A 56,452-nucleotide genomic window follows, 5' to 3' on the forward strand; every position below is an offset into this window, starting at 1 on the left:
CACAACGACATGAGAATTGAGGATCTCGTGCCGCTCTTCAGCAGATCGGGCATCCTTCCGGTGTGCCTGCAATATGACGAACACGAGACAGAGCTCCGGTCCTTGGAGCAAATGACGGGAAGGAGGGTCTTCCGCCCCGAGGGGATCGATCAACGAAATGAACTCGACCGGGTCGCCGCGATGGCCTCCGCACTCGACTTGGTGGTTTCAACCAATACATCCGTACTGCTGATCGCCGGAGCTGTCGGAACGCCGGTCATTGGATTGCATGCGGCCCGCGGAGCGTTATTCCTTGGCGCCCGCTCCAACCCCTGGCTTCCGAGCGAACGGAGTCTCGTCAAGGGCGGCAACCGGTCTTGGCGGACGGTAATGGAAGAAGCGATCGCTACGATGGAGCAGATGCTGACCGCGAAACGCTAGCGGGTTTGCCGCCGGTTAGCTTGCCTCTGCGAGCCTGAACTGATCCTGCAAGCCTTCCATGATCTGCCGGTTCACATTGATCATGGCCTCCAATCCGGCCTTCCCCTCGATCGCCAGCTCGGTTTCCTTCGCGACCCAATGCGCAAGCTGAATCAGGCTGCTTTTCAGGCCCACGGGCAATCTGTTGCCCGGTTCGGAGAGGTCGCACAGAAAAGCATCCCATACCTTTCCATTCCAGAGAACGGCATTGAGCCGGTCCTGGAGATTGGCGTCTGGTTCCTTTGCCTTGAGAAGCGCGCTCGTGACCTGTCCGAGCAGTCGGTATTCCACCTGCTGATGGCTTTCGGTCTGCGTCTGGACGCTCTTGTATGCGGCATATCCCTGGCGCATCTCACGCTCCTCCAACTTTCACGCTGCCGGCTCTTACTGGAAGAGCCCCAGAAGAACCTGCGGCGCGTTGTTGGCAACGCCAAGGACCTGCACACCGAGCTGCTGGCGAACCTGAAGCGCAGTGAGCTGAGCGGATTCCCGAGCGAGGTCGGCATCGACGATATTGCCAAGGCCTTCTTCGGTCGCATCGCTGACCGCGGTCAGGAACTCGGTCTGGAAATTAAGCGCCCGGGTATCGGCACCAAGCTGGCCGAGTGCGATGTTGATCGTCGATTCCAGGTTGGAATACTGTGCCGTCAGAACGCTCTGCGCATTGGTCGCGCTGGTCAGCGTCGCGCCGCCGAGCGAATTGATTTCGGTCAGCAGGTTGCGGGCACGCAGCGTGATCGTGTCGTTGTTGAGGTTCGACAGCGTGTTCACCGACGTCGACGTGTTGAGAACATTGATCCCGTTGAAAACAGCGTTTGTGACGAAGTTCCGCGCCTGGGACATGAGCTCGTTGAAATCGTCGGTCAGAATGTTGCGCTGCTGCGTGGTGATGCCCTCGTTGGAGAGTTCCGTCAGCTTTTGCCGTACATCCTGCAACAGATTGGAGATCGATGTCGTGCCGGCGAGTGCGACCTGCGCGATGCCCTTCGTGTTGTTCAGCCCTTGCTGGATCGCGCTGAGAGCCCGCAGGTCACCACGGATACCCTGCGCGATCGCGAAGTTCGACGCGTCGTCCTCGGCACCGGAGACTTTCAAACCGGTGGAGACCCGGTCCTGAGTCTGCGCCAGAAGGTTGTTGGTCCGCTCAAGGTTGCGTAGCGCGACCAGAGCCTCCGGGTTCGTCAGAATCGAGTTGCTAACCATTTCCAGTGTTCCTTCTCTCTTTGCGCCGCCCGTCTACCCCGGATCCGGACCAGTTCTTGGCCTCGGCGATTTTTGCCGGGTGAATCGGACGGCGAACCACTGTCTCGGCCCATTCGACGCAAGAGCCGGGCCAGTTCCAGAAAAAGAACCAACACTCGGATTTTAAATGATTTTTAAGTCCCCGATCATTTGAAACCGGACCTATTCAGCCGGATCTCAGTCGGAAACCCGGCAGGAAATACCAAGTTTGACCGGACGTTCTTTCCGGCTAATTCGGGGAAATCAGAATCTCACGAAGCTTCTGCGCCGACCGATCTAGACAGAACCGCATGTCGAACGGTTCCGCTCGGGGGGACATCGGATGGCAGGATCCCAGAACGGCATCGTATCCGTCACTCAGATAGAGTAAGCCGCGTCCAAGGCGCAGCGTCGGAGTTCCCACCGCCGCCGCGAGGGGGCAAACCGCGGTGTCGACCGAAACCACAGCGTCCAGTACCGAGAGCATCGCCGCAAGCCGGTCCAGTTCGTTTTTCTGGTCGATACCCGTCGGATCATGGATATCGCAGCCGAGCCGGTTACGGACTTGCTCCAGTTCGCCGTCGCGGAGGCTGTAAACCAGATTCACATAGTAGCCGCGCTGCGGCCCGAGCCCCTCGACCATCGTGATGGCGTCACAGTAAAGCCGATCGCGCGCAATGGAAGATGCCCCTCCGCGCCAGCACAGTCCGATTAGGGGAAGCGACGTTCGCGCCCGGAAATATCTTCGCCAGGTCTCGACGTCATCCGCGTCCGGCACGAGATAAGATAGAGGGCCGAGCAAACGCGCGTCTTGGACAAACCTGGCAAGGAGCGAGCCGGCAAGAATCGCGTTATCGAAACCGAGTTCCGCGACTGCAGTTCCATAGTCGAAATAGGCCTCTCTCCCCTCCCGGCCTTTCAGCTGTCTGTCTATGAAGCGGAAATCGGGAAAACTGCGTTGAAACAAGCGACGGTTCCGCGGATCACATTCGACCGTAATCTCGCGCGCGCGACCTTGAAGACATCCGAGCCGGCTGAAGAAGATATACTCGTCGCCGACCCCCTGCTCGGCGGCGACAAGAAGACGGTCCGGCACCGATTTCCAGTCCCAGGTCGGGGGCAATCCAACGCGCGCGCTGTCGATGCGCGAGCCTGCACGGGCTTCGTAATAACGCCATCCGGTCTCGGGATCCCCGAAAATGAACGCGCATGCGGCAGCAACGAAATACAGCTCTGCAATGTCGGGGTAGAGCAGCAGCGCATGCCGACTGGTTTTCGCCGCTTCCGCAAATCGCTCGAGCCGAAAAAGCGGCAGAGCGAGGCAATGATGCGCCGCATGCCCGTCCGGAACCAACAGAAGCGACCGTTTCGCCGCGGTCACTGCGGATGCGTCCAGTTTTTTCGCTTCGCATGCCGCAGCCAGCGCAGCCCACAGGCCGCCGTCTCGCGGCGCGAGACAGACCGCTCTGCGCGCCCAGGACACCAGGTCAACGGATGAATGCTCTCCGGCAGGTTCTCCGCTCAGATGCGGATAAAGCACGGCTCTCTCCGGCGCGAGCAGAAGCGCTTTGCGCAGTGCGGCCTGCGAGCGCTGTCCTTGGGCCGCTTGTTTCAGGCATATCGCCAGGTGAAGGTAAGGCTCAACATTATCTGGCGCTCGCACTGATGCTGCCTCAAGGGGGGCGATCGCCTCTTCGAACCTGCCAGCCGCGAGCAGCGCCGCGCCAAGCCTCGCGAGCGTGACTGGATAGTTCGGAAGACGCTCTACCGCAGTCCTAGCGGCCAAGACGGCGTCAGCAATGTCACCGCGCATCTCAGCCAATCGTGAACGGTTCAGCCAGGCTTCGGGGTTTTGCGGATCGGCGTCGGTAGCCTTCCGAAAGGCGTCGAGCGCATCGCTCGGTCTTCCCTGTGCAAGCCTGACCGCCCCGAGATGGTTCCAGGCGGGTGCCTGTCCGGGATCCAATCCCACAGCACGCTCCAGATTGGCGGCCGCTGCCTCCAGCCGGTTCGTTTGATAGAGTAATGTGCCGTAGAGATCCCGGGTTGCGGCATGGTCTGGATAGCGCGAGAGGATCTCGCGGTAGCCGCTTTCCGCACGATCGAACTGGTTTTTCCGATGGGCCTCCAGAGACGCCTGAAGCAGCTCTCGAAAAAAGCCTGCTTCCTCGCTTTCCGGTTCCCGATTGTACGGATTGTCCGTCACACCGCGCGGCTCACACCGGCGCTCAGGCCTTGTCGAGGATCGATCCGACAGCGCCACTCGGTTGCGGAGCGGAGGCCGACGGCCCGGCCTGATCCGGCTTCAGCCCTTTCATGATGTCGCGATTGACCGCGACCAGGGAATCGATGTCTCCGTCGCCTTCAAGTGCGAGAGCCGTCTCTTTCGTCACCCAGATCCCGAGGCTGACGATGGCCGCCCGCAGTTCCCGCGGCAGCTGATTGCCTGCGGTCCCGCAATCCTCAACGAAGACGTCCCAGACCTGTTTGTTCCAGTTAAGGGCGGAAGCGACCTGCGACATCTTCTTGGGATCGCCCTTGGCGCCCTTCTGGTTCTCGACCGCCTTGATCAGCTCGGAGGTGACCTGCGCCAGTAGCCGATACTCAGTGTCGCGCGATGTCGCGGTCTGATTGATGGTCTTCTTGTAGGCATCGATGCCGGACATCAATTAACTCCCAACCGCCTCAGGCGCGCCGATCTTGAGGATTTCCGCTTCGTAAGTCATCAGCGCCTTACAGGTTTTCAAGGCCCGGTAAAAGCGCTTTTCGTTCACATCCTGGACAATATTCAAAAGCGTCATGCGGACTTCTTTGAAAGTCGTCGCCTCCAGAAAGCTTTCAACCAACTCCAGGAAAACGCCGCGGTATTGATCAGATTCATCTTGATCGAGATACATTAACAAAATGGTAAAGTAGATCCGCTTTGCAGGAGTGTTCGCATCTTCCTCCTGCATGATGTCCTTACCCAAGAGGATCGTGGCCTCGTTCTGAAGCACCAGAGACGCACCCTTCTTGCCGGCAACCATCACGGCCCCGTTGACGACGAATTTCTCTCCCGGTTTCACATTGATTTTTAACGGCATTCGATGAAATCCGCACAATCAGCCTCAATGCACATTCATAACATCAAATGGGGGAATTCGAAAATGCGGTTCATCACAAACCGCGTCATCTTATTGGGATTTCCTCGAAATCACCCACCGACCGCGTGTCCGGCGCCCAGTCGGCCAACCAACAAGATAAAATAAAAAAATCGGGGGAATTTCTTCCCCCGATTTCCTTGAAGATATGATCCGATTTTAACGGAACAGACCCAGGAGGGACTGCGGACGCTGGTTCGCGATACCGAGAGTCTGGGTCGACAGCTGCTGCTGCACCTGCAGGGAGGTGAGGCGAGCAGACTCGCGAGCCAGATCGGCGTCGACGATGTTGCCGAGACCTTCTTCGGTGGCATCCCGGATCTGCTCCAGGAACTGCGTCTGCAGGTTGAGCGCACGAACTTCCGCACCGAGAGAGCCGAGCGCGGTGTTCACGACGGACTCAAGGTTGGAGAATTCGTTGGCAAGAATGCTTTGCGCGTTGGTTGCGGTCGCAAGCGACGCCGTCGCGATGTTGCCGACCTGAGTGGTAACCGCGCTCTGCGCCGTAAGGGACAGAGTGCCGCCAGCCAGGTTCGACAGCGTGTTGACCGAACCGGCCCCCGAGCTGATCAGGTTCACACCGTTGAACGACGCGTTGGCGATGAAGTTCGCCGCCTGCGAGACCAACTCGTTAAAGTCGGCCTCAAGGATGTCACGCTGCGCGGTCGTGATGCCTTCGTTGGCCAGCTCGGTGAGCTTGCCGCGGATGTCGGACAGAAGGTTGGAAACCCCGGTCACACCGGCGATCGCGACGTTACCGATACCCTTGGCGTTATTCAGGCCCTGCGCAACTGCGTCGATACCGCTCAACTCGGCCCGGATGCCCTGCGCGATGGCAAAGCTGGAGGCGTTGTCGAGAGCACCGGAAACCTTCAGGCCAGTGGACACACGGTTCTGCGTCGTATCCAAACCCCGGTTGATGGAGTTCAGGGTACGAAGCGCCGTGAATGCAGAGGGATTGGTAAGGATAGAGTTTTGAATAGCCATTTTGGCCTCCTCTTTCTAAGGACCGCGGAAATTTTTCCCGCAAGTTCAGGGGCAAGCCCCCAGAGCAAAACCCGCTTCTTTTGAGCGGATAGGCCATATTAACACAGAAAATAGTTGCGAAAAGTTTAATGTGAGTAAGGGATTGCCGCAAAAAATACGAACCTGTGGTTGCCCAAATTTAATCCGCTGAAATCATTGGAATTTCGCAATGAATCCGCTTCAGGCCGGATTGTGGCAAAACTCGCCCATTTCAGCCTGCCTGATCGAATTCCTCGCGCTCCGAACGCAAAAAGGGCGGCCGAAGCCGCCCTTTCGCAAGAATGTTTTTATCGTCACCGTTAGCCGAACAGACCAAGCAGAGTCTGCGGGCGCTGGTTGGCGATGCTGAGCGTCTGGGTCGACAGCTGCTGCTGCACCTGCAGAGAGGTGAGGCGAGCAGACTCGCGCGCCAGGTCGGCATCGACGATGTTGCCAAGACCTTCGTCGGTCGCATCCCGGATCTCTTCCAGGAACGTCGTCTGCAGGTTCAGGGCGCGAACCTCCGCACCAAGCGCGCCGAGAGCAGTGTTCACGACGGACTCGAGGTTAGAGAATTCGTTGGCGATCACGCTCTGAGCGTTAGTCGCCGACGTGAGAGCCGCCGTAGCAATGGTATTTACCTGCGTGGTGACCGCACTCTGCGCCGTCAGCGTCAGCAGGCCGCCGGCCAGGTTCGACAGCGTGTTGACTGAGCCAGCCCCCGAGTTGATCAGGTTCACACCGTTGAACGACGCGTTGGCGATGAAGTTCGCCGCCTGCGAGACCAGTTCGTTGAAGTCTGCCTCAAGGATGTCACGCTGCGCGGTGGTGATGCCTTCGTTGGCCAGTTCGGTCAGCTTGCCGCGGATGTCGGACAGAAGGTTGGAAATACCGGTCACACCGGCGATCGCGACCTTGCCGATACCCTTGGCGTTGTTCAGACCCTGGGTAACCGCGTCGATGGCCTTCAGTTCGGCTCGGATACCCTGCGCAATGGCGAAGTTGGACGCGTCGTCAAGAGCGCCGGCGACCTTCAGGCCCGTGGAGACACGGTTCTGCGTGGTGTCGAGGCTACGGTTGATGCCGTTCAGGGTGCGAAGGGCAACGAAGGACGACGGGTTGGTCAGAACGGAGTTTTGGATAGCCATGGTATAAAGTCCTCTTTCTAAGGGCTCATGATGATTCAGCGTTTTGCTGAAAGTGAGGTTTTCCTCACAACACCCATCATCCATAACTGCATAAACGTTGTCAATAAAAAAATTAAAATTGTAGATAAATTGTATATATCAATAATTTCAATCTATTAGCGTTAATATCACCCAATCCCCAGCCATATCTCCTTCCTGCCAGCCCCCATCCCGCGTGCCTCCCCCTCAATAACCGTGCCAGAACGGTTCGCCGCACCGATTGTCCGCACCGGGTAAAGGGCCGGGCAAAGATTTCCTCCCCGCATGGCAGATCTTGCCCCCCGCCCCTCATCGCGCTCGCGAAACCGACGATTTTCCGCCGCTCACCAGGCAATTTCCGCCGAGCTGGGCTTGGCCCGGTCTTTGCTTCCTCGAAACCGACACAACGCGTGAGGACAAACCATGTCTCCCGTATCGAATGCTCAGGACTATGCGATCGGCGTAACCGGAAAGCGCAGCAGCGCGCTGCCGTTTGACCCGATTGCGTCCCGGAAAGCGGACCGTCCCAAGTTCAGGCTCGAAGACTACGAGCGCAAGGATACGTCGGAGGTCCGGCATGCGGACTCGGCGCATCGCGAGCGAGACTCGCGCACCGAAGCGACGGACTCCCGCAAGGACCAGCCGCGCGAAACCGATCGCCCGGAGGCAAGGCAAGCGGACGACAACAAAAAGTCTGAAGCGAATTCGGGCAAGACCGCTGCGTCCGGCGCCTCCCGGAACACGGACGACGCCGTCCAAAGCACTCCGGAACAAAGGACGGCCGCTGCCGAAGCGCGAACTAATACAGAAACGCCCGCGACCGTCGAAGCGGGTGCGGCCGTCGATAAGGACAAGCCGGCGCAAGCCGAGCCGAAAGCGGCAGACAAAGGCACGCAGCAAGCCGGCGAAACCGCAGACGCCGCCGCACAGACCTCCCCCGCCGGCGGCTCGGCAGAGCTTACGGACGTTAAGAAGAGTCCGTCGACCAATGTTAGCTCAGATGCTTCGGACGAAACGGCTGCAAAAGAGCAATCCACAATCTCTCAGACAACTGAGACCGCAAACGTTCAAACCAAGGCTCAAATTTCGGCCGCGGCTCAAAGCCAGAATGCGACCGTGCCGGCGACGGCCGTGCAAGATGCCGCGGCGAAGAATGGGGCTGCTGATAAAACCGCGGACAAGGCGGTCGCTGAGCCGTCACGCGCAATTGCCGACCCGAAGCTCGCGGCTCTTCAGAAGCTGACGCAGCCGAAAGCGGCGCCGACACCGACGCCGGCGGCTGCCAACGGGGCAGAGGACAAGACGGCCTTCACGCTTCCGGTGCCCTGGCCGCCGCAAAAATCCGGCCTCCAGACGGCAACTACGGCCGTGAACGGTACTGCCAAACCGGCAGCGGACCTCCCGTCCGAGGCTTCCGCTCGCGCGGCCCAAGCGGTCGCCGCGGCCGCAACAAACGGCAAAACAACCGGACCGCAGACGAACGCTTCAGACATCAAGACTGCAGCGCCCCAGGCGGCGAGCCAGGGCAAGCAAGCCGCCGCGGCCAATGCGGCCGCTCAGAACGTGCCGAGGATCGAGATCGAGAATCCGGCCGCGGCAAAGCCGCAAGTCTCGTCGGATGCATCGATGCTGATCGCCAACAACCGGGCGGCTGCCGACAGCGGGCGATCGAAGCAGAGCTTCATCCCGTCGCAGAGCGAGACCATAGCGGCCGTAACGGCCCTTAACAGCCGGGTCCCGCGGTCCAACGCTCTTGGCGCCGCCCCGCAGAGCAATGCCGTGACCGCGGCAGTGGAGAAAGCCTCTGCTCAGAGCTCCGGCAATATCGGTCAGGCAGCAGCGGCGATCAACGTTGCAGCCAACACCGCCCAGTCCGCCACGCCGAACACCGGCGCCGCTCCGGCCCCCGTGCCGGGCCAGGTGCCTGTCGGTTCCGCGGAGACCATGATGGGCGGCCGCTCGCAGGGCGGCACGGGCCAGAGCAGCCTCAGCGAGCCCGGATCGAACGCGGGAGGTACGGCGCGTACCTCTGACGCCCCATCCACGAGCACCGGCAGCAGTTTCGGCGACAGCCTCAGGACGGCAGGAGCCGAGCGCAGTGCGCCCGCTCCCGAAACCCGGCAGTCTTTGCCCAGCCCCGCGGCCGAACAGGTCAAGGTGAAACTGGTCAAAGCTGCCGAGGGCGGCCTCGACAAGATCAAGATCCAGCTCAATCCGTCCGAACTCGGAAAAGTCGAGATTCGCCTAGAATTCGGCTCTGACGGCGGCGTTCGGGGGATCGTGACAGTCGAAAAGCCGGAAACTTTGCATCTTCTGCAGCGCGATGCCCGTCAATTGGAACAGGCTTTGCAAGACGCAGGATTCAAGACCGATGGTGAGGGCCTCGAGTTCCAGATGCGGGACGGCAACACCAACGAGAGACAACAGAATGCCGGAGCCGGAAACGGTTCTGTTTCGAAAGCAGGCGGCGACCTGACGGCTGAAGAAAAGCAGCTCGATACGGCCACTGCAGGGACTGAACAAAACGGTGTCAGCGAAGACGGTTCGCTGAACATGGTGGCCTAGGAGGCGACGGACATGGTGAGCGCAGTATCAAGCTCCAGCGATGCGAGCATCTTCGTTAGCGAACAGACGACCGAAGAGCGCCTCGAAGAGCAACGTAACCAGTTCCTGACCCTGTTTCTGACCCAACTGCAGAACCAGGACCCGACAAGCCCGATGGATTCGAACGAAATGACCAACCAACTGGTCCAGTTCACCTCCGTCGAACAGCAGATCGAGACCAACAAGTCTCTCGGCAAGCTTGTCAGCGCGCAGGTCGCGAACTCGAACACGGCGGCGGTCGGCTACATCGACCAGAAGGTCATCTTCAACGGCAACACCACAACGCTGACCGACCAGGGCGCGACCTGGGGCTACAAGGTTGACCCCAACGCAGATTCCGTCGCGATCAACGTGTTCAACGAAAGCGGTCTGCTGGTCTACACGACCGACGGAGACACAACTCCCGACACGCGCCACGAATTCGTGTGGGACGGCAAGAACAATGCCGGCGAACAGATGCCCAACGGAACCTATTCCGTACGGATCGGTGCCCTCGACAAGAACAACGACACGGTTGAGACCCAGATCGAGTCCGTCGGCCTCGTGACCGGCGTGGTCACCGGCGAGGAAGGTCCGAGCCTTCTGGTCGGCAACGTGGTCGTCGAGATGGACAAAGTTACGCGAGTTTCCGCCACCTAAGGCGGAAGGACCGGGCGGCCAGAGAGATGCCCCCGGCCACGGTGCCAGACCGGCACCATCGGTAGAAACGGTCGAGGCCTACGCCCCGGCCATGGATTGGAGGACTAGACATGAGTGTTACCGGCGGACTTTTCGCGGGCGTGGCGTCGATCGGCGCTCAGGCCACCGCGTTCGGTATTATCTCCGACAACATCGCCAACTCGCAGACGGTCGGCTACAAGGAAACCCAGGCGCGCTTCCAGACGCTGGTTACCCGCAGCCCCACCGCGACGGCCTTCACCCCGGGCGGCGTGCAGACCAAGCCGATCACCGACCCGAGCCGCCAGGGCCTGCTGCAGGCGACCAGCAGCACCACCGACATGGCGGTCGACGGCAACGGCTTCTTCGTCGTGAACGAAGCGCCGGAACCGGGATCCGATGACGAATACTTCCTGACCCGTGCAGGCGCCTTCAACACTGACGAAAACGGCCGTCTGGTCAACACCGCGGGTTACTACCTGCAGGGCTGGCGCACCGACGCCACCGGCGCCATCAACAACCAGGACACGCGCGACCTGCTGAGCAGCCTTGAGACGGTCGACCTGTCCCAGTTCGGCCAGATCGCGAACGCCACGGACGATGTAACGATCAACGCCAACCTTCCGGCGGGCTCGGCAACGGGCACGACCGTGATCACGAACATCACGATCTATGACTCGCTCGGCTTCGACTATCTGCTCGAGACGACCTGGACCAAGGCGGCCGCAGCCAACACCTGGACCTACGATTACACGCTGATCCGCAACCCGGGCACGGTCAACGCGACCTCCATGTCGCTCGGCGGCGCCGCACGGACCATGACCTTCAATACCGATGGCAGCCTGCGAAGCGTCAACGGCACCACCGCCGGCACGACCAACCAGTCGGCCACGGAAACGCTGACAATCACACGCGCCGAGTTCAGCCGCTCCGTTGCAACCGCCACGATCACCATCGACTGGGGTACCTATGGTCAGCCGACCGGCATGTCCCAGTTCAACGGCAATTTCGAAACCTCGCTGCTGAACCAGGACGGCTCCGGCCCCTCGGCCCTGATCGGTGTCTCGATCTCGGAAGATGGATTGGTCGCTGCGAATTTCGCCAACGGACAATCGAGAAACATCTACCGATTGCCCATAGGCACGGTACCTTCGTCGACAGAGCTTGAAACGGTGAACGGCAACGCCTACCGCGTGACCTCGACCTCCGGCGACATCGTGCTCAGCATCCCGACCAACGGCGGTACCGGCCGGATCCAGTCGGGCGCGCTGGAGAACTCGACCACGGACATCGCGACCGAGTTCACCGACCTCATCATTACGCAGCGGGCCTATTCGGCCTCGACCCGGATCATTACGACCGGCGACGAGCTGCTGGACGAAATCATCCGCATCAAGCGGTAAAGACCGCCTCCAGAGGTTTCTACCGCTGACTTTCTCGCCCCGGCTTTTCAGCCGGGGCTTTTTTTTCGAAGGCTCCGAAAGAAAGATCGCATTTTAAGGATTCTTTAGGACGCAGTGCATATCTTTGATCAACCGGCATTTTGATCATGCGTTGAGAAGATGACCGCAGAAAAGAACCGTAAAGAAAATAAGACATTGAAATCAACCGTAGCCCTCGAAAACGCAGAAGATCCGTTCGCGGGCCTGCCCCCGGCCAATACCAAACGGTGGGTGGTCAGCCGCAAGGCACAGGTCGTGCGCGCGGTGGAAGATGGCGTCATCTCTCTCGAACAGGCTTGCGACCGGTACAGTCTCAGCCATGAGGAATTCTCACACTGGCGGGAACTCATCAAAGCTCATGGCACGCGCGCGCTCAGGGCCACGCGTATTCAGGATTACCGTCGCGCGTCCCGCCGCTTCAGGTCCGAGCGTTGATACTGTCCCTGATCGCCTCCAGTTCGACGGCAATCTTCCGCAGCACCTTGCTCCATTTTTCCGATTGCCGCTTGGCGAAATAGCGCACGCTCGGAAACCAGGGGCAACGGCCGTTCTTGAAATAGGTTTCGGGAACCGGAAACGGGCGGAATTCGATCGTCTCCACTCCGATGGCGCCCGCCATCGCCGAAACCGAGGTTGCCGGACTGACCACAAGGTCCATACACCGCGTGAGCGAGGCCGCCTTCTCCAGGTCGTTCTTCAGATCGACATCGTCCCAATGGACCAGATCTATGCCGAAGGCACTCTTGGCCTTTTCGAGTTCCTCGGGCCGCGCGTCGTACTGGAGATTGACGAATGTCACGCCGTCGACCTTGAACAGCGTCTGCATGTCCTCGATCGTCGAATAATATTCGGTGCGGTACGCACCGGCGAGACCACTTCGCCAGCAAAGGCCCACATAGGGCCCCGGCCCCGCCTCGCTCAACCGCTTGCGGAACATGTCGACCAGTTCGGGATCCGGAACCAGATAACCGGAATGATCCGGAAAAGAGTCCTTGTTTCCACGGAACAGGCGCCCGAGCGTGCCGAACGGACAGGCGATATCGAAGGGCTCAATCCCCTCCTCCGCGGGCCAGTAGTGCGCGGGGACCACACGGGTCTGCGGGAAAGACCTCTGGAAGAGTGAGACCAGACGGGGGGCGCATTCCACAACCACTTCGCCGCCGCGCGCGATCGCTTCGGGGATCATGCTGGCGAACCGGATCTCGTCGCCGATCCCCTGCTCTGCGTAAAGGATAAGACGCGCTCCCTGGAAAGGATTACCGTTCCAGAGCGGCTGCGGAAACTTCCGCCACGGCACGCCGTTGTTCGTCGCGACCATGCGCCATTCGGTATGAGGCCACGCCTCTTCCCAATTCCCCTGGCGCAGCAGGCTCTGACCGAAATTGTGGTGTGCATGGGGGTTTTCCGGTTCGAGTTCCAGCGCACGCCTGAAGTAATAATTGGCCTGCTTGAACTCACCAAGATCGCCGAGCATGGTCGCCAGATTGGTCATTGCCTCGGGAAACTCGACCCCGACTTCAAGCGCCTTGCGCAACGATACAAGCGCCTCGGTCCTTCTGCCGAGCTTGGATAGGACACTGCCCAGATTGTTGTGAATGATCCCGAAATGGCCGCGCGCCTTCAGTTCCTTTCCACCCCACTTGAGGCAGTTCCGGTACCAGGTCAGAGCTTCTTCGTAATTCTGCTCGGCCTCGTAGATCGTGCCGAGATTACTCGCGATCATCGGATTTCGCGGCTCGACTTCCAGGGCTTTCTTCATCAGCTCGATCGCAACGGGGCGCCGTCCCATCTCTCGAGCAACGATCCCCATGCCATGCAAAGCATGCACGTCTTTCTCGTTCTCGTTCAGGACCTGCATGTATATTCTGCGCGCCTGCTCAATCTGGCCGGCTTCCAGCAAGCGGACGGCTTCGTTGTTGAGAGCGGCGTGGCGCGAACGCGACGTGTCAAATTTCATGCCCTGCACGATTGCCGGCGCCACCACCGGTACCGGGGCCTCCGATTCATTTTTCGCCATAGACAACGCTCCGGAGCATTCGGCGTGAGCGGTTCAACCGCCCTCGCAATGGTCTGACGTCAATTCTTCCTTAACCAATACCACAAGTATTGCCGCTAATTAATTGTTCTCTTTCGATTCACTGTCGGATATAGTCACTAGGCATTTTTTGCCGAGAGGACTCTTTCAATTTTCATAAGATATGTCTAAAATGCAATCTAATTGTGAGAGACGCCCAGCGCAGCACCACGCCAGCAGCTGCGCGCAACAGCGAGGGTCTTAACCCATGAATCCTCTCGTCGACCTGCTTCGAAATCTCGGCCCCATCCGTATCGCCGCTCTGGTCGGCACTGCGGTTGCCGTGCTGGGTTTCTTCATCTTCCTCGCCTCGCGTCTGTCGACCGGAGGGATGGCGCTGCTCTACGGCGACCTCGATCCGGCGGATAGCGGCGCGATCGTCAAGGAGCTTGAGGCCCGCAACATCGAGTACGAGCTCAAGGCCGGCGGCCAGCAGGTCTACGTTCCCGGCGACGAAGTGCTGAAACTCCGGGTGTCCCTCGCCGAACAGGGTGTCCCTGGCGGCGGCACGATGGGCTATGAGATCTTCGACAAATCCGACGGCCTCGGCACCACCAACTTCGTTCAGAACGTCAATCTGGTACGCGCCCTCGAAGGCGAGCTCGCCCGCACCATCGGGGCGATGAACAATGTCCGCGGCGCACGCGTCCATCTCGTGCTGCCGCAGCGCGAACTGTTCAGCCGGGAGCGCCGCAAGCCGAGCGCCTCCGTCGTCCTCCAGGTTCAGGGCGCCGGCCGCCTCGGCCGGGAACAGGTCCTTGCGATCCAGCATCTCGTGGCCGCAGCGGTTCCGGAAATGGACCCGCAGAACATTTCCATCCTCGACAGCCGGGGCCAGCTCCTCGCGCGCGGGACGTCCGAAGAAGACGGCGCGCTTCCGGGCCAGAGCTCCGAGGAAATGCGCCTCGCCTTCGAGAACCGCCTGCGCGGCTCGGTGGAGGAACTGGTCGAGCGTATCGTCGGCCTTGGCCGTGTCCGTGCGGAAGTAAGCGCGGAGATCGATTACGACCGCTTCACGGAACAGTCCGAAATCTACGATCCGGACAGCCAGGTCGCCCGCTCGACCCAGAGCATTTCCGAGAACGAAAGCTCCCAGGAACGGAACAAGCAGGACACGGTTTCGGTCGAGAACAACCTGCCGGAAGCCCAGGCCAATGCCGGTGCGGGTGACCTCTCCGCGCTTTCGGAATCCTCCCGCAGCGAGGAAACCGTCAACTTCGAGATCAGCCGGACCGTCCGCAACCGCGTTAAGGAAGCCGGCGAGGTCCAGAACCTGTCGGTCGCCGTCCTGGTCGACGGCCGCTACGTCGAAAACGAGGAAGGCGACAAGGTCTATCAACCTCGGACGGAGGAGGAACTGGAGCAGATCGCGACCCTCGTCCGCTCCGCGGTCGGCTATAGCGGCGAGCGCGGCGACACCGTCGAAGTCGTCAACATGCAGTTCGTCAAGCTCGAGCCGCTCGATCTCGATGACGGCTCGCTCCTGTTCGGCATCTCAAAGGACGAGTTCCTGCAGCTCGCGGAAGTGCTCGTGCTCGCTGTCGTCGGTCTGCTGGTGATCCTCTTGGTCGTCCGTCCGGTTCTGACCCGCCTCTTCGAATCCATGCCGACCACGCTGGCGGCCAGCGGCGGCGTTGGCGCGATCGGCGGGGCCGACGCGATCGCCCAGCTTACCGGCCCGGGCGCGACCGCAGACATGGCGGAATTGCTGGAGAGCGACGACGAGGAAGAGAGCCTTCTCGACCAGATGATCGACATCAATCAGGTCGAGGGCCGCGTCCGCGCTTCCTCGCTGAAGAAGATCGGTGAAATCGTCGAGAAGCATCCGGAAGAGGCCGTCGCGATCATCCGCAACTGGATGTATCAGGAAGCCGGTAATGCCGGCGGCGGCTGATCGGAGATAGAGGCATGAGCGGAACGGGAATGACGGATTGACGCGCATGGAGAAGCAGAAATCACGCTTCCTGTTCGACGATATTTTCGACGAGGAATATCAGCAGAAGCTCCGCCGCGCTGCCGAAGCCGCGCGCCTCGCGGAGGAAGAGGCGGCGGCCAATGCCCCGCCGACATATACCCAGGAAGAAGTCGACGATGCCAAGGAGGCTTCTTACCAGCTCGGCCGGCAGGAAGGCATGTCGGCGGCGATGTCGGGGATCGAGCAGCAGGTCGCCGTTGCGCTTGAAGGTGTGCTGGCCCAGGTCGGCAAGCTGAAGGACGCGCACCGCAAATGGACGAACGAGATGCAGCGCGACGCGGTCCGGCTCTCCGCCACCATCATGCGCAAGCTCGCTCCGGAACTGACGCGCGGCACCGAGCTGCCGCAGATCGAGCATGTCATCAACCAGGCTTTCCAGTTCCTCACCGAACAGCCGAAGGTCATGATCCGCGTTGCCACAGAGATCGAAGAACCACTGCGGGACAAGGTCCATCTGATGGCCTCCCGCGTCGGCTACGAGGGCGAAGTCGTCCTGGTCGGCGACCCGGAACTGGTGGCGACCGACTGCCGTGTCTCGTGGGCGGCCGGCGCGGTCGAGCGGTCGCTCGACGAAACCTGGCACGAGATCGACGAGATGGTCGAGCGCACGATCTCCGCCCTGCCCGCGCGATCGGGGATCGGCTCGGACATTCCGCCATCGGAAGAACCGGAAGCTTCCGGAGTCGCGCGTGAAGCCGAGACAGAAGACACACCGGCCGAGGCCGATCCGGCCCCCGAAACCGAACCCCTTGCGAGCGAAGCGGATCCAGAGATGGACGACGCCGTCCATCCGGACGAAGCTGACGTGAGGGAAAGCCAGAGCTAGCGCAGCATTGCCGCCAGAGGAGAGCTGAATGTCCGACGAAAGCGATGTCGATTTCGAAGATCTCGACGACATGGATATGGCCGCTGCGATGGAGCAGCAGGCCGCCGAAGAACCCGAGGAAGTGGTCGCTTCCGATGCTCCCGAGCGCATCAGCGCCCGTGAACTCGAGGCGGTCTACGACATCCCCGTTCAGGTTTCCGCCGTGCTGGGCAAATCCAGCATGCAGGTCAGCCAGCTCCTGAAGCTTGGCCGCGGCGCCGTCGTCGAGCTCGACCGCAAGGTCGGCGAGGCGATCGACATTTATGTGAACAACCGGCTCGTCGCCCGCGGCGAGGTCGTCATCGTCGACGAGCGCCTCGGCGTGACGATGACGGAAATCATCAAGTCCGACCGGACCGGCTGACCTTGAAAGCGGACAAGTTCGATGGCTGATCGCGCGACTGTAGAAGATGGCGCCCGTGCGCGTCCGGCACGCGCCCGCTCGTTCGATGTGCCGGAAAGCGGACGGACGATCGATATCGCGCTGATTTTCGGCCTTTGCGTCGCCTTTGGCCTGGTCGGTACGGCCCTGGTGCTCGGCGGCTCCGTGAGCTCTTTCTACAATCTTCCCTCGGTGCTCATCGTACTTATCGGCACCTTCGCCGTGACGCTGGTGTCCTTCAGTCTAACAGAGCTTCTGGGGGCGTTCGGCGCCGTCCTCGCGACGATCCTGCCGAAACGGTACGATCACCGGCTCGCCGGCGAGCGTTGCCTCAATCTGGCGGCGATCGCCCGCGACAATGGCGTTCTCGCGCTGGACCACGTGCTTCCTGTCATCGAGAGCGAGCCGTTCCTGCAGCGTGCGATTGCGATGACCGTCGACGGCGCCACGCCGCACCAGATCGATCAGGTTCTGGCGCAGGAGATCGATGCCGTGCAGGACCTGCGGCACCGTCACGCGGGCGTCTTGCGCCGCGCCGCCGAGGTCGCGCCCTCCATGGGCCTGATCGGCACCCTGATCGGGCTGATCCAGCTGCTCGGAAATCTCAACGATCCGAGCTCGATCGGACCGGCCATGGCGGTCGCCCTGCTGACGACCTTTTACGGCGCCATTCTCGCCTACATGGTGCTTGCGCCGATCGCGGCGAAACTGGAGCGGAACGCGGAAGCGGAACTGCTCGAATGCGAGATCTACCATGCCTGCGCGATGTCGATCGCGCGGCAGGAAAACCCGCGCCTGCTGGAGCGGTTGCTCAATACCAAGCTGCCGCCGTCTCAGCGGCTCGACTATTACGGATAGATGGGTGCGGCGGTTCCCGCCGCGCGAAGGGAGAATTGCCAGATGCGATTGCTGATCGTCGGCACACTGGGCGGACATATTAGCGCAGCCGGTCAGATCGCCCTGAAGAAGGGCGCCAAGGTAAGCCACATCGACAATGTCGACGGGGCCATGCATGCCTTGCGCAGCGGCCAGGGCGCGGACCTCGTGATGATCGACGTCGCGCAGCCGGTCGCCAAGCTGCTCCGTGCCATGAATCAGGAGCGGATCAACACCCCCGTCGTCGCCTGCGGCCTGGAGAACGATTCCGACGCCGCCGTCGCGGCGATCAAGGCAGGCGCAAAGGAATATATTCCCCTGCCCCCGAACGCCGAGCTGATCGCCGCCGTCCTGCAGGCGGTGACCGAAGAACAGAGCTCAGTCATCTTCAAGGATCCGATCATGGGCGCCGTGCTCAAGCTCGCCGACCAGATCGCCCCGTCGGATGCCAGCGTGCTGATCACCGGCGAGTCCGGTACCGGTAAGGAAGTGCTCGCGCGTTATCTGCACGAGAAGAGCAAGCGCTCGGACAAACAGTTCGTTTCCGTGAACTGTGCCGCGATCCCGGACAATCTTCTTGAGTCGGAACTGTTCGGTCACGAAAAGGGCGCTTTCACCGGCGCCGTCGCGCGCCGCATCGGCAAGTTCGAGGAAGCCAACGGCGGCACCCTGCTGCTCGACGAAATCAGCGAGATGGACATCCGCCTTCAGGCCAAGCTGCTGCGAGCGATCCAGGAGCGCGAGATCGACCGGGTCGGCGGCAACCAGCCGGTGAAGGTGGATATCCGCCTGCTCGCGACCTCGAACCGCGATCTGGAGCGGCATGTCCGCGAGGGCAATTTCCGCGAGGATCTCTATTTCCGCCTCAATGTCTTCAATCTGCAGCTTCCGCAGCTGCGGCAGCGCCCGGCCGACATCAAGCTGCTGGCCGAACATTTCGCGAAGAAATATGCCGAGGCGAACGGCATGCCCGCCCGCCCGCTCAGCGAGGATGCGGTCAAGCGCCTGCAGGGCCATCACTGGCGCGGCAACGTGCGCGAACTTGAGAACACCATGCACCGTGCCATCCTGCTCGCCTCGGGCGACGAGATCGGCGCGGAGGCCATCATCCTGACCGGCGAACAGATGGCACCGGCGGCTCCCGAAGTCCCGCCGCTGACCGCCGCGCCGGCGCCGAGGCCGGTAGAGAAACCGGCCCAGGGAGCCTTCCAGCCGGACTCGTTCGACGATGCGCCCGAACCGGCTCCCGCACCTGCGCAGCCGTCCTCTGCGACTGCGTCCGGAAGCGAACAGGGAGGCGATCTGGTCGGCCGCACCGTCGCCGACGTGGAGCGCCAGCTGATCATCGACACCCTGACGCACTGCCTCGGCAACAGGACCCATGCCGCGAACATCCTCGGCATCTCGATCCGGACCCTGCGCAACAAGCTGAAGGCCTATTCCGAAGAGGGTGTCAGCGTCCCGCCGCCGGGCGAAGCGGACCGGGCAACGGTCTGAACGGCGCCGGAGCGGACCCGAGCCATGAAACGCGCGATCATGAGAGCCTCTGAATGAGCGACACTTCGGGCCAGTCACCGCGGCCGGAAGGCGGCGGCTCCGGATCGGGCACGGCCCTTCCATCCTTCAGCCTCAAAGGGCTGAAGGGCATGACGATGCGCGGGGATATCTATCTCGCGCTCGGGGTGATCGGGATTCTCTCGGTCCTGATCCTGCCCGTGCCGACGATGCTGCTCGACATCCTGCTCGGCATCTCGATCGCACTCTCGGTGGTCATTTTGATGACCGTGCTTTTCATTGAGAAGCCGCTCGATTTCAATGCATTCCCGACGGTCCTGCTGATCGCGACGATGTTGCGTCTGGCGCTCAACCTGGCCTCGACGCGGCTGATCCTGGCGGACGGCCATACTGGCACCGATGCGGCCGGCGAGGTGATCCAGGCTTTCGGCGCCTTCATGATGAGCGGCAATGCGGCGATCGGGATCATCGTCTTCTCGATCCTGGTGATCGTGAACTTCATCGTCATCACCAAGGGTTCCGGCCGTATCGCTGAAGTCGCGGCGCGCTTCAGCCTCGACGCGATGCCCGGCAAGCAGATGGCGATCGACGCGGATCTGTCCTCGGGCCTGATCAACGAGGACCAGGCCCGGGCACGGCGCGAGGAACTGAGCGCGGAGAGCACCTTCTTCGGCGCCATGGACGGTGCCTCGAAGTTCGTGCGCGGCGACGCCGTCGCCGGCTTGCTGATCACCGTGATCAACGTCATCGGCGGGATGGTGATCGGCATCGCCCAGCAAGGCGTCAGCTTCTCCGACGCCTTCTCGACCTACACACTGCTGACGGTCGGCGACGGCCTGGTCAGCCAGATCCCGGCGCTGATCGTTTCGACGGCCGCCGGTATGCTGGTCACCAAGGGCGGCACGACGGGCACCACCGAGAAAGCCGTGTTCGGCCAGCTCGGCGGCTATCCGAAGGCGCTCGCGCTCTGCGCCGTGCTGCTTGCGATCCTGTCCCTGCTGCCAGGCTTCCCGACCTTCATCTTCCTCGCGCTCGCCGCTGCCGTCGGCGGGCTTGCCTACATGATCTACAACACGAACGAAAAGGCCGCCGCCGCAGAGGTCCAGCGCGAAGCCGAGGAAGCCGCCGCGCCGCCGCCGGAAGAGCCGATCTCCTCGGCGCTGCATATCGACCTCGTCCGCCTGGAACTCGGATACGGTCTGCTGCCCCTGGTGAACGAGACCGTCGAAGGCCAGCGCCTGACGGATCAGATCCGTGCCCTCCGTCGCCAGCTCGCGGTCGAGAGCGGGTTCATCATGCCGCAGGTCCGGATCCAGGATAATCTCCAGCTCCCGGCAAACACCTATGTCATACGGGTGAAGGAGATCGAGGTCGGACGCGGAGATATCCGCCCCAACCGTCTCCTGGTGATGGATCCGGCCGGTAATCCGATCGATCTCGCCGGCACCGAGACACGGGAGCCGACCTTCGGCCTTCCCGCCATGTGGGTCGGGCCGGAACAGCGCGAGGAAGCCCTCTTCAAGGGCTATACCGTGGTCGATCCCTCGACCGTGGTGACGACCCACCTGACCGAGCTGATCCGGGACAATATGCGTGAGCTGCTGTCCTATACGGAAACCCAGAAACTGCTCGACGAACTGCCGGAGCAGTACCAGAAGCTGGTCACCGACGTGGTCCCGTCGAACATCTCGATCGGCGGACTGCAGCGCATCCTCCAGAACCTCCTCGGCGAGCGCGTCTCGATCCGCGACCTGCCGACCATTCTGGAAGGCATTTCGGAGGCCGCGACCTTCACCCGCAACATCACGCTGATGACCGAACATGTCCGCACGCGCCTCGCGCGGCAAATCAGCGAACAGAATACGGCGGACGACGGCGTGATCCATCTCGTCACCCTGTCGCCGGACTGGGAGCAGACCTTCGCGAACTCCATCATCGGCCAGGGCGAGGACCAGCAGCTTTCGATGCCGCCCAGCAAATTGCAGGAATTCATTACCGCGCTGCGCCACACGCTGGATCAACTGGCCGAAATCGGGGAGTTCCCCGCGGTTCTGACGTCGCCGGGGATCCGACCCTACGTGCGCTCGATCGTCGAGCGGTTCCGCTCGCAGACTGTGGTAATGTCTCAGAACGAAATTCACCCCAAGGCACGGATCAAGACGCTTGGCCAAGTTTAGTTTACGTCTAGGGCGCCTCGAAGACGCGCTTCGCCGGTGAGGGACCCATGCGCCTGAAGACTTTCTCAGCCGATACGATGAATGACGCCATGGCGCTGGTGAAGCAGCATTTCGGCGAGGAGGCGATCATCGTCTCGACCCAGGCCGGCGAGAACGGAAAAGGTGTCCGCATCACCGCCGCCATCGATCAGGTCGACGACGATTACGACTTCGAGGAGGAATCCTACGAGGACGAGCTCTACCACGACCCGATCGAGATCATCACCGACGCCCTGCTGAACAATGGCGTTCCGCCCCAGCTCTCCGACGACCTGATTGCGGCTGCAGAGGAGATGGCGCTTGAGGATCCGGTGCTGGCCCTCGCCGGCGCCATCGACCGCTATTTCACCTTCGCGCCCATGCCGATCGGCAACGCCGAGAAACCGATCCTCCTGGTCGGCATGCCCGGCGCCGGCAAGACCGTCACCATTGCCAAGCTCGCGACCCAGATCGTGATGCGCAAACAGCCGGTGCGCGTGATTACCACGGATACCGTGCGTGCCGGCGGTTTCGCGCAGCTCGAGGCCTTCACCAAGATCCTCAAGCTCAAGCTGATCAGTGCCGGGACGCCCGAGGAACTGCGGGCCGCCGTCGCCGGCGCGGAAGGGCGCGGACATATCCTGATCGACTGCCCCGGGGGCAATCCGTTCGACGATGCAGACGTCGCCCGCCAGGCGCGCCTGATCAAGGCGGTCAATGCCGACGTGGTGCTGGTCATGGCCGGCGGCGCGGATCCGATGGAAGCCGCAGAGATCGCCCGGATCTACCGCGAACTCGGCGCCCGGCGCCTGCTCCTGACCCGGCTCGACATGACCCGGCGCTTCGGCTCCTATCTGAGCGCCGCCGCGGTGGCCGATCTGCAGCTTACAGAGGTCGGCGTCGGGCCGAATGTCGCCGACGGACTGCGGCCCATGAACCCGGTCACGCTGGCCCGATTGTTGCTTCCACATTCCGTGGTGCAGAACTTCGACGACGAAGAGCCGGAAGTGCGAGGCGCTTATGGCTGAGACCGTTAACAGGGAACCGGACGAAGGGTTTGTCCTATGATGTCGCCTGCCGATAAACCACGTCAGACTGCCGCCAGCGGGGCAGCCCTCAAGGGGCCGAAAATCCTCGCCGTTGCTTCGGGCAAGGGCGGCGTGGGCAAGACCTGGTTCTCCGTCACCCTCGCCCACGGCCTCAGCCGCATGGGCAAGAAGGTGCTGCTGTTCGATGCCGATCTCGGGCTCGCGAACGTCGATATCCAGCTTGGACTGATGCCGCAGCGCGACCTTGGCGGCGTGATCGGCGGGCGCCTTTCGCTCGCCCAGGCCAAGATCCACTATGACGACGGCAATTTCGACATCATCGCCGGCCGGTCCGGTTCCGGCAGCCTCGCTACCCTTCCCGCGAACCGCCTGCAATCTCTCGGGAACGAGCTCGTGCAGCTTTCGGACAGCTACGACCGGGTCGTCATGGATCTCGGCGCGGGTCTCGACCGCACGGTGCGGATCCTGGCCTCCCGGGCGGGACAGATCGTGGTCGTCACCACGGCGGAACCGACGTCGCTTACTGACGCCTATGCCTTCGTCAAGGTCGCACACCAGAACGATCCGAACTGCGACATCTCGATCGTCGTGAACAGCGCGGATTCCGTAAATGACGGCCGCAAGACCTATGAGACCCTGCGCAAGGCGACGATGAACTTCCTGAAGTTCGAACCGGCCCTGCTCGGCATCATCCGCCGAGACCGCAAGGTGATCGAGTCGATCCGGAACCAGAGCCCGATCCTGAGCCGTTTTCCGTCGACCATGGCGTCGAGCGACATGGAGGCCATCGTCGACAAGCTGCTGTAGCAGCGAAGAGAGCAGATTGAGCACCGTCCAGCCCACCGCCCCGACCCCGCAGACAAGCGCCCCCGGACAGGCTCCGGCGGCGCAGGTCGAAGGACGGGTTACGGGTGGGGCGAATGCCCTTCAGGCCGGTACAGGAACCGCGGCACAGCCGTCCGCACAATCCACGCCAGCACCGCAGCAGCCATCGGCCGCGCCACCCCAGAGCGGCGCGCAGCAGGCTCCGGCCCAACAGTCCTCCGCGCAAACGCCGGCCGCTCAATCGCCGGCGCCGCAATCGCCATCTCCCCAGCCGCCGCAGGCTCCGACGCCAACTCCGGCAGCACAAGGCTCTACGCCAGCCGCCACACCGCCGCAGAGTGGATCCTCGCAAAGCGGCACGCCCGCGCAGCCGCCTCAGGAAGCGACCGCGCGCCCGGTTCCTCCTCCGACCTCACCCCCGCCGCAGACTTCACCCCCGTCACAAGCGACGCCGGCGCAGACACCGGCGCGTCCGGTGCCACAAGAGGCGACCGTGACGCGAATCCTGACGGACGGGACCGTATCGGTGCGCACGGCCGCCGGAGAGGCGACCATCCAGATCAATCCGAAGCAAATCCCCTCCTTCCTGCGCGCCGGCGCCGTGGTCGCTCTGACGGCGCGACAGACGGAAAACGGTCTGCAGGCCCTGCTTCAGCCAAGATCGGCGCTCCGCGCGGATGCCGCTGGCCCGGCGGCCCGCACCGCCTCTCCGGCTTCATCTGCCTCTCAGACCCAGGGCCCCGTCCCCAAAGCGCTCCCGCCGTTGAGCGACGGACAAGTGACCCGCGCGACCGTCCTGCGTACGTCCTCGCTCCCGCAAGGTATCGCGAGCGGACCGCTCCCGTCCGCCGGCGGCGGCCTCAGTCCGCAGCAGGCAGCGCAGGCGGCCGCCCGCTACCTGCTTGCTTCCAGTCCGCAACTCAAACCTGCGATCACCATTCCTGCGGCTGCAACGCAGGCCTCCGTCCAAAGCGCCGTGGCAGCATCCCAGACCGCGACGGGAACCGGTGTCCCCCCGGCCCCCCAGACACCTGCAGGCGCGAGCCCGCAAGGAACGCCGGCAAGCGGCAATCCTCCATCCGCACAGGCTCCGACGCCGCAAGGCGCTGCGCCCACAGGCACGACACAAGCTCCTGCTATTCAGACTCAGACACCCGGGTCCGGATCCGCACCAACGCCCACGGCAACGCCGGCCGGCGCATCCACCACGAGCGGACAGGCGCAAACTCCGGCGCCGGCGCCAGCTACGGTGCCCCGGTCACCTTCCCTTCAGCCCGCTTCCGCTCCGGCCGGATCCGGTCAGCCTGCGCCGATCCAAACCTCCGTAGCCGGTCCGTCCACCCAGGTGGCGTCACCGGCATCAGCCTCGGGCACGCCGGTGGCCGCTTCATCAACGGCGGTGCAAAGCGGTTCCGCGGTAACGGAATCCGCTGCCGCGGCTTCCCCGACGACCTCGCGGCAAGTAACGCCTGCGCCCCACTCCTCCGCCAGTCCCGTAAGCGGACAGACCGCCACCTCTGCCCCGGCCGCATCCGTTCCGCATCCGGCCACCGCTCTGCCGCCCGGCGCGGACTTCCCTGTCCGGGTGCTCTCCGTCGGACAGCCTGCGAGCAACGCCCTTGTCGCGCAGGCCGGTTCCGGGGGCACGGTGATTTCGGGAACGATCGTCGCCACCGGCGGGAATGGCCAGGCGATCGTGAATTCCTCGGTCGGCTTGCTCGACATTGCCGCGCGCGCCGAGAGCAGCCAGCTGCAGTCGGAAATCCGCATGGAAATGCTGTCCCGTGCCGCCGCCGAAAGCGCCGGGCGGAGCGGCACCTCGCAGCAGACGCCGCTCTCGGTCCTGTCCCGCGAATGGCCGGCACTGGAAGAGAGTCTGCGCGCGCTTGAAATCGCAGCGCCCCAAGGCGCAGCACAACTTGCCGCGACCATCGCCCGGCCGGGTCCCCAGCTGACCGCGTCCATGCTGTTCTTTCTCGCCGCGGTCCGCGGCGGATCGCTCGGCAGCTGGCTCGGCAAGGATGCCAGCCAGAGCCTTGAGAGTTCGAACAGCCGCCTGCTTTCCGCCCTCAGCGGCGATTTCCAGTCGCTCAACCGGGCGAGCGACGGCGGTCCGGAGAGCGGCGGCTGGCGTGCCTTCTTCATGCCGATGCAGAACAACGATGTGATGGAACAACTGCGGTTCTTCATCCTTCCGGCTCCGTTTCAGCCACGGGACGACAGGAAGAAGCGCCGCGACGAGGACAGCGAGGAGAGCGGACAAGACGGTGAAACCCGTTTTATCGTCGACCTTGCCCTGAGCGGCCTCGGCCCATTCCAGATCGACGGGTCGGTCGCAAAGAAGTCGCTCTCCCTCCTGATCCGTACCAGGCACGCGCTGCCGTCACAGATGCGGGCGGACATCATCGACATCTTCGAGACCACGGCTGCCCGAACAGGCATGGAAGGCGCGGTCAGCTTCAAGGTGCAGAAGGAGTTTCCCCCGCTTCCGCTCGCCGAACTGATGCCGGACGGACGGCAGGGGCCGGACGTCTACGCGTGATCGCCTGCCCCCGAAACGCTAGCTTTCGCGCCGCTTCATGATGTTGAGCGCGATCTCGTCCAGTTCCATCTGCTCGAGCCGGGCGATCCGTTCCGCTTCCCGGGCGGCATGCTGTTCCTGCGCGGCTTCGGCCTTGCGGAGCTCCTGATAGGCGTCGAGGACCTCCTCGTTGGCGGCATCGATCTCCGTGCGCTTCGCCGAGATACGGCCGGCGAGGGCTTTTTCGCGCTGCTTGAAATGGACCATGTAGCCTTCAAGTGTCCGGCGCGCTTCCAGGGAAGCGCCAGCCGCCTGCTTTTCCTTCTCGAACTCTCGCTTCATAGCCTCGGATTCTGCGAGCAACGCCGCCTCCTCCGCGAGCAGAGCGCCCATCGCGCGGCGCTTTTCATCAAGTTCCCAGGTTCTGAGGCGGACGAGTTGTTCGAACTGGCTCACGGCTCACCCTAATCGTCGTCGTCCGCTTCGGGAGACGCGTCGCCGATCATCGAAAGGATCGCATCGAGCTGATCGTATCCGGCATCGAGCGTCGCGGCCTCGTTCTTGTCCTGCGAGAGGAAACGCTCGAGAGAGTCATGATAGAGGATTGCCTCGTCCACTTCCGGATCGCTGCCCCGGCGATAGGCGCCGAGGCGGATCATGTCGGCCATGTTCTCGTAGGTCGCCATGAGAGATCTGGCGCGGCGCACCAGAGCGTTTTCTGACGCCGTGTTGCAGTCCGGCATGGTCCGCGACACGCTTCGGAGCACGTTGATGGCGGGATAGCGCCCCCGGTCCGCGATCCCGCGGTCCAGCACGATATGGCCGTCGATGATGCCGCGCACCGCGTCGGAGATCGGTTCGTTGTGATCGTCGCCCTCGACCAGCACGGTGAAGAGTCCGGTGATCGTCCCCTCGCCAGTTCCGGGCCCCGCCCTTTCCAGCAGTTTCGGCAGCTCGGCGAAGACCGTTGGCGTATAGCCCTTCGAGGCCGGCGGCTCCCCGGTTGCCAGACCGATCTCGCGCTGCGCCATGGCGAAGCGGGTCACGCTGTCCATCATGCACATGACGGTCTTGCCCTCGTCGCGGAAATATTCCGCGACGGCAAGTGTCAGATGGGCCGCTTGCCGGCGCATCAGGGGCGACTCGTCCGAGGTGGCGACCACCACCACGCTGCGGGCGAGGCCTTCCTCGCCGAGGTAATCCTGGATGAATTCCTGCACTTCGCGCCCGCGCTCGCCGATCAGCCCGATCACATTCACCTCGCTCTGGGTGAAGCGGGCAATCATCGACATCAGCATCGACTTGCCGACTCCGGAGCCGGCGAAGATGCCCATGCGCTGGCCCTTGCAGACCGAGATGAAGGTGTTGATCGCACGAACCCCGAGATCGAGCTTCTCGCCGACACGCTGACGGGCATGGGCCGGCGGCGGCGGGGTTTTCACCGGACAGCCTTTCGGACCGTCGCCGAGCGGCCCCTTGCCGTCCACCGGCTCGCCCATGGCGTTCACGACCCGGCCGAGCCAGCCCTCATGCGGAAAGATCACGGGCGCCGCATCGGAGATCTCCGCACGGCTGCCGATGCCGATTCCATCGAGCGACCCGAACGGCATTGCCAGCGCGCGCCCGTCCTTGAATCCGACGATCTCGCAGCTCACCCGCGTGCCGCTCCGGGCCTGCAGATGCAGCCGGTCCCCGATCGAGAGCGCCCGGTCGACGCCGCCGACCTCGACCATCATTCCCAGAACGGCGGTCACCCGGCCGTAAAGCCGGAACTCGGCAATCTTGTCGATTTCAGATGCGAGGTTTCCAAGGGCTGTCGCCACTTGACGCTCTCCTACAGGGACAAAAGCCCTTTTCAGGCCCGTTCGCCAACCTAGTTAATAAAGTCTATCATCAACCAAGACGTCTGGCACGCTTTCGCCCCGGTGAAGCCATAGGTTAACGGTTTGTTTATCTAAAGACGTTAACGTTTATAATAAGGAAAATTTAGGGAGGGTCCCATGCGAGTACTCCTGGTAGAAGACGATACCGCGACCGCGCAAAGCATCGAACTGATGCTGAAGTCCGAAGGTTTTGTCGTCGACGTTACCGAGCACGGAGAGGACGGTCTCGAAATCGGCCGTCTGTACGATTACGACATCATCCTGCTCGACCTGATGCTGCCGGACCTCGATGGGTATGAGGTCCTCCGCCGTCTGCGCAGCTCGAAGGTCGAGACGCCGATCCTGATTTTGTCGGGCCTGTCCGAAATGGACAACAAGATCAAAGGCCTCGGATTCGGCGCCGACGATTATCTTACCAAGCCTTTCGACCGGCGCGAGCTGATCGCCCGGATGCAGGCGATCATCCGCCGCTCCAAAGGCCATTCCGACTCGGTCATCGAAACCGGTCCGATTTCGGTCAACCTGACGACACGGAGCGCGGAGGTCGACGGCAAGCCGGTCCATCTCACCGGCAAGGAATTCGCGATTCTCGAGCTGCTCTCCCTGCGCAAGGGCACGACGCTGACGAAGGAGATGTTCCTGAACCATCTCTATGGCGGCATCGACGAACCCGAACTGAAGATCATCGACGTCTTCGTCTGCAAACTGCGGAAGAAGCTCTCGAAAGCGACCGGCGGTGCCAACTACATTGAAACGGTGTGGGGCCGCGGCTATGTGCTGCGCGATCCGGAAACCGAGACCGCATCGAAGAGCAAGCGGGTCAAGGAGCCGGCCGAGTAGCCGCACTTTCTCCGACCGATCAATAAAAAGGGGCTGGCCCGATCGGAGCCAGCCCCTTTTTTGTGTCCCGAACCGCCTGCCGGCCGCGGTGTCAGATCGCGGCCTTCTGACCTCCGGCACCGGTCGGCATGTACATGCCGCGCTGACCCTTCACCGGCTGGAACTTGTCCGTGATGCTGATCACGGTTTCGGCGCCGCCAAGGTAGAGATACCCGTCCGGAGCCATTTGCCGGGAGATCCCGTCGAGCACCTGACGCTTGGTGTTCTGATCGAAATAGATCAGAACGTTGCGGCAGAATACGACGTCGAAATTGCCAAGGGCGCGCGGATCCTGCAGCAGGTTGAACTCACGGAAGGTCACCATCCGGCGGATCTTCTCGTTCAGCTGCCAGCGATCCCCGTCCTGCTGGAAATACTTCACCAGCAATTGGACCGGCAGACCGCGCTGCACTTCGAACTGCGAATAGATGCCGGAACGGGCACGCGCGATCATCTCGCTGGAAATGTCTGTGGCGATGATCTCGATGCGCCAGCCGGCAAGCCTGGCGGACAATTCGTCGAGGATCATGGAAAGCGAATACGGTTCCTGCCCCGAAGAGCAGGCGGCGCTCCAGATCCGGATCTGCTTCTTCGCCGCACGGGTCTCAAGTAGCTTCGGCAGCACGACGGTCTTGAACTGCTCGAAGGGAGTCCGATCGCGGAAAAACAGGGACTCGTTCGTGGTCATCGCGTCGGTGATGGAATTGACCAGCCGCTCGTCCCGCCGGGAACGGAGCGTCGATACGATCTGTTCGATGGAATTCAGCCCGTGGCTGCGCGCAACCGGCTGCAGCCGCGTTTCAAGCAGATATCCTTTGTCGGGAGTGAGAACGAGACCCGACTGTTTGTACAGCAGACTGGACAGGAATTCGAAATCTGAGCTGTTCATACCAGCCTACCCCCTCGCCAACCGCTGGACGCTGGCGCCGATATCCGTAACTGGGAGAACTTCGCAGCACAATCCCGCTTGCGCAACCGCTCCCGGCATGCCCCAGACCACACTCGTCGTTTCATCCTGGGCGATCACGTCGCCGCCGGCCTCGACAACCGCGCGGCACCCCTCGCGACCGTCATGCCCCATTCCGGTCAATATCACCGCAAGCACGCGACCATAGGCCTTGATCAGGCTCCGCATCATCGGATCGACCGCCGGACGGCAGAAATTCTCCGGCGGCTCCTGATTGAGCGCGATCACCTTTTCGGTGCCTTCCGCTTTCACGGTCATGTGATAACCGCCCGGAGCCAGATAGATCCGCCCCGGCGCCACCACGTCCCCCGATTTTGCCTCGGAACAGACCCAGCCAGAGGATTTCGTGATGTGCTCCGCCAGGATCGTCGTGAAGGTCGGCGGCATATGTTGCGTGACCAGAATCGGCTGGCGGATCGTTTTCGGAATATCGGCCAGCACCTTGAACAGGGCCTGCGGCCCCCCGGTCGAACTGCCGATCCCGATCACCTCCGGCTTCCGGCCGCTCGGTTTTCTGAGCGTGAATTGCGCGGATGCAGCCGGAGCCGGACGCGCTGCGGCGGGGCGGGCTGCGGCCGGTCGTGCCGGCGCGTCCGTCTTGCCTGGTGCGGCGGTGCGTGCGGTAGCGGGAGCACCGGACGGCTGGGCAGCGCCCACCTTGCGGCGGCGCTGCGCACCGAAAGCCTTCACCTTGCTCAATAGATCGCTCGGGAAATCGGCCGCGCCCGTCATTTCGGAGGTCGAACTCGGTTTGGTCAAATAGTCGCGAGCGCCGAGCGACAATGCCTTGAGGGAGATTTCCGCGTTCCGTGCTGTCAGGGTCGATGCCATGACGATCTGCACTTTCGGATCGACTTTCAGAAGTTCCGGAAGCGCCGTGATGCCGTCCATCCGCGGCATCTCGATGTCGAGCACGATGATCTCGACGTCATTGTTCTTGAGAGTATCGATAGCGCGCTGCCCGTCGCCGACCGATGCAACGATCTTGACGTCGGGATCGGCCTCGAGAAATCGGGTGAAGAGCCCGCGGATCACCGCGGAATCATCCACCAGCATGACTCGGTACGGGTCATTCGACCGCGGTTTTGACGCCGCGGACGTAATAGTTCCGCGCATCTACAACAACCCGATCTGAGAGAACTTGGTTTCAATGATCTCGCTGTCGAACGGCTTCATGATGTACTCGTTGGCACCGGCGGCCAGCGCTTCCTGAATGTGGGCCATGTCGTTTTCCGTGGTGCAGAACACCACCAGCGGCCGGTCACCTTCCGGAAGCTTTCGGAGTTCGCGCAGGAATTCGATCCCGCTCATTACGGGCATGTTCCAGTCAAGCAGAACGGCATCGGGAAGTTCGGCTTTGCAGACGTCCAGTGCAATCTGTCCGTCTTCGGCTTCGGAAGTCTCGAACTTCAGCTCTTCGAGGATCTTCCGGGCCACCATACGAACGACCTTGGAGTCATCCACAATCAGACAGGTCTTCATCTAATAGCTCCGCGAATCGTCACGCGTAGATTGTCGCACACTCTTCCGAGCGATGCACTCTAGGCCGCTTCCTCACCCTGGAACCGCAGGAGCGACGGTACATCAAATACAACCAGAAGACTGCTATCGAGACGATAGATTCCGGTCGAGACCTCACGGATATTCTCGCTCAACGTCGAGGGATGCTGTTCGAAGGTCGCTTCATCCAGCGAGAGCACCTCGCCGACCGAGTCCACCATCAGGCTGTAAAGCTCGCCCTGGTCTTCGACAACCACGCTCATGCCTTCTTGATCGTCGGCTCTCGGCGGCATGTTGAGGCGGCTCCGGATGTCGATCGCCGTCACGATGCGGCCGCGCAGATTGAGCGATCCGGCCACTTCCTTCGGAGAGAGCGGGATCCGGGTTATCCGCTGCGGTCCAAGCACATCATGCACCTGAAGCACCGGAATTCCGAAGAGCTGTTTGCCGATCATGATCGAGACGAACTGCTTCAGCTCGCCAAGCGCGATAAGGCTTTGCCCGGTGGATTGAGTCGCAGGTAGGTCGGTCATCAGTCCCTCACGCGTCGATGGTTTGCGCCAGCGTTTCGAGCAGCGCGTCACGGTCAAGTTTGGCGATATAGTCCGTGAAGCCGACTTCACGGCCACGGTCGAGATCACGCGGACTCGTGTGCGACGAGAGCGCGATGATCGGTGTCTCCTGCCAGCGGTCGATCGAGCGCAGACGGCGGGTCAATTCGAAGCCGTCCATACCAGGCATCTCGATATCGCTGATGATGGCATCGAAATCGGCACCGTTCTCGCAGAGATCGAGAGCGGCTTCAGCATGCTCGGCGATCGTCACCTCATAGCCCGCCACCGAGAGCAGCGGTTTGATGAGATTGCGGAAGAACGCGCTGTCGTCCACCAGCAGGACCCGCCGCGACGCCTCGGGCTCCTGGCTGTCGCTGTCGGCGGAGCCGAACCAGTCGCCATAGGCCTGGGTCAGGTAGTAACCCGCGTCGATGACTTCTGTCGCCTTGCCGGCGATGACCGCACTGCCCATGAGCCACGGATGGTCCGGACGGACCTCGATATGGATCCGGTCCTCGACGATGTCGACGATCTCGTCGACGATCAGGCCCATGGAGCGGTCGTTGTCCGTGAAGACGAGCACCGGCTGGCGACCTTCCATCTCGAGCTTCATGTCCTCGACCATCGGGATCAGAGGCATGAGCTGGCCGCGATATTGCACCAGCGGCCGGCCTTCGGAGTATTCCACAGAGGCGAGATCGATCTCTTCCAGGCGCGCGACAAGTGCGAGCGGCACGGCCTTCGGGCTCTTGCCCCCGGCGCGGAAGAGAAGCAGCGAGGAGACGTCGGAACGGTGCGCCAGCTGACGCGCGGTATCCTTGGCATCCTCGTCGACCATCTTGAGCTCCCCGCTGGCGGCGGCGATCCCGTTCGGATCGAGGATCATGATCACGCTGCCATCGCCGAGAATGGTGTTGCCGGAGAAGAGCGTGATGTTGCGCAGGATCGGCGCCACCGGCTTGACCACGATTTCCTCGGTGTCGAACACCCGATCCACCATGATGCCGACCGAATAGGTACCGATCTGAAGCACGACGATGAAGGTCTCCTGCGGCATCTCCTCGACACCCTCGTCGAGCCGGAGCAGACGCCGGAGCGAAACCAGAGGCAGCAGGCGATTGCGGAGACGCAGCACCGGCGTGCCGTGGACTTCCTCGATCTTGTGCTCGCTGTTGCTCGACGCCCGGACCAGTTCCACGACGCTGAGCTGCGGGATGGCGAAACGCTCGCCGCCGGCCTCCACGATCAGCGCCGAAACGATGGCCAGGGTCAGCGGGATCTTGATGATGAAGGTCGAGCCCCTGCCGAAAACCGACTTCAGCTCGATGGTGCCGCCGATCTTCTCGATATTGGTGCGCACGACGTCCATGCCCACACCCCGGCCGGAGACTGAAGTGACCTGGGCGGCCGTCGAGAAGCCCGCACGGAAGATGAACTGCTGGATCTGCTGCTCGGACAGTGAGTCGGCTTCGGACTCGGCGACCAGACCGTTGGCGATCGCCTTAGCCTTGATCTTCTCCGGATCGAGGCCTTTGCCGTCGTCCTTGATCTCGATGATGATGTGACCGCCTTCGTGATAGGCGTTCAGCGTGATGGTTCCGCCTTCCGGCTTCCCGGCCGCGACACGGTCGGCACCCTCCTCGATACCATGATCGGCCGAGTTGCGAACCATGTGGGTCAGCGGATCCTTGATCAGCTCAAGCACCTGGCGGTCGAGTTCGGTATCGGCACCGAGCATCACCAGATCGATCTTCTTGTTCAATTCAATCGAAAGATCGCGGACGAGACGCGGCAGCTTCGACCAGGCATTGCCGATCGGCTGCATGCGCGTCTTCATGACGCCTTCCTGCAGTTCGGACGTGACCTGGCTGAGACGCTGCAGCGGAACGGTGAACTCGCTGTCCTTCTCATTCCGGGAGATCTGCATCAGCTGGTTACGGGTCAGCACTAGCTCGCTGACCATGGTCATCAGGTTTTCGAGCAGATCGACATTGACGCGGATCGTCTGGTTCGCGACCGCGGATTCACGAACCTGCTTGTCCTGCTCCGGCTGCTTCGCGACACTCTGCCCGCCGCTGACGGCGACTTCCTTTTTCGCGGCCGGCGGCGGCGCTTCGGCAGCAGGTTCCGGCTCGGCCGGTTCTTCTGCAGCCTCGGCTTCCGGCTCTTCGGCGGCCATGTCTTCCGGACCGGGCGCTTCCATGAAGGCGCGCTCCAGTTCGTCCAGGCTGACTTCTCCCGGCTTCAGTTCGCGGTCGAGTTCCGGCGCGGGCTCCTCGGCAACCGGTTCTTCCGCCGGTGCGGCGGCTCCGGCGTCCTCGCCGAGCGCGCCGCCCTCGGCGACTATGTTGAGACGGTCGATCAGGTCCTGGTCGTCACCTTCCGGTTCGACCTCGTTTTCTTCCAGGGAAGACAGCAGCCACTTGATCCGGTCGAAGGACTCGAGGATCAGCGTGATTGCGTCGGGCGTGACCTCCAGGCTTCCGTCGCGGATGCGGCCAAGTACGTTTTCCGCGGCGTGCGCAACAGCTTCGAGGCGCGGCAGTCCAAGGAAGCCGCAAGTACCTTTGATCGTATGCACCAGCCGGAAGATATTGCTGAGAAGAGCCTGGTCATTCGGATTCTGTTCCAGTTGAACCAGTTCGACATCGAGCTCCGAAACGCTTTCGGACGTCTCAGTCAAGAACTCGCTGAGTAGTTCATCCATAAATTTAACCCCACTCTTCCTCGTTCAGCGGCCGCAAACCCTGCGATCGGGAAATCTTTCAATCCAGACCGGGGTTCAATCTACCCGTACACGGCAGACCGTAAATTAAACCGATAAAAAAAACGTTAACCCATTTAGCGCAAATGCGCCCATCCCGATCCGGCGGTTTCGGAAGCTCATCATTGCTTCCGCAATCTGATATCGAGCGCATTCAACCCCTCTTGCACGACGAAATCGATTCCGAAGCGCCGCGCATTCTCCGCCGCGATGTGGGCGACCACGGATCGGCTGGTCAGATCGGCTGATTCAGCGCCCTCTTCGAGCGCGGACGCAACCTCGGGGAGCAGATTGGCACCGTCGCCCGTCGCCTTCAGCACCATCTCTTCACCGGCCTCACCGGTGACGCTGAGGGCAATGCTTCCCCCGCGCGGCAGGCACTCGCAAAGCGTGCAAACAAACCCGAGCGCCACCTTGATGCCACCGACCGAGGGCCGGACAGCCTTCGGATCCGCCGCGCATTCGAGTTCGAACGCGATCTTCCTCGCCTTCAGGTAAGGCTCGGCCAGAGCGGCGCCGTCCGCTACGGACTGATCCGCTGTCGATCCCGCCCCGCCGAACGCGACTCGGAAAAACGACAGGCGCTCAGAGGCTTGCCGCGCGCTGGTTCCGATCAGCGCAAGCGCTTCCTGCTCGAGATCGCCGCCGCCGCCGCCGAGGTCCGAAATCAGCTCGGCCCCATTCACGGTCGCGCTTACGGGGCTGATCAGATCATGGAAAAGCCGCGATAAAAGTATATCAATCAAGCCCATATGCTCTGACATGCGGAAAGTCCCCGGTCTTTCGTGCTAGCTGCGAAATCCTAACACACAATACAGGCACGGCCTTTCCCCTTGGGTCGAGAAAATTGCCGCACCGAAACTTGTTGAAGTTTGATTCCGCTTTCCTTCACAATTCATTAATCGCGGTTTTTTTAAGTGCCGCGGCAGCATCGAGACGCAATGTTTACGAGGGTGCAATGTCCAATTTCCTCACTCCTGGAAGTTTCGTGATGCTGGCGGACGAACCGGATTGGGGAATAGGGCAGATCCAGTCCGTGGTCGGAGATCGCGTGACCGTCAATTTCGAACATCGCGGCAAGCAGCTGATCAACAGTGCGAAAGTAGACCTGGTCGCTGCCGACGATATGGTCGAAGAGAGACGCGCCGCCCGTTTCGGCTGATCCGCCGCCCCGCCCCGCATGTCCGGGGCAATGAGACTATACTTGCATGCTCCCGCTTCCACGCCTGACACCCGCCTGGGTCATTCCCGAAACCGAAGACGGGACCACAGGTTCGGCCGACGATTTCGTCCGGCGCCTGAACGACCGCCGATGGTCCGTCGCAATTCTCGGATCCGACATTCTTTCGCCAGGCCAGGATCTCGCATTTCTGGATCTGGAAGCGGACTGCCGCCCCGCCGACCATGAGCTGCCGCCGGTTTTCGAAGCCGCCAAAAAATACGGAATCCCGCTTCTCCTCAGAGGCTCTGCCAGCCATTCCGCCATCCGGGACCTCCGGCCCCAGCCGGTCTTGCCGGAACGCCTGTTCCAGTGGTGGGGCCCCGAACGTATGGACGAGGAACTGATCCGCAACGTCCCGCCCCTGACAATCACCCGCGTCACTGCGGGGGCACGCTGGGCGATGGTGGAGACGGAGGAAACCGTCGGCCTCGCCGCCATGCCGTTGCTCGCGAGCGGATCGGCTCCCGATGCTCCGGTGACTCTCCGCGAGGATTACGTGGGGGCACCGCTGAGCGCGCTCGCAGGCGGCCTGCGCATGGCTGCCGGGATCGAACGATCCCTCGCATGCGCGGCCGCGAATGCAGGTCACAGGCCCCCCGTCGCCGGCACAGTCAGCGACGGCCTGTTGCCGGAACCCGGAGCCGGAACGGAGCGGACCGTGATCGTCGGCCGTTTTCCCGAACTGGCCCGCAAACGCCCCGGCGCGATCGTGCTGGAGAAGCATCCCGGCCCCGACGATCTGCCGTCGGATGCGGCGCCCTACGTTATTCCGGGTGCGGAACACTTCGTCGTCACCGCATCCGCCTGGAGCAACGGCACGCTCGCCGGACTGCTACGGCTGGCAACCGGCAGCCGGGTTACTCTCGTCGGCCCGGGCGCCCCGCTTGCCCCCGCGCTTCACGCCTACGGCATCCACAGGCTCGCCGGGTTCATCGTCGGGGACCGTGAAAAGACACGCGAAATCATTGCGGAAGGCGGCGGTGTGAAAGCCTTCAAGCCATATGGCCGACAGATAATGCTCTCTGAAGAATAATCCGGCGGTCTATTCGACCGAGCAACCGATCCGCTCGCCGGCATCGGAAACGACCAGCGTCTCGCCGACCTGCATGGTCACCCAGCAATCGTCCCACTGCTTGCGGCTCCGCGCCTCGACCTGAACGGTCCGGGATCCGGCCTTGAATTCCATTTTCCCGGAATCTCCGGCCGAGACGATCAGAATGTCCTCTGTCCAGAGTTTCACACGAACCCGGGCCTCCGTAGAGGAGTCGTTGCGGACATGGATGAAGTCCATCTTCGGCCCCGGCTTTTCCTCTTCGCCGAAACAACCGGTGAGCCCGGCCAGCGCCGTCACGATCAGAAGGGTCGATAAAACTCGGGTCATCGGGTGCCGCCGGAGGGTCGCGAGGTGAAGAAAAGCTTTAAGAATCTTACGCCTATGCGGACCGAATGAGAAGGCCTTCTACGAAAAAGTGAAAACAGGATGCTAAAGCACACCGACCTGACAGACCCGCTCCGCCTCGTCCAGATCATCCGGGCGGTTGACGTTGAAAAACGGATCGGTTGGCTTTTCGGAGAATTCGGCGACCGCAAGTTTGAAGCGCGCGGTCCAGAGATCAACCTTTCGGATATCTTCCTGCTCTATCGCCTTTTGCAGATTGTCCGCGAGCCGCACCGGCCAGAGGCCGATCACCGGGTGTCTGCGCCCGCCCGAAGCGGCGCAAGCGAGGTCCGCATGTTCCGCTTCGATTGCCGCCAACAGCCGCGACACGATGTCCGTGGGCACGAAAGGCGCGTCGGTCGCAACGGTCAGGATCCAGCTCGCCTCGGGCGCATGTTGTGTTGCCCAGCGCATTCCGGTAAGGACACCGGCAAGCGGCCCCGGCTGCCCTTCAACGACATCCGGGGCAACCGGCAGGTCGAAACCTGCGAAGCGTTCCGGATCGCCGTTCGCGTTGAGGACGAGTTTCCCGACCTGACCGCGGATCCGCTCGATCACATGCGAGAGGATCGGCCGTCCCGCGAGGTGCCTCAGCGACTTGTCGCCGCCGCCCATCCGCCTCGACTGACCGCCCGCGAGCAGAACACCGACGATGTCGTCCCGCTCAATCGGCATCGGACGCCACACTCGCCTTACGCGCGCTCCGGACAGGCTCCTCGCCGACGGATGCCAGATCCGCGTCGTAAATCAGCCGCTCGCCGCCGGAGAGGGCGATGAACCGCTTGCCTTTCGCCCGTCCGATCAGCGTCAGACCGGCTTCGCGCGCGAGATCGACGCCCCAGGCGGTGAAGCCGGAGCGCGATATCAGGATCGGAATGCCCATCTGCACGGTCTTGATCACCATCTCGCTGGTCAGTCGGCCCGTCGTGTAGAAGATCTTGTCGCCCGGTTCGATCCGGTTGAGGAACATGTAGCCCGCGATCTTGTCGATGGCGTTATGGCGTCCGACGTCTTCCATGTAGATCAGCGGCTTGTCCTCGCGGCAGAGCACGCATCCGTGGATCGCGCCCGCTTCGAGATAGAGACTCGGCGTCGTATTGATCTGCCGGGAAAGCGCGTAGATCCAGGACGTTCTGAGCACGGCATCGCGCGGCAGCTCGATATCCTCGAACTTCTCCATCAGATCGCCGAACACCGTCCCCTGGGCGCATCCCGAGGTGCGAATCTTTTTTTGCAGTTTCTCTTCGTAATTCGTTTCGCGTTCGGTACGAACGACCACGACCTCGAGGTCCTCGTCATACTCGACCCCGGTGATCACATCGTCCGGGCGAAGCATGTTCTGATTGAGCAGATAACCGACCGCGAGATAGTCGGGGAAATCGCCGATGGTCATGGCGGTGACGATTTCCTGACCGTTCAGGAAGATTGTCAGCGGCCGCTCCATGATCACCGAAATCTCCTGCTCCCGGCCTTCGTGATCGAGGCCGGTCAGCCGCCGCGTCAGGCGCGGATCGTCCGGCCGGGGGCCGACGAGATAGTCGGGGATGTCCTGTGTCATGGCTTAACTATGGTCAGTGCGCCCGACGCAGGCAATCCACATCGCGGTAAAGCGCGGGCTCGACGGCCGGATTTTTCGACGCGATATTGAAGCTATCATCGACGGGCGCTATATCTGGATGTGCATAACGGCCGCAAACGATCCGGCCGGCAGGGAGAAGACATGCTCGATCCATTTGGACGCGACGTCAGCTATCTCAGGGTCTCTGTGACGGACCGCTGCGACTTCCGCTGCGTCTATTGCATGTCCGAAAACATGACCTTCCTGCCCAAAAAGGACCTTCTGACGCTGGAGGAAATGGACCGCCTCTGCTCGACCTTCGTCGATCTCGGCGTGAAGAAACTTCGCTTCACCGGAGGCGAGCCGCTGGTCCGCCGCAACATCATGAGTCTATTCCGCGGCATGCAGCGCCACCTCGAAAGCGGCGCGCTCGAGGAAGTGACGGTTACGACGAACGGCAGCCAGCTCGGCCGCTTCGCGCACGAGCTTTACGATTGCGGCGTCCGCCGGGTGAATGTCTCGCTCGACACCCTCGATGCCGGAAAGTTCCAAAGCATCACCCGATGGGGCAAGCTTGACCAGGTGCTGGACGGCATCGAGATCGCGAAGCGCGCCGGTCTCGCCATCAAGATCAATGCTGTCGCCCTCAAGGGCGTGAACGACGCCGAGCTCGGCGACATGCTGCAATGGTGCGGCGACAACGGCTATGACATGACGGTGATCGAGGTCATGCCGATGGGCGATATCGGCGGCGAAGACCGGCTCGACCAGTATCTGCCGCTTTCCATCGTCCGGGCCAAGCTCTCCGAGCGCTTCACGCTGAAAGACATTCCCTACAAGACCGGCGGCCCGGCGCGCTATGTCGAGGTCGCAGAGACCGGCGGACGACTCGGTTTCATTACGCCGCTCACGCATAATTTCTGCGAAAGCTGCAACCGCGTACGCCTCACCTGCACCGGCACGCTCTATATGTGCCTCGGTCAGGACGATGCCGCGGACCTGCGGGCGCCGCTCCGGGCGAGCGAAGGCAACGAGCAGCTGATCACTGCCATCAAAGAGGCGATTTCGCGCAAGCCCAAGGGGCACGATTTCATCATCGACCGTCGGCACAACGGCCCTGCGGTGAGCCGTCATATGAGTGTCACCGGCGGCTAGTCACCGCGCTCTTCACGAAAGCACTGTCCGCGCTGTCCCTGTTGCATCAGCAACATTCGATCCGGAGGCCCGGACATGCGACGACGCACGACACAGCTTCAGAGCTTCGCCCTTCGGCAGATGCAATTCCAGCTTCCGCTTAGCGCCTTTGGCGCGCTCGGATCCTGCAGGGCCGGATGCGGGCTCGGCCTGCCGACACTCGATCAGCGTTCCCTGCTGCTCTGCCTCTATCTGCTGCGTTGAAACGCGGGCGGCTTACTCGATCACGATGCGATGGGCATAGGTCCGTCCGTCGCTGACGGTCAGTTCGGTGAAGCCGAGCATCTTGCAGAAATCGAGGAAGTTGAAGATCGACTCGACCTGGAGTTCGCGCATGATCTGGGTCGTCCGCGCCACGCCGGTCATCAGCGCCAGCACCGCGCGGGCCTGCGCAAGCGTTGTCATATGGTTGTCGTAGAGGCTGACGATGATCAGCTTCTGGGCCTCGTCCCCCTTCGCGAACATCGCGCGCTGCGGCGGATAGGGCCGCTCGCTCACGCTTTTGGCGACGCCGGAGACGAAGGCAAGCCGGCTTTCGCGCGTCGCCTGCGGAATGCTTTGCGCCCGGGAAACGTACTGCTCCTCGGTCACCGACTCCGGATAGTAATAGCCGGCATGGCGAGACTCAGCGAAGGCGGCCCCGCCGCCGACGCAGGCCATCACCATAATCAAGAGCGCAGTCCACAGGCGAGCAGCCGCTCGGGTCATAGCCATCCTGAAATCCCCCCGGTTCCAAATCGTGCAAGCGCATTTCATTCATGACCGATTGCACGTGGATCATGCCCCGAGGATCATGCATAGTCGCACGCATCGAATAAAGGCCTGAAACGGCCGCCCCGCGCTTTCCCGGGCGTCCTGAAACCGCATCCGGATCGAGAATGCCTCCCATGAAAATCGCTTTCACCGCCTCCAGGGCGCCGGATGCTCAGGAAGCCTGCGCAGCTCTCACCTCCCGGTACAGAAGCGTTTCTCAGGCGGAGGCGGACGTCATTGTCGCGCTCGGCGGCGACGGGCAGATGCTGGACACACTGCGCGACAATTTCGAGAGACCGGTGAAGGTCTTCGGGATGAACCGCGGCACCGTCGGCTTCCTGATGAACGAATATTCTCCGGACGATCTGGTGGCGCGCATCGAGGCGGCGCAGCAGGTGATCCTCCACCCGCTCCGGATGGAAGCGGAAAAAGCGGACGGCACCGTCACGCAGGCGCTCGCCATCAACGAGGTATCGCTGCTCCGGGAAACCGCGCAGGCAGCCAAGATCCGGATCACCATCGACGGCGTCGTCCGCCTCGAGGAACTGGTTTGCGACGGTGTGCTTGTCGCGACCCCGGCCGGCAGCACCGCCTACAACCTCTCGGCCCACGGCCCGATCATTCCGCTCGGCGCCGGCGTGCTCGCACTGACGCCGATCAGCGCTTTCCGTCCACGGCGCTGGCGCGGCGCACTCCTGCCGCACGAGGCAAAGATCCAGTTCGACGTGCTCAATCCGGGAAAGCGGCCGATCAGCGCGACGGCGGACTCCACCGAAGTCCGGGACGTGGTCCGGGTCCGCGTGCGCGAGGACCGCTCGATCCCCCTCACCCTGCTCTACGACCCGCAGCACAACCTGGAAGAACGCGTTCTGAAGGAACAGTTCGCTCCCTGAACGCTCGACCGGCGAACCCGATCCCGGCGCACGGGACGGCGATGGGGCTGATCGCACGCCAAGATGCCGCTTCCGCCCCGTCGACGAGATAGCTGCGCGCCGGCGGCCAAGCGTTAACGAAATGATTACTTTTTTAAATTAAGGAATACAGATCAGAGCGTTAGATCGGAACTCTACATTTACGGGGAAATGAGGGATGGCCGGTTACTGGGACAAGTTCGACGATACAGGTCCGACCACATCGGACGATCTGAAATCCTATCTTGAAGAGCGCAAGCGAAAGGCCGCCCGCTATTTGCGGACCGCCAAGCAGGCTCAGAAAAGAATAGAGCAACTTCAGGCACTCCAGGAACAGCACCGGAAAGCACTCGGTCAGGAGAGCTGACCCGCCGCATCCCGGACATGTTCGGCCAGCCAGGCCGAGAATGCGTCCAGATCACGCTTCAACTCCGCGAACCCTTCCGTCCTGAGCATCCGGTCGGCATCAAGATAGAGCCGTCGGTTGATTTCGATCTGGATCGAGTGACGCCCCAGCTCCGGCGCACCGTACCGCCGGATCATCTCGGCGCCCTTGTAAGGCGCATTGACGGACGCCGAGTAGCCGCGCTCCCGGAGCCAGCCCGCGACGGTCTCGACGAGATCCGGCGCAGCGGTTAGCCCGTCCCCGTCGCTGACCACGAAATCGGGACGTGCCTCGCCCGCATCGACATTCATCGCGACGCCGACCGGCTTCATGGAATGCCAGTCGACATGCCAGACCGCTCCGTGCGCGGCATGCAGCCTGTCGAGCCGCTCTTTCACCGCGGCATGATATGGCCGGTAATAGGTCTCGATGCGGGCCGTGACTTCGGCGACCGAAAGCGGCGCCATGTAGATCGGAACGCCGCTGAGGATTTCCCGCCGTATCAGCCCCATGCCGCGCACGCTCTTGTCGGTCGGATTGGCGCCGCCGGGCCACGGCTCGGAGAGCAGGCTTTCGTCGATATCGTCGACCGCCCGGTTGACATCAATGTAGGTCCGCGGGAACTCCGCCGCGATGAGACCGATCCCGTGATCGAGACAGCCCGAAACCAGATCGTCGACGAACGCGTCTTCCCCGGTGCGGAGATCCGCCAAACTGACGGCGGTGACGAAATCATCGGGGATCGTGCGCCCGGAATGGGGAGAGTCGAAGAGAACCGGAACCGGTTCTCCCGCCGGAAGACGCTCTTTCAGTACGCCGGCGACCCGTCTGACCCGACCGCCGATACCGTCAGAGACCGTCATTCAGGTGACAGGCCGAAATCCGCCCCGGCGCCACTTCCTTCAGCGCCGGCTGCTCGATCCGGCAGCGTTCCGTCGCATGCGGGCAGCGGGGATGGAAATGACAGCCCGGCGGCGGGTCGATCGGCGACGGGATCTCGCCCTTGATCGGCACGAAGGTCCGCTTGCGGGTATCGAGCCGCGGAACCTCTTCCAGCAACGCCTTGGTATAGGGATGGTTCGGTGCACTGAAGAGCTCGGACGTGGGGGCGCTCTCGACCACCCGGCCGAGATACATGATCACCACCCGGTCGCTCAGATGCTCGACGACGCCGAGATCGTGGCTGATGAAGAGATAGGTGAGATTGAGATCCTCGCGCAGATCCATGAAGAGGTTGAGCACCTGCGCCTGGATCGAGACGTCGAGCGCGGCGACGGACTCGTCGCAGACGAGGAAGTCCGGCTTCACCGCGAGCGCGCGGGCGATGCCGATGCGCTGACGCTGGCCGCCGGAGAACTGGTGCGGGTAGCGCCGCACATAGCTCGGATCGAGCCCGACCCGGAGCATCACGCTCTGTACGTAGTCCTCGACCTCGTTCGGCTTGACGATGCCGTGCACCCGGGGTGCTTCGCCGATGATGTCGCGGACGCGCAAGCGCGGATTGAGCGAGCTCATCGGATCCTGGAAGATCATCTGGATCTTCAGCTGCGCGTCGCGCGCGTCGGCCCCCTTGAGTTCGGTCACATCCCGGCCACGGTAAAACATCTTCCCGTCGCTCGGTTCGTGCACGCCGGCCACCACGCGGCCGAGCGTGGATTTGCCGCAGCCGGACTCGCCGACCAGCCCGACCACTTCGCCATCGGCGATCGAAAGCGAGACATTGTCGACGGCATGAACCGTTTCCTCGCGCACGTTCGCACCGAGGCGCTGGCCGATCTTGGCCGCGAGATCGAGATGTTTGGTGAAGCGCTTCGAGATGCCGTCGAGACGGACGATCGGCGTCGCGCCGGATGCTGCTTTATCCATTTCCATCGCCATGATCAGACAGCCTCCGCCACGAGCGGGTGATGACACCGGATCTGGCGCGCTCCCGCAGCGTTCTCCAGTGCCGGCGGTTGCTCGCAGGCCGCAGTCGCGTAATTGCAGCGCGCCGCGAAGGCACAGCCCTCCGGCAGGTTGAGGAGCGACGGGGTCATCCCCGGGATCTGATGCAGACGCTTGCCGCGCGCATTGCGGCTCGGCACGGACCCGATAAGGCCCGCGGTATAGGGATGCATCGGCGCATCCAGCACGTCGTCCACCTTGCCGGCCTCGACGACGCGCCCCGCATACATCACCGCAACCTCGTCCGCGAGGCCGGCGACCACCGAGAGATCGTGGGTGATCCAGATCATCGCCGTCCCGGTCTCGGCGCAGAGCTTCTGCACCTCGTAGAGGATCTGGCCCTGGATGGTGACGTCGAGTGCCGTGGTCGGCTCGTCCGCAACGATCAGATCCGGCTTGTTGAGCAGCGCGATGGCGATCGCCACGCGCTGGCGCATGCCGCCCGAGAATTGGTGCGGATAGCTCTTCAGACGCTCGTCCGGCGACGGAATGCCGACCTGGCCGAGCGCGTCACGGGCACGCTGACGCGCCTCGTCGTCGGTAACCTTGTGATGCGCCTTGATAGCCTCGATCATCTGCGTGTCGATGCGCAGGACCGGGTTCAGCGTCATCATCGGATCCTGGAAGATCATCGCGACATTGTTGCCGCGCAGCTGCCGCATCCGCTCCTGGCTCGCGCCGACGAGATTTTCCCCGCGATAGAGGATCTCACCGCCGACCACCCGGCCCGGCTCATCGACCAGACCGAGGATGGAAAACCCGGTGACGGTCTTGCCGGATCCGGATTCCCCGACGAGGCCAAGGATCTTGCCCTTGCCGACGGAGAAACTGACATCGTTCACCGCCTTCACGACGCCGGCCTTGGTGAAGAAATGGGTCTGCAGATTGCGGACCTCGAGAGTCGCCTGATCGCTCATCTGACCTGATCCTATTTCTGCAGGCGGGGATTGAGGACGTCGCGCAGACGGTCGCCAACCACGTTGATCGTCACGATCGTGAACAGCAGGGCCAGGCCGGGATAGACGCTGATCCAGTACTCTCCGCTCATCATGTATTCGAAACCGTTCGCGATCAGCAGGCCGAGCGACGGTTCGGTCACCGGCAGTCCGAGCCCGAGGAAGGACAGGGTCGCTTCCAGCAGGATCGCGTGCGCCACCTGCATGGTGGCGACAACGATCAGCGGCGGCAGGCAGTTCGGCAGCATGTGGCCGAAGATCACCCGCGGTTTCGAGAGGCCGAGACAGGTCGCCGCTTCGATATATTCCCTTCGCCGTTCGACCAGTGCGGAGCCGCGCACGGTCCGCGCATAATAGGCCCACTGCACCAGCACCAGAGCGACGATGATCTTGTCGATCCCCTTGCCCAGCGTTGCGAGCAGCACAAGGGCTATGAGGATCGCCGGAAAGCTCAGCTGGATATCAACCACGCGCATGATGACGGTATCGACCTTGCCGCCGAAATAGGCGGCGCAGAGGCCGAAACTGACGCCGATCAGCAACGCAATGATGCCGCTGCCGATGCCGACGCCGAGGCTGATCCGGAGGCCGTAGATCATGGCGCTGACCATGTCGCGGCCGAGCCCGTCTGTCCCGAGCATGGCAGTCACGCCACTGCCCATGGTTCCGCCCGGATGCAGCCTGTTGTCCATGAAGGTGACGGAGGCGAGATCGTACGGATCGGTCGGGGAGATCCACGGACCGAACAGCGCGATCAGAAGCACGATCGCGACGCCGACGGCGCCGCCGACGGCGACCTTGCTTTCCGCATAATCATTGAGAAAACGGCGGAATGGCGTCTCGCCCTCCGCGATCGGCTTTGCCGCTCCGGCGCCGCCGACATTCGTATCGTCGTGAACCGCCGTCATGACTTCACCTCCTGGAGCCGCACCCGCGGATCGAGCACGGAATAGAGAACGTCGACGACCAGGTTTATGAACACGAAGAGCCCGACCACGAACAGCAGGTAGGCCACGATCACCGGGCGGTCGAGGAAGCCGATCGAGTCGATCAGCAGCTTGCCCATGCCCGGCCAGGCGAACACCGTCTCGGTCACGACCGAGAACGCTATCAGGCCGCCGAACTCAAGGCCGAGAACGGTCACGACCGGGATCATGATGTTCTTGAACAGATGCACGCCGATGATGCGGCCGGTGCTGAGGCCCTTTGCGCGGGCGAACTTGATGTAGTCCTGGTGCACGACCTCGCGAGTCCCTGCCCTCGCAAGACGGATCACCATGGAAAGCTTGAAAAGCGCGAGATTGACCGCCGGCAAGATCAGATGCTGCAGGCCGTCAAGTGTGAGGAAACTGACCGGAATTCCGAACAGCTCCACGGTATCCCCGCGGCCCGTCGACGGCAGCCAGCCAAGGATCACCGCGAAGAACAGGATCATCATGATGCCGACCCAGAATGTCGGCACGCTGAAGCCGAGGATCGAGGCCGTCATGATGGTCTTGGACATCCACGAGTCCGCTTTCAGACCGGCATAGATGCCGAGCGGAATGCCGATGACCACTGCGATCAGCAGAGCGGCGATCGCAAGCTCGAAGGTTGCGGGCATCCGTTCCAGAATCAGCTCCATCGCCGGTTCCTGGAAAACGAAGGAATTGCCCATGTCTCCCTGCAGCGCGTTTCCGATGAAGCGCAGGTACTGCATGTAGAAAGGCAGATCCAGCCCCATGGACTTGATGATCGCCTGACGCTCCGCCTGGTCCGCATCGTCCGCGACGAGCATCTCGACCGGATCCCCGACGAGAAACACGCCGCCGAAGACCAGCAGCGACATGATGATCATAACCAGAGCCGCTTGCAGCAAGCGGCGAATGACGAAGACAGTCATCCCTTATCCCGACACCAGCATGGTTGCCGACGGGCTGCCGGATCCAAAGGTCCGGCAGCCCGTCTCAGGTCATTGTTGTATTATTCCGGGACGAAATCGAACGCCGTGGTGCGCTCGTCCGTCCGGGGGATGTACTTGATGCCCTTCTTCGTGGCCCAAGTGTTCACCTGATAGTGCAGCGGGATGATGCCCATATCCTCGCCGATGCCGACGTCGGTCGCTTCTGCCAGGAGCTTCTCGCGCTTGGCATCGTCAACCGTGGCCAGAGCCTGGTTCAGCAGTGCATCCATCTTCGGGTTGGAGTGACGGCCGCGGTTGGACGCCCCCATGCCCTTCTCCTTGTCGTGCGTCGCGAGGAGCGACTTCAGCGGCGAGGAGGCCTCACCCGTGCCGGAGCCCCAGCCGACCAGCACGAGGCTGAATTCCGGCTGACCGTCCGCGCCGGAGGACGCCCGCTTGAAGAAGACGTTCTTGGTCATGGTCTCGACCTTGGTCGGGATGCCGTTCGAGGTGAACAGCTGACCGATCGCTTCCAGAATCTTCGCGTCGTTGATGTAGCGGTCGTTCGGGCCGTGCGCGGTCAGCGCGAAGCCGTCCGGATAGCCGGCTTCCGCCAGCAGCTTCTTCGCCGCAGCCGGATCGTACGGATCGGGCTTCAGGTTCGGCGAGACACCGAAGAAGCCTTTCGGAAGCAGCTGACCCGCCGGGATCGCCACGCCTTCCATGACCCGCTCCACGATGGCTTCGCGGTTGATCATCATGGAGAGCGCCTTGCGGACGCGCGCGTCCTTCAGCGGATTGGAGGTCAGCGGATTGCCGGCCTTGTCGGTGACGAAGGGCGACACGTCGCGGAACTGATCCAGGTGGAGATAGATCACGCGGTTGGAGATACCGGAGCTGAGAGTGACCCGCGGGTCCTTCTTCAGCCGTTCGATATCGACCGTCGGGACGTTGTCGATCGCATCGACGTCACCCGCCAGCAGGGCCGCGACGCGGGCCGGCTCGGACTTGATGAACTTGAAGGTCACCTTGTCCCACGGCTGCGCGACCTTGCCGGTATAGCCGTCGTATTTCTCAAGGACGATTTCCTCGCCCTTCTTCCACTCAACGAACTTGTACGGGCCGGATCCGATGGTCGCCGTGCCGTCGTTGAAGTCCTTGGCGGAAATGCCCTTGTTCTTGCCGGAGCTGTCGGTGCCCTTGGCTTCGGAGGACATGATCATGACCGTGGTCAGATCGTTCGCCATCAGCGGATAGGGCTCTTCCGTGACGATATGGAGCGTCAGATCGTCCACCTTCACCAGCTTCTTGCCCTTGGTGTAGGTGCGGAAGCTCGAGTTGCCGCCTTCGTAATTGTCGGCGCGCTCGAAGGAGAAGATCACGTCGTCGACCGTCAGGTCGGACCCGTCATGGAACTTGATGCCCTCGCGGAGCTTGAATTCCCAGGTCGTGTCGTTCACCGGCTTCCAGGATTCGGCGGCGCCGCCGAAGATCGCCTGGTTCGAATCGAATTCCACAAGACGCTCGAACACATGCCCGATCATCGAGTTGTTGGGCGTCAGATTGTGGAAATAAGGGTCCATAGAGGACGGTTCCGACCGGATACCGATCACGATATCGGCGGCCAGAACGTTCGTGGTCATAGCGGATACCGCCACGGCCGCAAGACCAAGCCTGCGCAGTGCCTTCATCCCTGCCTCCTGTCTTCAGTCACACATTGATTTTGAGCCGGTTGTATAAAATTCCGGCACTTATGAGAGCGCAGAGCATGGCGCATTAGAACCGGCTTCGCAAGGCTGGTGCGCCCGCAAACGGGCGCCTTTGCTTGTCGTCGGCAAAGCCTTCGCGTTACGATTGATCTGTCGCCCGGCTGCACGTCCGAAGCGCACCGGCAAAAGGACCCCCGAATGTCAGACGCAGCCCCGGCATCCCTCTCCGATCATTATCCCGTCGAACTCGAACCTCCGGACATCTCGGCATACGAGAGAGGGAACACGGGCGTTCCCTACTTCACAACTTTCGCGTCCGGACGGACCGGACCCGACGTCCTGATCACCGCCCTGGTACATGGCAACGAACTCTGCGGTGCGATCGCGCTGGATCATCTCTTCCGCAACGAGATCAGGCCTCAATGCGGCACCCTCACCCTCGGCTTCTGCAATGTTGCCGCATATGCGGAATTCCGGGCGGACTATCCCGCTCTTTCCAGATTCATCGACGAGGATTTCAACCGTGTCTGGGACCTGGACGCGCTCGAGGATGGGCGGCGCAGCCTTGAGCGGGCGAGGGCCCGCGAGATACGCCCGCTGATCGAGAGGGCGGAATTGCTGCTCGATCTGCATTCCATGCAGCATGCGACCGGGCCGCTCGTGCTTGCCGGACGGCATGCGAAAGGGCGGCAGCTTGCGGAGAAGGTCGGCGTACCGCCGCTCATTGTGCTCGATGCCGGGCATGCCGCCGGCCGGCGTCTGCGTGACTACGATTTCTTTGACGATCCGGCGGATCCGCGGAGTGCGCTGCTGGTCGAATGCGGGCAGCACTGGTCGAATGCGGCGGCGGCGGTCGCGATCGAGACCACGTACCGCTTTCTTAACGCCGTGGGCCAGATCGACGGCGAAACGGTTATCCGGCATTGCGGATCCGGAACACCGCCGCGTCAGAAAGTGGTCGAGATCGTCCAGGTCATCACCGTGAAAACCGATTCTTTCCGCTTCCACGGGGATTACAGGGGCATGGAGATCATCCCCAAGGCCGGCACGGAGATCGGACGCGACGGCGGGACCCCGATCCGGACTCCCCATGACGACTGCGTTCTCATCATGCCGACGCGCCGGCTCAGCCGCGGACTGACGGCGGTCCGCCTTGGTCGCTTTGTTGAATAGCCGGCCACTCCCGCTCTATGCTGTCACGTCATTTCCCGCTTATCGAGAAAGCGCCCGGCATCCGCCGGGACGAAACAAAGATTGAACGATCCCAAGGCGCCCGGCGCACCCGAACCCGATTCCCCCGCCGCCACGGCTGAGGACGGCGAGAAACAGCATGTCTTGCGCAAAGCGCTCGTCGCCATCGCGATAGGGACGGCCGGCGGTTTTCTCTTCGCCTGGCTCAAGCTTCCCCTCCCCTGGATGATGGGGGCGATGGTGGCGACCACGATCTGTTCCATCGCCGGCCTCAATATCGGCCTGCCGCAGCCGGTCCGGATTGTTATGATCGCCATTCTCGGGGTCATGCTCGGAAGCGCGTTCAAGCCGGAGCTTCTTGACCATCTCGGCAAATGGGGGGTCTCCGTCACCGGACTGTTCTTCTACGGCATCGCGGCCCTCGTGCTGGTCCTGCTGTTTCTGAGGAAGGTCGCGAAATACGACCCGGTCACGGCCTATTTCTCCTCGTCACCAGGCGGCTTGAACGAGATGGTGATCGTCGGCAAGGCGATGGGCGGAGACGACCGGATCATCGCCCTGACCCATGCCTCGCGCATCCTCATCGTGGTGATGATCATCCCCTTCCTGTTCCGGATCTTCGGCGGCTATCACCCGCAGACCGGCATGCTGCCGCCCGGGAACGGCTTCGACCTGCCGGCCCATGAATGGGCCCTGATGGCCGGCTGCGCCATTATCGGCCCCATCCTTGCAAAACGTCTGAAGCTTCCGGCGGCGCCCCTGCTCGGCGCGATGGTTCTCAGCCTGATCGTGCATCTGACCGGCTGGAGCGAGAACGCGCCGCCGAGCATGCTGATCGCCGCCGCTCAGGTGATCATCGGCACCGGTGTCGGCTGCCGCTTTGCCGGCACCAAGGTCGGTGAGGTCGTAAAGATCATCGGAACGTCGGCCGGCGCGTCGATGATCCTGCTCTCGACCGCCGTCGCCGCCGGGTTCCTGCTGCAGGACCTGACCGGAATTCCCTGGTACGTGCTGGTGCTGGCCTATGCGCCGGGCGGGCTGGCGGAGATGAGCATGGTGGCGCTCGGCATCGGCCAGGACGTCGCCTTCGTCGCGACCCACCACCTGTTCCGGATCGCCTTCATTGTCCTATTGGCGCCGCTCGCTTTCCGGGCCATTCGGCGCTGGTTCTGAGGCAACCGCTTCCGGACCAGCGTCGTCACTGCCGGACTTCTCGCGCCGGCTCGCTTCCTCGATGAGGGATTCGACCCATTCACGGGCCGGCTCCAAGGTATCGAATACCCGAAATTCGGCGCCTGCAAGCCCATAGACCGGTCTGAAGATCGCTTCCGCGAGAGACTTGCCCACGGTGTCGTCGGAGAGAACAAAGGCGGAGGCGACGAGATTCCCGTTGCGGACCGGATCGCTCATATTGCGGCGAACCATTTCGAGAGCTTCCGGCGTAAAAAGCACACTCTCGCTGATCACCGCGATCGATCCCCACGGGCCGGACTCGGTGAGCCTGATCCGCTCGGCGCGAGTCTGCTCGGTCGACATCTTCAACAGTTCGACGTTGAACGGCCCCCGATTGCGCGACATCAGAATGCGGCCTTCCGTCCAGATCTCGCGTTTACCGTGAGGGGCAAATGCCATCGTTCGTTCCCAGCCCCGGCCTAGCGCCGGAACCGGTAGACGAGTTGCGCGCGCTCAGCCGCCCGTGCGCTTTCCACATGATGCGGAACAGGCGCGATCCCGAACTCGCGCTCCTTGTAGTGGTCGACATCCACCTGGGTCAGGTCGAAGAGATCACAGAGCCAAATCGTGAATCGGGCAAAGACGCGTTCGATCAGCAGCATGGCGTGCCCTCCGGGGCGGAGATTCTTTCATCCCGAAGACATTCTAGGCACGCAAACGGCAATTACGGAAGGAATCAAGCTGAAGGGTCATCACCTTCGGCAAGAAAGCCGTCGATCTCAGCCCAGACCGCCCGGCGGACCTCATCACGCTCCAGAAGCAATTCGTGGCGGGCGCCTGCACATGTCACCAGCCGGCAATCCGGCAGCATTGCAGCGACCTTTCGCTGCGCCGCATTGGAGACGATCCATTCATGTTCCGCGCTGAGGATCAGCACGGGAATGGTTATTTTCGAGAGATAGGAAGGCCGGTTGACCAGCTTGAGAGAGCGCAGTGCCGAATAGAACCACTCGTAACTCGGCCCGCCGAGCGCGACCTCCGGGTTGGCGTCGATCTGCGCGTGGATACGGGCAAAGCGGACGGGATCGCTGGTCAGCGGATTGCCTTCGAAACCCCGGTACTTGTCGCTATAGGGTCCTGTTCCCGGAACGTAGAATTGCCCGAATCCAAGACCGACCGCCGTCCGCGCCAGGCCATAGGCAACATATTTCGGCCAGGCGCCGGTTTCGATCCCCGCCATCGGCGCCGACAGAACAGCCCGGTTGAAGAGGCCTGGATGGTCGTGCATCGCGCGCAGGGCGAGATGACCTCCCATGGAATGACCGTAGAGGATGTGCGGCCCCGGCAGCTCGTTGAACCGGGTAAGACGGAGCATCTCCTCGAGGTCGTTCAGGAAGTGCCCCATATCGGCGATATGGCCCATCCGCCGGTTGGGCGCCAGCCGGTCGGACAGCCCCTGCCCCCGCCAGTCCAGCGTGACAACGCCATAGCCGCGCGCCGTCAGCTCCCCGATGCTTTCCAGGGCCTTCTCGATGAACTCGGTGAAGCCCGGGAGCATGAGTACCGTCCCGGCCGGACTTTCCGTCCGCGCCGGGAACCGGGCGATCCGGATCCGCACGCCGTCCGGCATGACGGGAAAATCGACAGAACCCCCGGTACCCTCGACCGTCGGCAGCGTCCCCGGATCGACGGCCTCAGACATTGAGGAGCAGATACTCCCGTTCCCAGGCGCTGATGACCTTCTGGTAGGCGTTCGACTCCGCGATCTTCACCGCCGTGAACACGTCGACGAAGCGCTGGCCGAGCACCTCCTTCAACGGCTTCGCCCGGTTCAGCCGGATGAGCGCGTCCTCGAGATGGCGCGGCAATTTCGCGGCGAGCGCATAGGCGCTGGTATCGATCGGCGCCGACGGCTCGATCTCCTCCACCAGACCGAGATAGCCGCAGGCGAGCGATGCCGCCATCGCGAGGTAGGGGTTCGCGTCGGCCCCGGCGACACGGTTCTCTACCCGGCGCTGGGCCGGGCCGGAAACCGGCACGCGCAGGCCCGTCGTCCGGTTGTCCACGCCCCAGTGCATGTTGATCGGCGCGTCGCTGTCCGGCACCAGACGGCGGTAGGAATTCACGTAGGGGGCGAGCAATGGCAACGCGGCCGGGAGATATTTCTGCAGTCCGCCGATGAAATGCAGGAAGGCATCGGAATGGCTTCCGTCCTCGTTGGCAAAGAGGTTCTTGCCAGAGGCGATATCGTAGACGCTCTGATGCACGTGCATGGCGCTGCCGGGCTCGTTCTGCATCGGCTTTGCCATGAAGGTCGCATAGACGTTGTGGTCGAGCGCGGCCTGGCGCACCGTCCGTTTGAAGAGAAAGGCCTGATCGGCGAGATCGAGCGGATCGCCGTGATTGAAGTTGATCTCCATCTGCGCCGCGCCGGCCTCGTGGCTCAGGGTATCGACGTCGAGCTCCTGCGCCTCGCAATAGTCGTAGATATCCTCGAACAGCGGGTCGAACTCGTTCACCGCGTCGATCCCGAAGGCCTGACGCGCCGTCTCCGGACGTCCCGAACGCCCAACCGGGGGCTCCAGCGGATAGTCGGGATCGGGGTTCACCTTGACGAGGAAAAATTCCAGTTCCGGCGCGACGACCGGACGCCATCCCTTGTCGGAATACAGCTTGATGATGGATTTCAGCACGCTCCGCGGCGCGATATCGACGGGACTGCCATCGGCATAAATCGCGTCGTTGATAACCTGCGCCGTCGGTTCCTTGTACCAGGGCACGACGCGGATGGTGTCGGGCTGCGGGACGAGGATAATGTCGCTGCGCCGCGGATCGAGGTCCTTTTCCTCGATGTAATCCCCGGTCACGTCCTGACCGAAGATCGCCTCCGGCAGGCGCAGTCCGCGTTCCCCCATTCCCTCAAGAAATTTATTTGCAGGCAGAATCTTGCCGCGCGGAATGCCGGCATGGTCCGAGACCATGCATTCGACTTCCGTAATTCGCCTTTCACTCATCCAGGTCTTCAGATCGACCGACATATGTGCTCCGGGAGCAGTTGCAACAGGATCATACGGCTCGCCCGAAAAAGACGGGCGTGGTAATGGCAGGGCATCCCCACTCCGGGCCACCGCGATGACCGACTTAACCTATTATCACGCAACCACTCCCGAGTTCGAGCAGCGTCCGTCACTTGCGGACGATTTAGAGACGGATATCTGCATCGTCGGCGGCGGGCTGACCGGCATCTCCGCCGCGCTGCACTTTGCGGAGCGCGGTTATGCGACCGTTCTGCTGGAAGCCGGACGGATCGGCGACGGCGCATCCGGGCGCAACGGCGGCCAGATCGTCATGGGCTATGGCTGCGATATGAGCACCTTCGAGCGGGCGGCAGGCGACGAGGCGGCGAAGACCATCTGGCAGATGGGGATGGAAGCCATCACGGATATCAACGCCCGCATCGAGCGCCACGCGATCGCCGCGGATTACCGGCGCGGCTATCTCCATGCCGCGCTCAACGCGCGCCAGGTCGAAGGCCTCAGGGAACTGGCGGAAAGCTGGTCGGGAACCTACGGCTTCACCGATCTCCGCATGCTGGATACGGCGGAGACCGCGACCGCCACCGGATCGGAGATCTATCCGGCCGCCCTGCTTGAACAGGGTAGCGGCCACATCAACCCCCTCGCCTATCTACGCGGTCTTGCCCTGGCCGCGGAAGGTGCGGGCGCGCGCCTGTTCGAAGCGAGCCGCGTCACCGGCCTGCAGCGCGGTGCGCGGCCGATCGTCGAAACCGCGCGCGGGCGCGTCACCGCGCGCATGGTCGTTCTTGCCGGCAACGCCTATCTCGGCGGACTTGTCCCCGAGATCGAATACCGCATCGCACCCGTCCTGAGCGCGGTCGCCGCAACCGCGCCTCTCACACCCGATCAACAGGCCCGCATCCTGCCCGGAAACGAGGCTGTGGCCGACTCAAACACCGCCCTGAACTATTTCCGCAAGACGCCGGACGGACGCCTGTTGTTCGGCGGTCTTGCAAGCTATTCCGGACGCCCGCTCAACAACGCCGCGGCCGCGCTCCGCCGACGCATGGCCGGCGTTTACCCGGAACTCGCGAACATCGACATGCAATATTGCTGGTCGGGCAAACTCGCCATCACGGTGACCCGCATGCCGGATTTCGGCCGGATCGATAACAACATCTATTATGCCCAAGGTCTTTCGGGCCACGGGGTCGCCCTGACCGGCCTCGCCGGTAAGCTGATCGCCGAGGCCGTTTCAGGAGACGCGGAACGTTTCGACGTCTTTGCCCGCCTACCCAATTACCGTTTTCCCGGCGGCCCGGCGCGTCAAGCGGTCCTCGCCCTCGGCATGGCGTGGTTCAAGCTGCGCGACCTGGTGGGATTGTCGAAATAGAAGAACCGCTGCCTAGGAAGACTTTTTCCGCAGGAGCTTACCGACCCGCCGCGGGTTGCGATTTGCGATCCCGAGCGCTTGCTGGGCCAGGCGGCGACGCACGGCGGACGCCAGAACGAGCGCGGCTTTCGGTCCGAGATGCGTGCTGCTTTCCCCGTCATTCTGGAGCGCACGGGTTTCGAACAGGTCCGGCGCCTCGGCTTCCAGCGACAGGGCATGCGCCACGATGGCCAGATCCATCTCGCTCGCGAGACGCAACGAGGCCGCCCCTTCGAATCTTCGCAGGTATGACGATTGGATAGTGCGGGGAGACTCCGGATCGGCGGCGCTTTCATCCGTCGCGCTGTCCGGGTTCATAAGGTCGGTCATGTCCAGTCTCCTTTCTGGAAACGAGGCGACTTCCGCGCACCGGCACTTTTGTACCGGGTGGTAATCCGCGAAAACCGGCCAAATGTTATGCAGAGACCGGACAGCTTTCAATAATTTTATCTTTAATAAATCGAATAATTAAAAGACGATTTATCTTTAATTTTAAATACTTTCTAAATACCGCATGCTGTCGAATAGTAAATCGGGAGCAAGAGGCTGCCCGGGCTTATAGCCCGAGCGCATCTTCAGGAGCCTTGAACGCGAGCCCATGCGCCTCGGCGACGGCCTTGTAGGTCACCTCGCCGCGATGAACGTTGAGCCCATTCAGAAGATGCCGGTCGTCCGCGAGCGCCTGACGGTGCCCCTTGTCGGCCAGCGCGATCACGAAGGGCAAGGTCGCGTTGTTCAGGGCGAAGGTGGAAGTCCGCGCGACGCCACCCGGCATGTTGGCAACGCAGTAATGCACCACGTCGTCGACCAGATAGGTCGGCTCCCGATGCGTGGTCGGGCGCGAGGTTTCGAAGCAGCCGCCCTGGTCGATCGCAACATCGACCAGCACCGCGCCCCGGCGCATCTTCGCGACATGTTCCTTTGTGACCAGCTTGGGCGCCGCCGCTCCCGGCACCAGCACCGCGCCGACCACGAGATCAGCCTCCAGCACATGCTCCTCGATGGCGTCGACCGTCGAATAGATCGTGTTCAGCATCGGCCCGAATTGCAGGTCGAGCTCATAGAGCCGCTCCAGACTCCGGTCGATGACGGTGACCTTGGCCTCCAGCCCCATGGCCATGCGCGCCGCGTTGGTCCCGACCACGCCACCGCCGATCACGACGACATTG

The 56,452-nt window shown here is 62.4% G+C and carries 57 protein-coding genes (2 of these 57 running past the window's edge); 24 read left to right on the forward strand and 33 right to left on the reverse strand.

The genetic code is table 11. The features are described 5' to 3' along the window. Window positions 1–420, forward strand: partial view of a tetratricopeptide repeat protein gene (locus tag JJ959_RS05615; protein ID WP_292880643.1) — the final stretch only. The gene continues 1,293 nt to the left of window position 1, outside the view; the window shows 420 of its 1,713 coding nt (coding positions 1,294–1,713); its start codon lies beyond the left edge, outside the window; its stop codon occupies window positions 418–420. 15 nt (window positions 421–435) lie between these two features. Here the strand turns inward: JJ959_RS05615 and flaF (JJ959_RS05620) are convergent, their stop codons facing one another. The 7 genes from flaF (JJ959_RS05620) to JJ959_RS05650 all read right to left on the reverse strand — a co-directional run bounded on the left by flaF (JJ959_RS05620) (window position 436) and on the right by JJ959_RS05650 (window position 6,973). After that, window positions 436–810 carry a flagellar biosynthesis regulator FlaF gene (flaF, locus tag JJ959_RS05620; protein WP_292880646.1) on the reverse strand — a complete coding sequence of 125 codons (375 nt, stop codon included), beginning with the start codon at window positions 808–810 and terminating at the stop codon, window positions 436–438. A 33-nt stretch (window positions 811–843) separates the two neighbouring features. Further along, on the reverse strand, window positions 844–1,662 hold the full coding sequence (locus tag JJ959_RS05625) for a flagellin (RefSeq protein WP_292880648.1): 819 nt from the start codon (window positions 1,660–1,662) through the stop codon (window positions 844–846). A gap of 268 nt (window positions 1,663–1,930) precedes the next feature. Beyond that, complete coding sequence (locus JJ959_RS05630; protein ID WP_292880649.1) at window positions 1,931–3,886, reverse strand: tetratricopeptide repeat protein; 1,956 nt, start codon at window positions 3,884–3,886, stop codon at window positions 1,931–1,933. Window positions 3,887–3,908: 22 nt separating this feature from the next. Then, entirely contained in the window at window positions 3,909–4,346 is a 438-nt protein-coding gene (gene flaF, locus JJ959_RS05635) for a flagellar biosynthesis regulator FlaF (protein ID WP_292880651.1), read from the reverse strand. A gap of 3 nt (window positions 4,347–4,349) precedes the next feature. Then, entirely contained in the window at window positions 4,350–4,763 is a 414-nt protein-coding gene (gene flbT / locus JJ959_RS05640) for a flagellar biosynthesis repressor FlbT (protein ID WP_292880654.1), read from the reverse strand. A 216-nt stretch (window positions 4,764–4,979) separates the two neighbouring features. Beyond that, window positions 4,980–5,807 carry a flagellin gene (locus tag JJ959_RS05645; protein WP_292880657.1) on the reverse strand — a complete coding sequence of 276 codons (828 nt, stop codon included), beginning with the start codon at window positions 5,805–5,807 and terminating at the stop codon, window positions 4,980–4,982. Window positions 5,808–6,145: 338 nt separating this feature from the next. Further along, a complete protein-coding gene (locus tag JJ959_RS05650) occupies window positions 6,146–6,973 on the reverse strand; it encodes a flagellin (protein WP_292880660.1) in 828 nt (275 codons plus the stop codon). A gap of 441 nt (window positions 6,974–7,414) precedes the next feature. Here JJ959_RS05650 and JJ959_RS05655 point away from each other — a divergent pair, with 441 nt between their 5' ends. The 4 genes from JJ959_RS05655 (at window position 7,415) to JJ959_RS05670 (ending at window position 12,129) form a co-directional block, all read left to right on the forward strand. Further along, the gene (locus JJ959_RS05655) at window positions 7,415–9,556 is read left to right on the forward strand and encodes a flagellar hook-length control protein FliK (RefSeq protein ID WP_292880662.1); all 2,142 of its coding nucleotides are present in this window, start codon (window positions 7,415–7,417) and stop codon (window positions 9,554–9,556) included. Window positions 9,557–9,568: 12 nt separating this feature from the next. Beyond that, window positions 9,569–10,234, forward strand: coding sequence for a flagellar hook assembly protein FlgD (locus tag JJ959_RS05660; RefSeq protein ID WP_292880664.1), 666 nt, complete (start codon window positions 9,569–9,571; stop codon window positions 10,232–10,234). Window positions 10,235–10,344: 110 nt separating this feature from the next. Further along, window positions 10,345–11,655, forward strand: coding sequence for a flagellar hook protein FlgE (gene flgE, locus JJ959_RS05665; protein WP_292880666.1), 1,311 nt, complete (start codon window positions 10,345–10,347; stop codon window positions 11,653–11,655). Window positions 11,656–11,814: 159 nt separating this feature from the next. Continuing rightward, the gene (locus JJ959_RS05670; RefSeq protein ID WP_292880670.1) at window positions 11,815–12,129 is read left to right on the forward strand and encodes a DUF1153 domain-containing protein; all 315 of its coding nucleotides are present in this window, start codon (window positions 11,815–11,817) and stop codon (window positions 12,127–12,129) included. Here the strand turns inward: JJ959_RS05670 and JJ959_RS05675 are convergent. Continuing rightward, the gene (locus tag JJ959_RS05675; protein WP_292880673.1) at window positions 12,113–13,711 is read right to left on the reverse strand and encodes a tetratricopeptide repeat-containing glycosyltransferase family protein; all 1,599 of its coding nucleotides are present in this window, start codon (window positions 13,709–13,711) and stop codon (window positions 12,113–12,115) included. The genes JJ959_RS05670 and JJ959_RS05675 overlap by 17 nt on opposite strands. 265 nt (window positions 13,712–13,976) lie before the next feature. Between JJ959_RS05675 and fliF the strand changes: the two genes are divergently transcribed. Genes fliF through JJ959_RS05715 form a run of 8 tightly spaced genes read left to right on the forward strand, consistent with a single transcriptional unit; the run spans window position 13,977 to window position 23,432 of the window. Continuing rightward, window positions 13,977–15,662: a flagellar basal-body MS-ring/collar protein FliF gene (gene fliF, locus JJ959_RS05680; RefSeq protein ID WP_292880676.1), complete on the forward strand. Its 1,686-nt coding sequence runs from the start codon at window positions 13,977–13,979 to the stop codon at window positions 15,660–15,662. Between the two features lie 46 nt (window positions 15,663–15,708). Beyond that, window positions 15,709–16,569 (forward strand): FliH/SctL family protein, encoded by an 861-nt coding sequence (locus tag JJ959_RS05685; protein ID WP_292880679.1) that lies wholly within the window; start codon window positions 15,709–15,711, stop codon window positions 16,567–16,569. A 28-nt stretch (window positions 16,570–16,597) separates the two neighbouring features. Beyond that, window positions 16,598–16,972: a flagellar motor switch protein FliN gene (gene fliN, locus JJ959_RS05690; RefSeq protein ID WP_193179925.1), complete on the forward strand. Its 375-nt coding sequence runs from the start codon at window positions 16,598–16,600 to the stop codon at window positions 16,970–16,972. A gap of 21 nt (window positions 16,973–16,993) precedes the next feature. After that, window positions 16,994–17,848, forward strand: a complete 855-nt coding sequence (locus JJ959_RS05695) for a MotA/TolQ/ExbB proton channel family protein (protein WP_292880682.1) — start codon at window positions 16,994–16,996, stop codon at window positions 17,846–17,848. 42 nt (window positions 17,849–17,890) lie between these two features. Next, window positions 17,891–19,363, forward strand: a complete 1,473-nt coding sequence (locus JJ959_RS05700; RefSeq protein ID WP_292880685.1) for a sigma-54 dependent transcriptional regulator — start codon at window positions 17,891–17,893, stop codon at window positions 19,361–19,363. A gap of 53 nt (window positions 19,364–19,416) precedes the next feature. Continuing rightward, window positions 19,417–21,558 (forward strand): flagellar biosynthesis protein FlhA, encoded by a 2,142-nt coding sequence (flhA, locus tag JJ959_RS05705; RefSeq protein WP_292880688.1) that lies wholly within the window; start codon window positions 19,417–19,419, stop codon window positions 21,556–21,558. Between the two features lie 47 nt (window positions 21,559–21,605). Further along, complete coding sequence (locus JJ959_RS05710; protein ID WP_292880691.1) at window positions 21,606–22,604, forward strand: hypothetical protein; 999 nt, start codon at window positions 21,606–21,608, stop codon at window positions 22,602–22,604. Between the two features lie 39 nt (window positions 22,605–22,643). Further along, complete coding sequence (locus tag JJ959_RS05715; RefSeq protein ID WP_292880693.1) at window positions 22,644–23,432, forward strand: MinD/ParA family protein; 789 nt, start codon at window positions 22,644–22,646, stop codon at window positions 23,430–23,432. A 1,317-nt stretch (window positions 23,433–24,749) separates the two neighbouring features. Here the strand turns inward: JJ959_RS05715 and JJ959_RS05720 are convergent. Next, on the reverse strand, window positions 24,750–25,220 hold the full coding sequence (locus JJ959_RS05720) for a hypothetical protein (protein ID WP_292880695.1): 471 nt from the start codon (window positions 25,218–25,220) through the stop codon (window positions 24,750–24,752). Here JJ959_RS05720 and JJ959_RS05725 point away from each other — a divergent pair. Beyond that, window positions 25,219–25,992, forward strand: a complete 774-nt coding sequence (locus tag JJ959_RS05725; protein ID WP_292880698.1) for a hypothetical protein — start codon at window positions 25,219–25,221, stop codon at window positions 25,990–25,992. The two genes, JJ959_RS05720 and JJ959_RS05725, sit on opposite strands and share 2 nt — an antisense overlap. Window positions 25,993–26,010: 18 nt before the next feature. Here the strand turns inward: JJ959_RS05725 and JJ959_RS05730 are convergent, their stop codons facing one another. Both JJ959_RS05730 and fliI read right to left on the reverse strand, forming a co-directional pair. Then, entirely contained in the window at window positions 26,011–26,427 is a 417-nt protein-coding gene (locus JJ959_RS05730; protein WP_292880701.1) for a flagellar FliJ family protein, read from the reverse strand. Between the two features lie 8 nt (window positions 26,428–26,435). Then, window positions 26,436–27,794: a flagellar protein export ATPase FliI gene (gene fliI, locus JJ959_RS05735; protein WP_292880704.1), complete on the reverse strand. Its 1,359-nt coding sequence runs from the start codon at window positions 27,792–27,794 to the stop codon at window positions 26,436–26,438. A 177-nt stretch (window positions 27,795–27,971) separates the two neighbouring features. On the opposite strand from fliI, the gene ctrA reads away from it, so the two are divergent. Next, window positions 27,972–28,694 carry a response regulator transcription factor CtrA gene (gene ctrA, locus JJ959_RS05740; RefSeq protein ID WP_292880706.1) on the forward strand — a complete coding sequence of 241 codons (723 nt, stop codon included), beginning with the start codon at window positions 27,972–27,974 and terminating at the stop codon, window positions 28,692–28,694. 91 nt (window positions 28,695–28,785) lie between these two features. Here the strand turns inward: ctrA and JJ959_RS05745 are convergent, their stop codons facing one another. From JJ959_RS05745 to JJ959_RS05770, 6 genes are all read right to left on the reverse strand, one after another. Then, window positions 28,786–29,622: a protein-glutamate O-methyltransferase CheR gene (locus tag JJ959_RS05745; protein WP_292880708.1), complete on the reverse strand. Its 837-nt coding sequence runs from the start codon at window positions 29,620–29,622 to the stop codon at window positions 28,786–28,788. Window positions 29,623–29,628: 6 nt separating this feature from the next. Then, window positions 29,629–30,816, reverse strand: a complete 1,188-nt coding sequence (locus JJ959_RS05750; protein WP_292880711.1) for a chemotaxis response regulator protein-glutamate methylesterase — start codon at window positions 30,814–30,816, stop codon at window positions 29,629–29,631. Further along, window positions 30,817–31,182, reverse strand: coding sequence for a response regulator (locus tag JJ959_RS05755; protein WP_292880714.1), 366 nt, complete (start codon window positions 31,180–31,182; stop codon window positions 30,817–30,819). 59 nt (window positions 31,183–31,241) lie between these two features. Then, window positions 31,242–31,733: a chemotaxis protein CheW gene (locus JJ959_RS05760; RefSeq protein ID WP_292880717.1), complete on the reverse strand. Its 492-nt coding sequence runs from the start codon at window positions 31,731–31,733 to the stop codon at window positions 31,242–31,244. A 7-nt stretch (window positions 31,734–31,740) separates the two neighbouring features. Next, window positions 31,741–34,461 carry a chemotaxis protein CheW gene (locus JJ959_RS05765; RefSeq protein ID WP_292880719.1) on the reverse strand — a complete coding sequence of 907 codons (2,721 nt, stop codon included), beginning with the start codon at window positions 34,459–34,461 and terminating at the stop codon, window positions 31,741–31,743. 179 nt (window positions 34,462–34,640) lie between these two features. Next, window positions 34,641–35,264: a histidine phosphotransferase family protein gene (locus tag JJ959_RS05770; protein WP_292880721.1), complete on the reverse strand. Its 624-nt coding sequence runs from the start codon at window positions 35,262–35,264 to the stop codon at window positions 34,641–34,643. A 212-nt stretch (window positions 35,265–35,476) separates the two neighbouring features. Between JJ959_RS05770 and JJ959_RS05775 the strand changes: the two genes are divergently transcribed. Together JJ959_RS05775 and JJ959_RS05780 are read left to right on the forward strand one after the other, a co-directional pair. Next, on the forward strand, window positions 35,477–35,680 hold the full coding sequence (locus JJ959_RS05775) for a DUF3553 domain-containing protein (protein WP_292880722.1): 204 nt from the start codon (window positions 35,477–35,479) through the stop codon (window positions 35,678–35,680). Window positions 35,681–35,726: 46 nt separating this feature from the next. After that, window positions 35,727–36,773, forward strand: coding sequence for a DUF364 domain-containing protein (locus JJ959_RS05780; RefSeq protein ID WP_292880723.1), 1,047 nt, complete (start codon window positions 35,727–35,729; stop codon window positions 36,771–36,773). Window positions 36,774–36,782: 9 nt separating this feature from the next. Here JJ959_RS05780 and JJ959_RS05785 read toward each other — a convergent pair whose 3' ends face one another. The 3 genes from JJ959_RS05785 to fdhD all read right to left on the reverse strand — a co-directional run bounded on the left by JJ959_RS05785 (window position 36,783) and on the right by fdhD (window position 38,736). Further along, window positions 36,783–37,121 (reverse strand): hypothetical protein, encoded by a 339-nt coding sequence (locus JJ959_RS05785; RefSeq protein WP_292880725.1) that lies wholly within the window; start codon window positions 37,119–37,121, stop codon window positions 36,783–36,785. A gap of 102 nt (window positions 37,122–37,223) precedes the next feature. Beyond that, window positions 37,224–37,853, reverse strand: a complete 630-nt coding sequence (gene mobA, locus JJ959_RS05790) for a molybdenum cofactor guanylyltransferase MobA (protein WP_292880727.1) — start codon at window positions 37,851–37,853, stop codon at window positions 37,224–37,226. Beyond that, window positions 37,843–38,736, reverse strand: a complete 894-nt coding sequence (gene fdhD / locus JJ959_RS05795) for a formate dehydrogenase accessory sulfurtransferase FdhD (protein ID WP_292880729.1) — start codon at window positions 38,734–38,736, stop codon at window positions 37,843–37,845. Before fdhD ends, mobA begins: the two co-directional genes overlap by 11 nt. A 162-nt stretch (window positions 38,737–38,898) precedes the next feature. Between fdhD and moaA the strand changes: the two genes are divergently transcribed. Then, window positions 38,899–39,891 carry a GTP 3',8-cyclase MoaA gene (moaA, locus tag JJ959_RS05800; RefSeq protein ID WP_292880731.1) on the forward strand — a complete coding sequence of 331 codons (993 nt, stop codon included), beginning with the start codon at window positions 38,899–38,901 and terminating at the stop codon, window positions 39,889–39,891. A gap of 75 nt (window positions 39,892–39,966) precedes the next feature. Then, on the forward strand, window positions 39,967–40,134 hold the full coding sequence (locus JJ959_RS05805; RefSeq protein ID WP_292880733.1) for a hypothetical protein: 168 nt from the start codon (window positions 39,967–39,969) through the stop codon (window positions 40,132–40,134). Window positions 40,135–40,146: 12 nt separating this feature from the next. Here JJ959_RS05805 and JJ959_RS05810 read toward each other — a convergent pair whose 3' ends face one another. Continuing rightward, complete coding sequence (locus tag JJ959_RS05810; protein ID WP_292880735.1) at window positions 40,147–40,602, reverse strand: molybdopterin-guanine dinucleotide biosynthesis protein A; 456 nt, start codon at window positions 40,600–40,602, stop codon at window positions 40,147–40,149. Between the two features lie 206 nt (window positions 40,603–40,808). Here JJ959_RS05810 and JJ959_RS05815 point away from each other — a divergent pair, with 206 nt between their 5' ends. Together JJ959_RS05815 and JJ959_RS05820 are read left to right on the forward strand one after the other, a co-directional pair. Continuing rightward, window positions 40,809–41,576, forward strand: a complete 768-nt coding sequence (locus tag JJ959_RS05815) for an NAD kinase (protein WP_292880738.1) — start codon at window positions 40,809–40,811, stop codon at window positions 41,574–41,576. 196 nt (window positions 41,577–41,772) lie between these two features. Beyond that, on the forward strand, window positions 41,773–41,961 hold the full coding sequence (locus JJ959_RS05820; RefSeq protein ID WP_292880741.1) for a hypothetical protein: 189 nt from the start codon (window positions 41,773–41,775) through the stop codon (window positions 41,959–41,961). Here JJ959_RS05820 and JJ959_RS05825 read toward each other — a convergent pair. From JJ959_RS05825 to JJ959_RS05850, 6 genes are all read right to left on the reverse strand, one after another. After that, the gene (locus tag JJ959_RS05825; protein WP_292880744.1) at window positions 41,949–42,842 is read right to left on the reverse strand and encodes an N-formylglutamate amidohydrolase; all 894 of its coding nucleotides are present in this window, start codon (window positions 42,840–42,842) and stop codon (window positions 41,949–41,951) included. The two genes, JJ959_RS05820 and JJ959_RS05825, sit on opposite strands and share 13 nt — an antisense overlap. Next, entirely contained in the window at window positions 42,829–43,845 is a 1,017-nt protein-coding gene (locus JJ959_RS05830; protein WP_292880746.1) for an oligopeptide/dipeptide ABC transporter ATP-binding protein, read from the reverse strand. The genes JJ959_RS05825 and JJ959_RS05830 overlap by 14 nt, the downstream gene beginning before the upstream one ends. A gap of 14 nt (window positions 43,846–43,859) precedes the next feature. Beyond that, on the reverse strand, window positions 43,860–44,840 hold the full coding sequence (locus tag JJ959_RS05835) for an ABC transporter ATP-binding protein (RefSeq protein WP_292880748.1): 981 nt from the start codon (window positions 44,838–44,840) through the stop codon (window positions 43,860–43,862). An 11-nt stretch (window positions 44,841–44,851) separates the two neighbouring features. Then, a complete protein-coding gene (locus JJ959_RS05840; protein ID WP_292880750.1) occupies window positions 44,852–45,787 on the reverse strand; it encodes an ABC transporter permease in 936 nt (311 codons plus the stop codon). Continuing rightward, entirely contained in the window at window positions 45,784–46,761 is a 978-nt protein-coding gene (locus JJ959_RS05845) for an ABC transporter permease (RefSeq protein WP_292880752.1), read from the reverse strand. Before JJ959_RS05845 ends, JJ959_RS05840 begins: the two co-directional genes overlap by 4 nt. 80 nt (window positions 46,762–46,841) lie before the next feature. Continuing rightward, window positions 46,842–48,452, reverse strand: a complete 1,611-nt coding sequence (locus JJ959_RS05850) for an ABC transporter substrate-binding protein (protein ID WP_292880755.1) — start codon at window positions 48,450–48,452, stop codon at window positions 46,842–46,844. 216 nt (window positions 48,453–48,668) lie between these two features. Between JJ959_RS05850 and JJ959_RS05855 the strand changes: the two genes are divergently transcribed. Together JJ959_RS05855 and JJ959_RS05860 are read left to right on the forward strand one after the other, a co-directional pair. Beyond that, a complete protein-coding gene (locus tag JJ959_RS05855; protein ID WP_292880757.1) occupies window positions 48,669–49,643 on the forward strand; it encodes a succinylglutamate desuccinylase/aspartoacylase family protein in 975 nt (324 codons plus the stop codon). An 81-nt stretch (window positions 49,644–49,724) separates the two neighbouring features. Next, window positions 49,725–50,834 (forward strand): AbrB family transcriptional regulator, encoded by a 1,110-nt coding sequence (locus JJ959_RS05860; RefSeq protein ID WP_292880759.1) that lies wholly within the window; start codon window positions 49,725–49,727, stop codon window positions 50,832–50,834. Here JJ959_RS05860 and JJ959_RS05865 read toward each other — a convergent pair. The 4 genes from JJ959_RS05865 to JJ959_RS05880 form a co-directional block, all read right to left on the reverse strand. After that, complete coding sequence (locus tag JJ959_RS05865; RefSeq protein WP_292880760.1) at window positions 50,790–51,293, reverse strand: hypothetical protein; 504 nt, start codon at window positions 51,291–51,293, stop codon at window positions 50,790–50,792. The two genes, JJ959_RS05860 and JJ959_RS05865, sit on opposite strands and share 45 nt — an antisense overlap. 20 nt (window positions 51,294–51,313) lie before the next feature. After that, a complete protein-coding gene (locus JJ959_RS05870) occupies window positions 51,314–51,496 on the reverse strand; it encodes a hypothetical protein (RefSeq protein WP_292880763.1) in 183 nt (60 codons plus the stop codon). 74 nt (window positions 51,497–51,570) lie between these two features. Next, window positions 51,571–52,536, reverse strand: coding sequence for an alpha/beta hydrolase (locus JJ959_RS05875; protein WP_292880766.1), 966 nt, complete (start codon window positions 52,534–52,536; stop codon window positions 51,571–51,573). Next, window positions 52,529–53,872, reverse strand: coding sequence for a glutamine synthetase family protein (locus JJ959_RS05880; protein ID WP_292880769.1), 1,344 nt, complete (start codon window positions 53,870–53,872; stop codon window positions 52,529–52,531). The genes JJ959_RS05875 and JJ959_RS05880 overlap by 8 nt, the downstream gene beginning before the upstream one ends. Window positions 53,873–53,966: 94 nt before the next feature. On the opposite strand from JJ959_RS05880, the gene JJ959_RS05885 reads away from it, so the two are divergent. Then, window positions 53,967–55,244, forward strand: a complete 1,278-nt coding sequence (locus JJ959_RS05885) for an FAD-binding oxidoreductase (protein ID WP_292880772.1) — start codon at window positions 53,967–53,969, stop codon at window positions 55,242–55,244. A gap of 12 nt (window positions 55,245–55,256) precedes the next feature. On the opposite strand, the gene JJ959_RS05890 is transcribed toward JJ959_RS05885, so the two are convergent. Further along, a complete protein-coding gene (locus JJ959_RS05890) occupies window positions 55,257–55,613 on the reverse strand; it encodes a hypothetical protein (protein WP_292880774.1) in 357 nt (118 codons plus the stop codon). Window positions 55,614–55,839: 226 nt separating this feature from the next. Next, window positions 55,840–56,452 carry the 3' portion of an alanine dehydrogenase gene (ald, locus tag JJ959_RS05895; RefSeq protein WP_292880776.1) on the reverse strand. The gene runs 506 nt beyond the window's last position, so only the last 613 of its 1,119 coding nucleotides appear in the window; its start codon lies off the right edge, out of view; the stop codon is at window positions 55,840–55,842.

The organism is Nisaea sp., assembly GCF_017640745.1.
Classification (GTDB): domain Bacteria; phylum Pseudomonadota; class Alphaproteobacteria; order Thalassobaculales; family Thalassobaculaceae; genus Nisaea.

Coding starts and splice junctions, on each gene's coding strand:
- flaF (WP_292880646.1), bottom strand. CDS start 810: ATGCGCCAGGGATATGCCGCATACAAGAGCGTCCAGACGCAGACCGAA.
- JJ959_RS05625 (WP_292880648.1), bottom strand. CDS start 1,662: ATGGTTAGCAACTCGATTCTGACGAACCCGGAGGCTCTGGTCGCGCTA.
- flaF (WP_292880651.1), bottom strand. CDS start 4,346: ATGTCCGGCATCGATGCCTACAAGAAGACCATCAATCAGACCGCGACA.
- flbT (WP_292880654.1), bottom strand. CDS start 4,763: ATGCCGTTAAAAATCAATGTGAAACCGGGAGAGAAATTCGTCGTCAAC.
- JJ959_RS05645 (WP_292880657.1), bottom strand. CDS start 5,807: ATGGCTATTCAAAACTCTATCCTTACCAATCCCTCTGCATTCACGGCG.
- JJ959_RS05650 (WP_292880660.1), bottom strand. CDS start 6,973: ATGGCTATCCAAAACTCCGTTCTGACCAACCCGTCGTCCTTCGTTGCC.
- JJ959_RS05655 (WP_292880662.1), top strand. CDS start 7,415: ATGTCTCCCGTATCGAATGCTCAGGACTATGCGATCGGCGTAACCGGA.
- JJ959_RS05660 (WP_292880664.1), top strand. CDS start 9,569: ATGGTGAGCGCAGTATCAAGCTCCAGCGATGCGAGCATCTTCGTTAGC.
- flgE (WP_292880666.1), top strand. CDS start 10,345: ATGAGTGTTACCGGCGGACTTTTCGCGGGCGTGGCGTCGATCGGCGCT.
- JJ959_RS05670 (WP_292880670.1), top strand. CDS start 11,815: ATGACCGCAGAAAAGAACCGTAAAGAAAATAAGACATTGAAATCAACC.
- JJ959_RS05675 (WP_292880673.1), bottom strand. CDS start 13,711: ATGGCGAAAAATGAATCGGAGGCCCCGGTACCGGTGGTGGCGCCGGCA.
- fliF (WP_292880676.1), top strand. CDS start 13,977: ATGAATCCTCTCGTCGACCTGCTTCGAAATCTCGGCCCCATCCGTATC.
- JJ959_RS05685 (WP_292880679.1), top strand. CDS start 15,709: ATGGAGAAGCAGAAATCACGCTTCCTGTTCGACGATATTTTCGACGAG.
- fliN (WP_193179925.1), top strand. CDS start 16,598: ATGTCCGACGAAAGCGATGTCGATTTCGAAGATCTCGACGACATGGAT.
- JJ959_RS05695 (WP_292880682.1), top strand. CDS start 16,994: ATGGCTGATCGCGCGACTGTAGAAGATGGCGCCCGTGCGCGTCCGGCA.
- JJ959_RS05700 (WP_292880685.1), top strand. CDS start 17,891: ATGCGATTGCTGATCGTCGGCACACTGGGCGGACATATTAGCGCAGCC.
- flhA (WP_292880688.1), top strand. CDS start 19,417: ATGAGCGACACTTCGGGCCAGTCACCGCGGCCGGAAGGCGGCGGCTCC.
- JJ959_RS05710 (WP_292880691.1), top strand. CDS start 21,606: ATGCGCCTGAAGACTTTCTCAGCCGATACGATGAATGACGCCATGGCG.
- JJ959_RS05715 (WP_292880693.1), top strand. CDS start 22,644: ATGTCGCCTGCCGATAAACCACGTCAGACTGCCGCCAGCGGGGCAGCC.
- JJ959_RS05725 (WP_292880698.1), top strand. CDS start 25,219: ATGGAAATGCTGTCCCGTGCCGCCGCCGAAAGCGCCGGGCGGAGCGGC.
- JJ959_RS05720 (WP_292880695.1), bottom strand. CDS start 25,220: ATGCGGATTTCCGACTGCAGCTGGCTGCTCTCGGCGCGCGCGGCAATG.
- ctrA (WP_292880706.1), top strand. CDS start 27,972: ATGCGAGTACTCCTGGTAGAAGACGATACCGCGACCGCGCAAAGCATC.
- JJ959_RS05745 (WP_292880708.1), bottom strand. CDS start 29,622: ATGAACAGCTCAGATTTCGAATTCCTGTCCAGTCTGCTGTACAAACAG.
- JJ959_RS05750 (WP_292880711.1), bottom strand. CDS start 30,816: ATGCGCGGAACTATTACGTCCGCGGCGTCAAAACCGCGGTCGAATGAC.
- JJ959_RS05755 (WP_292880714.1), bottom strand. CDS start 31,182: ATGAAGACCTGTCTGATTGTGGATGACTCCAAGGTCGTTCGTATGGTG.
- JJ959_RS05760 (WP_292880717.1), bottom strand. CDS start 31,733: ATGACCGACCTACCTGCGACTCAATCCACCGGGCAAAGCCTTATCGCG.
- JJ959_RS05765 (WP_292880719.1), bottom strand. CDS start 34,461: ATGGATGAACTACTCAGCGAGTTCTTGACTGAGACGTCCGAAAGCGTT.
- JJ959_RS05775 (WP_292880722.1), top strand. CDS start 35,477: ATGTCCAATTTCCTCACTCCTGGAAGTTTCGTGATGCTGGCGGACGAA.
- JJ959_RS05780 (WP_292880723.1), top strand. CDS start 35,727: ATGCTCCCGCTTCCACGCCTGACACCCGCCTGGGTCATTCCCGAAACC.
- JJ959_RS05785 (WP_292880725.1), bottom strand. CDS start 37,121: ATGACCCGAGTTTTATCGACCCTTCTGATCGTGACGGCGCTGGCCGGG.
- mobA (WP_292880727.1), bottom strand. CDS start 37,853: ATGCCGATTGAGCGGGACGACATCGTCGGTGTTCTGCTCGCGGGCGGT.
- fdhD (WP_292880729.1), bottom strand. CDS start 38,736: ATGACACAGGACATCCCCGACTATCTCGTCGGCCCCCGGCCGGACGAT.
- moaA (WP_292880731.1), top strand. CDS start 38,899: ATGCTCGATCCATTTGGACGCGACGTCAGCTATCTCAGGGTCTCTGTG.
- JJ959_RS05805 (WP_292880733.1), top strand. CDS start 39,967: ATGCGACGACGCACGACACAGCTTCAGAGCTTCGCCCTTCGGCAGATG.
- JJ959_RS05815 (WP_292880738.1), top strand. CDS start 40,809: ATGCCTCCCATGAAAATCGCTTTCACCGCCTCCAGGGCGCCGGATGCT.
- JJ959_RS05820 (WP_292880741.1), top strand. CDS start 41,773: ATGGCCGGTTACTGGGACAAGTTCGACGATACAGGTCCGACCACATCG.
- JJ959_RS05825 (WP_292880744.1), bottom strand. CDS start 42,842: ATGACGGTCTCTGACGGTATCGGCGGTCGGGTCAGACGGGTCGCCGGC.
- JJ959_RS05830 (WP_292880746.1), bottom strand. CDS start 43,845: ATGGATAAAGCAGCATCCGGCGCGACGCCGATCGTCCGTCTCGACGGC.
- JJ959_RS05835 (WP_292880748.1), bottom strand. CDS start 44,840: ATGAGCGATCAGGCGACTCTCGAGGTCCGCAATCTGCAGACCCATTTC.
- JJ959_RS05840 (WP_292880750.1), bottom strand. CDS start 45,787: ATGACGGCGGTTCACGACGATACGAATGTCGGCGGCGCCGGAGCGGCA.
- JJ959_RS05845 (WP_292880752.1), bottom strand. CDS start 46,761: ATGACTGTCTTCGTCATTCGCCGCTTGCTGCAAGCGGCTCTGGTTATG.
- JJ959_RS05850 (WP_292880755.1), bottom strand. CDS start 48,452: ATGAAGGCACTGCGCAGGCTTGGTCTTGCGGCCGTGGCGGTATCCGCT.
- JJ959_RS05855 (WP_292880757.1), top strand. CDS start 48,669: ATGTCAGACGCAGCCCCGGCATCCCTCTCCGATCATTATCCCGTCGAA.
- JJ959_RS05865 (WP_292880760.1), bottom strand. CDS start 51,293: ATGGCATTTGCCCCTCACGGTAAACGCGAGATCTGGACGGAAGGCCGC.
- JJ959_RS05870 (WP_292880763.1), bottom strand. CDS start 51,496: ATGCTGCTGATCGAACGCGTCTTTGCCCGATTCACGATTTGGCTCTGT.
- JJ959_RS05875 (WP_292880766.1), bottom strand. CDS start 52,536: ATGTCTGAGGCCGTCGATCCGGGGACGCTGCCGACGGTCGAGGGTACC.
- JJ959_RS05880 (WP_292880769.1), bottom strand. CDS start 53,872: ATGTCGGTCGATCTGAAGACCTGGATGAGTGAAAGGCGAATTACGGAA.
- JJ959_RS05885 (WP_292880772.1), top strand. CDS start 53,967: ATGACCGACTTAACCTATTATCACGCAACCACTCCCGAGTTCGAGCAG.
- JJ959_RS05890 (WP_292880774.1), bottom strand. CDS start 55,613: ATGACCGACCTTATGAACCCGGACAGCGCGACGGATGAAAGCGCCGCC.